Raw genomic sequence first — 56986 nt, forward strand, 5'->3', positions numbered from 1 at the left:
TGCTTCATGAACGAGGGAAGGGTCATCGGGAACTCGCGGGCGAGGTCGCCGACGCTCCTGGGCCCGTGGCCGAGGCGCCGGACGACGGCGCGCCTGGTCGGATCGGCGAGGGCGACGAATACGCCATCCAGTTGCGCCGAATACTGTGCCATGAGGCTAAGTATTTCGGGACGCAATGGTTAGCGCAAGGGCTAAGTGTCGAGTCGGTCGATTGGCGCCGGTGGCCGGACTGGCGAGTTGCTGGACCCAACCTGCCGCGCGAACCCGACCGACGCCGAAGCCGCGGTCGACAAGGCTCGCACCGATGGCGCCGCCGCCCTGGATCCCAGGCGTTCCTGCGGCACCTCGCACTGTCCCTGGCCGTCTGCGCGGCCGGTGCCGCCGACGCCCGGCGGCGCACCGACACCCAAGCACCACCGGCCCGTCGCGCCGATCAGCCGCCACCCCGCCGACCCGGGCGTGATCCCGCCGACCATCGCCGAGATCAAGCGCCTCTTCAACGCCGCCACACCGACGACACCCTCACTGCTGCACGCCGCCCATTGGTCAGCCTGGCGACGCCGCCACCAGGCCCGAGCCCGCTGGTTCCACAGACACGCCCGCCTGGCTACCGCGTAAACCCAGCTCAACTAACGAATGGCGACTTCCGTATTAGTCAACCGCAAGCGCCTCATTCCAATGTATTCGCCTACATGGAATTCTCGCGCAATGGTCGCCTTTTCACGGCCCCTTGGGACTCGCCAAGGCGCGTTGGCCTTGGCGGTAGGCACTTGGAGAAATGCCGTGGCGTTTTATGAATTGGGTGCGCAGGATGCCATTGGAATGGAAGCCGACTTTTCCGGCGATTTTCTGGATGGACAAGGTGGTGGTCGCCAGCAGTTCTTCTGCGAGGTCGAGTCTCTGGTCGGTCAGCCAGGCGTGGGGTGTGGTGCCGGTTACGGCCCGAAAGCGGCGGGCGAAGGTGCGCGAGCTCATCAATGCCTGTTTGGCCAGGTCATTGACTTTCATGGGCCGGTGCAGGTGGGTGCGTGCCCGGACGAGCAGGTCGGCCAGGCGGGTGTCCTCGTTGTCGGCGTGCGAGGAGGTGTCGGCCTGCGAGGGCCTGGGAACGTATTGTGTCTGTCCGCTCTCGCGGCGCGGTGCGACCATCCCTTCCCTGGCCACGGCGTGGGAGACGGCCGCGCCGTGTTCGCGGCGCAGCAGGTGCAGGCACATGTCGATGCCGGCGGCTGCGCCGGCCCCGGTGACGACCTGACCTTCGTCGACGTACAGGGCTTCGGTGTCCACGGTGATCGCCGGGTGGCGCTGGGCCAGGTGGGCAGACAGGTGCCGATTGGTGGTGGCACGCAGGCCGTCGAGCAGGCCGGTTTCGGCGAGCAGGAACGAGCCGGTGCAGTAGGCCGCGATGATGGCCCCTCGGTGATAGGCGTGGGTGATCGCCTTATTGGAGGGTGCGGGCAGGCTGAGCGGTCGATGGTCGGTGGGCAGCACGATGATCAGGTCGGCGTTCGCCATCGCCTCGGGCCCGTGCTCCACGTGCATGCACATGCCGAGGTCGGTGCTCAGGGTGCCCGTTTGGTCGGCGCAGACGGCGAAGTCGAGCCGGGGCAGTCCCATGCGGCTCCGATCGGCGAAGATGTTGCTGACCGCGCTCAGGCCGAACGCACTGACTCCGCGGGGGGCGTAGGCGAGCACAGATCGGAAAGGGGTCCGTGCTTTCTTGGCGGACCGTCCAAATGGCTGGTGGCTGTCGTCGTGCCATGGCTTAAAGCAGGCTCGGCTTACACGGGACCGCGATGGTGGGCCGCCTATGATCACCGTTGAGTCCTTCCATACGAGCCTGAGATCGCTGGCGAATGCTGCTGGTCATGGCCAATACGGCGGCAGCCCGGCTCGTCGATGCACAAAACGACGGCGCGGAGAAGGCCACGGCGAGAACGAGCCGGCTGTGTGCGACTGACGTCGTTCCGCCCTGCAGTGGTCGCGGCCGGCAGTTGTTGCGAGACGCTCGAGGTTACGTCACTCATGCATCTAACAATTCGAAGCCGTCGCTAGGTGACGAGCGCTCACGCACTGGCAGCGAAGCGCCTGTAAGGATACCAATGCACCCGATGAACTCGGCGGGAGAGCACGTTGGCGGTGCAGTTCCACTATCAGTCCTCAATGATCGACACCTACTCGCACAAGGAGAATTTCGGAAAGCTGATCGCTGTGAGTTCCCCTCGGCTGCTCATATTTCTCTCGCCCGTTGTCGTCCTGATGTCGTTTCGCTGTGGTCTGGTTGGTCCAGGCTGCCCTCGGCGGCGAGTCCTCCCGACTCGCCAGCGTGACCTTTGACTGTGTCAAGTACTACATTGAGAGATCTTGGGGTCCCACCTGTAACAGTGTGCAGTCGTCACCGTGGCGCTGGTGCAGTGGATCATGACACACGGTGCCGAGGTTGTCGCCAAACTAGTTGCGAAACCAGCCGGTTCTCAAACGTTGAGGCCGGCCGCCACGGTGCTCAGGGCGGATTGGGCATCGACGATGGGATCGCCGTGGCCGACGCAGGCTACAGCGCCCCGCAATCAAGCGCGCTGCTGTACGCGCGCCATGTACTGCGCGTACCAGGTCGGCCAGTCGGGGTCGGGGTGCCTGATCTCCTCCTCATGCCGGCCGTGCGCGGCCTCCGCCCGGCGCAGGGCCTCGGCCAGGTCGGCCACGGAGTCATAGGTCAGGTTCATCTCGGTACTCCTGCTGCGAGGACGGCCGTCCGGCCACCACGCTCCGGCTCCGGGCTCACCGGCCCGGAAGGCGGGTGGTGACCTCCTGGAGCATCCAGCCGTTGCCGTCGGGGTCACTGAACGAGGCGAAAGAGCCGTAGCTCTTGCGGTCCGGAGCCGGGCCGGACACCCGTCCCTCGGTCCCGGCGTGGTGCCACACCCCGCCCTCGTCATGGAACACCTCGCTCACGTCGGCCCCGCAGTCGATGAGCTCGGACCGTGCCGCCTCGATGTCGTCGACGATCAGGTACAGACCCTGCATCGAGCCCGGCGCGGCCGAGGTGATCCCGCTGCCGAAGACGACCGAGCACCCAGAGCCGGGTGGAGTCACCTGCACCACCCGGAAGCCGTCACCGGCGGCGAAATCGGCGTCCTCCCGCCACCCGAGCGCCTTGTAGAAGTCCTTGGCCCGGTCCACGTCGGCGACCGGCACCACCACGACCTCGAGCTTCATGTCCACGGCGGCGAACCCTCCCCCTCCGATGCCGCCGGTGGCCTGTGCCCGCCACCGGGCTGCCGTTGTGGCATGGGGGGTCGTCCCTTCCACCCTCGCGCCCCTCGCTGTCGAAGTCCAGGAGGAGAAGCTTCAACTCTCGGCAGGCGGCCGTCCAGCTCTTGGAGGGCAGGTCAGGGAATGGCCAGTGGACGAGCAAGACACCTCCTGGCCAAACCGCATGAAATATCACCCGATCCCTGCCGCTTCACCTGTTTCTGGCGTACTCCGGTGGCTCGGCCCCGGCCGGAGCGGCAGCTCAGCCCAGGTAGAAGTCCCTGCGAGCGGCCACGAACGCCTCGATCGTCTGGGCAGGTACGCCCGTCACGCGTTCGACGTCGTCGGACGCGCGGTCGTAGCGGTTCTCGCGGTGCAATCGGGCCATGGTGGCAATGTGCTGTTCGGTGTGCGGCGGCAGGCCCGTCTTCGCGAGCACCTCGGCCCGCCACCGGTCCAGCGGCACGTCCACATACGACACCGGGCGCCCCAACGCCCGCGAGAACTCCTCGGCCATCTCCGTCATGTCGACCGTGCGTGGCCCGGTCAGCTCGTAGACGTGCCCAACGTGCGGAGCCGGGTCGCGGAGCACGGTGGCGACCACCCGGGCGACGTCGTCCACGGCGACCGGCGACGTTCGCCCGGTGCCGAACGGCAGCGCGATGGTGCCGTTCTCCCGGATCGATTGCGCCGCCAGCGTGGTGAACAGCGGATTGTCCAGGAATGACGTCGGCCGGATGTGTACCACTGGCAGGCCCGACCAGTCGAGTACCTGCTCCGCCAGCCAGTGCAGCCGCTGCTGGTGCGACTCCGCGGTGCTGGTGGCGGTCATTTGCGACACCGTCATCTGGGACATGTCAACCAGGCCTGCCAGCTCCCCGTGCTCCCGCGCCACGGTGGCCACCACGGTCGCCGCCAGCAGATGGTCCGGCGACACAGGCATCGCGAAGTACATCCGCCCGACGCCCTCCAGCGCGGCCGCGACGCTCTCGGGCCGGGTCAGATCGCCGACGACCACCTCCGCGCCGAGCGCACGCAACTCAGCCGCACGATCATCGTCGCGACGGACCATCGCGCGCACCGGCACGTCCTGAGCGCGCAGCCGGCCGAGGACCGTGCGGCCCACGCCACCGGCGCCGCCGATGAGAACAAGGTTCCTGGCAACCATCGGTCGATCTCTTTCTGGTAGTTGACCCATCTGAGCGGAGCATGGCGACCTGGGCAAACACGTCCTGTTCGACTATCACAGCGGCGAGCGCCTGACCCACCCGAACGCCCGGCCGAACATCGACCCCGTGGTGGGCGATGGTCACAGGCTGTGGACTGCGGCAATGGTCCACTAATCACTTCACATGACTCGCACCTTTGCCACGCCGTCCGCCGCACGTAGCCGGCTACTCGCCTTCCGCGACCCGGATGATCGTCTTGCCGGGAGTGCGCTGGGCGAACGCGGAGGGTGCCTCGGCGAGTGTCCGCACGGCCCCGACGATCGGGCGGAGCCGTCCGTCCCGGACCCGCTGGGCCAGGTCCGCGAGCCGGGCGCGATTGTGTTCAACGACGAAGAAGATCGCCTGCCCGTCTCGGGGCCGGACCGTGGGTGGCGAGGCGATGGTGACGAGCGTGCCGCCGGGGCGCACCAGCGCGGCCGAGCGGTCCAGGATGTCGCCGCCGATCACGTCGAACACCACGTCGACCTGGCCGACATCTTCCAGGGAATCGGCCTGCAGGTCCAGGAAGGCGTCCACGCCGAGCCCGAGTGCCGTGTCCCTGGCGGCGGCCCGGCCGGTGCCGATCACCCGGGCTCCCGCCTCGCGCGCGAGCTGCACCGCGATGGAACCGACACCGCCCGCGGCGCCGTGGATCAGGACGGTCTGGCCGGCAGCGAGGCTACCGTGGTCGAACAGGCCCTCCCATGCGGTCAGTCCTGAGATCGGCAGCGCGGCGGCCACGATGTGGTCGACGCCGACCGGCAGCGGCGCGAGGTCGCGGGCCTCCACCGCCACGTACTCAGCCAGCGTGCCGTTGCGGGCCGGGTCGGTATACCCGAATACCCGCTGGCCGACGGTCAGGCAGGTGGTTCCGTACCCCAGCTCGGCAACGACACCCGACATCTCATGCCCGAGCACACTTGGCGTCCTGTCGCGGCCCGCGCGATCGGTCCACGTTGCCGGCCAGTCGAGCTCTCCGGGGGTGAACCCCGCAGCATGCACCCGCACGATGACGTCGTTCTCGACGGCGTGGGGATATGGCTCTTCCGTCAGGGAAAGCCCGGTCACACCGGCGGCGCGGTCTCGGATGGTGACGGCTTGCATGACAGGTCCTCGCCATTGGTGGAGATATCAAGCAGAACGAACGTACATGCCTGCGCCGGGGTTTGATCCGTTCCAACTCGCTGCGGCGAGTCGCCGGGGCCACCACCGACAGCCGGTCCAACCGACTCCGCTCGGCCCAGATAGGACGCGACGACATCATCCCCAGTGGCGGCACGCCGTAGCTATAGGAGTTCCGGGTCGCGGCAGCCTGTTCTCTTTCGTTCTCCGAGGGCGTTGCTTAGCGGCCGGCCTTCTCGTCGCGGCGCGGAAGTCGCCAGTTCGGCCGGATGTAATGGCATGTGTAGCCGTCGGGGTACCGTTCCAGATAGTCCTGATGCTCGGGTTCCGCTTCCCAGAATGGCCCGGCCGGCTCGACCTCTGTGACCACCTTGGCCGGCCAGAGGCCGGAGGCGTCCGCATCGGCAATCGTGTCTTCTGCGATCTGCCGCTGCTCATCGTTGGCGTAGAAGATGGCCGACCGGTAGCTGGCTCCGACGTCGTTGCCTTGGCGATTCTTTGTGGTCGGGTCATGGATCTGGAAGAAGAGCTCGAGAAGGTCCCGGTACGAGATCTCCTCAGGATCGAAGATGATCTCGATCGCCTCGGCATGAGATCCGTGGTTTCGGTAGGTCGCATTCGGTACGTCACCGCCCGTGTACCCGACCCTGGTGGCGTGTACGCCGGCGCGTTTGCGGATGAGGTCTTGCATGCCCCAGAAGCAGCCTCCGGCAAGGACCGCTCTCTCAGTTGTTCCGCTCATCGCTTTGCCCTTCGTCCGAGTACTCGAACAGTCTGCATCACTCCGTCACCCTCCAGCTAAGAAATATCCCTTGGCAATCTGGCTTCTTCTGTGGTTGATGAGATTTCAGGGATTGCGAAGGTCTATCGTCCTCATCGTTCCTCTTGCTCTGCTGAAGACGAGGAGGCCGGGAGTTGACGCCGGCGGTGATGCGGGATCTGTGGGTGGCGCATCCGTTGGCGACGCAGGGTGCGCGCCGAGCGGCGTTGGCGAGTATGTCTGATAGCTATGGGACAACAGACGTGTTATCCGCCGATTGAGCCGTACGAGACGGGGATGCTCGAGGTGGGCGACGGGAACGAGATCTATTGGGAGGTATGCGGCAACCCCGGCGGCAAACCTGTCGTCTTACTCCACGGCGGTCCCGGCGGCGGACTGCTGCCGGCGCAACGACGGTTCTTCGATCCCGAGGCGTATCGGATCGTCCTGTTCGACCAGCGCAACTGCGGGCGCAGTAGGCCGCATGCGGCGGACCCCGGGGTGTCGCTGGAGACCAATACGACCTGGCACCTCGTGGCGGACATCGAGCGGCTTAGGCAGCGGCTCGGCATCGAGCGCTGGCAGGTGTTCGGCGGCTCGTGGGGGACGACACTGGCGCTGGCTTACGCGCGGCGGTACCCGGAGCGGGTGAGCGAGCTGGTGCTGCGCGGCGTCTACTTGGCGAGCAAGGCTGATGACGCGTGGGCGTTCACCGGCACCGGGGCGGCCCGGTTGTTCCCGCGGGAGTGGGCGGCCTTTCGCGACTTCATCCCGGAGGCGGAGAGGGACGACTTGGTCTCCGCTTATCATCGCAGGTTGTTCGACCCGGACACGGAGGTGCATGTCCCGGCCGCGCGGGCGTGGGCGGCCTGGGAGTTGTCGGCGAACACGCTGCTCCCCGTCTCGCCGCCACCTCTGGACGACCGGGAGCTGGTGGGCTTCTCGCGCATCGAGGCGCACTACTTCAGCCAGGGGTGTTTCCTACAGGAGGGTGAGCTGCTCGACGTGGCTGGGATCCGGCACATCCCGTGCGTGATCGTGAACGGTCGGTATGACATGAAGACGCCGCCAGACGCGGCGTGGGACCTGCAGTTGGCCTGGCCGGAGGCGGAGCTGCGGATCGTCGAGGATGCTGGCCACGCCGGCGCCGAGCCCGGTACGCTGCACGAGCTCATCGCGGCCACTGACAGTTACCGGGACAGCAGCTCCGCCTCCTGACCCGCGAAGTGAGATCGGCCGCTGAGCTTCTGGTCGCCATCCGAATGGTGCCGCTCCGGGGCAGGCTGGCCGTAGGCGGCCCTTGGGTTCCGACGAACCCAAGGGTGCATAACCTCCCAGACCACCCCAATGGTTCAGCGCCAGCCCTTGGGTTCACGGGAACTCTGGGCTTTCTTGCGGTCCCGGCAGTAACGGCGCGGGAAACAACAGATATGCACGCCAGCGGTCCACCTTTCAGATTGCGTTTGAAAATCCTTGAGGGAGCCCCTGACCTGCATATCCGTTGAAAATTTCGCCGATACCACCGGGACGCCAACTCTTTACCTCGGTCCGCGCCGCCGGCACTTTACGCCGGTCCGGACCGCCGAGGACCGTTGCGGGCCACGTCGGTCAGTCCGGCAGGGACACGCGCAGGGAGACGGCGCCGCGCAGATCGAGCCAGGCCGCGCCGAGACTCCTCACCAGGCGCAGTACCACCTCCCCGCAGCTGGGGCACCGGGCCACCAGCCCGGGTTCGGGGCCGTACACGTGGAGCGACGCGATCGGCCCCGCCAGGCCGCAGTTTGCACAGCGGGCGGTAGCGGCGGTGACGTCCACGGCGAAGATCTCGGCCATCGGGCCCGCCAGCGCGTTGCCGTCGAGGTGTTCAGCGGTCATCTCAGCCTCCGGTCGGTCCGAAGCGTTCGGCCCTGATACGTTCGGGAGCGTGTTCGAGAGTGAGCAGCAGGTCAGCGGCGCTCTCCACGAACCCCGTCGGACCGCACACGTAGCAGTCGGGCTCGAGGTCGGCGGGCCAGCCGTTCTCGGCCAGGTCGTCCAGCATGACGCGGCCGGCCGGGCGAGACCCGCCTTCTGGCGGGGTGCGGGTGTAGAGGTAGATGACGTCCAGCCCGGGGTCCGGGCGGCGCAGCTCCTCGGCGTAGTAGCGGTTGCCGGGGTCGCGCAGCGAGTAGAGCAGGCGGAACGGCACGTGGCTGTCCGCCCGGCGACGGGCCCGGATCATGGCCATCAGCGGTACGATGCCCGACCCGCCGCCCACCAGCAGCACCGGCGCGGTGCTCTCCGGTCGCCAGACGAACCAGCCGCCCACCGGCCCGCGGATCTCCACCTCGTCGGCGACCTCGAGGATCTCGGTCAGGTACGGCGAGACCTCCCCGCCGGGCACGGCCTCGACGGTCAGCTCCACGGTGTCGCCGTCGGCCGGCGCGGCCAGGGAATAGCTACGCTGGGTGCTGTAGCCGTCCTCGGCGGTCAGCCGCACGTCCACGTGCTGACCGGCCAGGTGGCCCGGCCAGCCGGGCACCTGGAAGCGGAGCGTGCGGGCGGTGTCGGTCTCCTTGCGCACCTCGGCCAGCCGGGCGGCCCGCCAGCTCAGGCGGCGCATCGGGCGCACCACTAGTCGCCTTCGTAGCGCTGCTCGCGCCAGGGGTCGCCGTAGTTGTTGTAGCCGGCGCTCTCCCAGAAGCCGGGCGATTCGTCGTTCAGCAGCCGGATGCCGCGCACCCACTTGGCCGACTTCCAGAAGTACAGGTGGGGCACCAGCAGCCGGGCCGGACCGCCGTGGACAGGCGCCAGCTCCTCGCCGTCGAAGCGGTGCGCGATCCACGCCTGGCCGTCGAGCAGGTCTTCGAGCGGCAGGTTGGTGGTGTAGCCGCCGTAGGAGTAGATCAGCGCGTAATCGGCGGCGGTCTCCACGTCCTCGAACAGCACGTCGAGCGAAACGCCCGCCCAGCTGGTGTTCAGCTTGGACCATTTGGTGACGCAATGGATGTCGACCGTAGGGGTCTGGCTCGGCAGCGCCATCAGCTCCTGCCAGGACCAGCGGTGGGTCCGGCCGAACTCGGTGTCGATGACGAACTCCCACTGATCCAGCGGGATCCGCGGCGTCGGCCCCGCCGACAACACGGGAAAGTCCTCGACCAGATACTGGCCGGGTGGGAGCCGGTCGCCGCCCTCTCTGGGACGACCGCGAAAGCCGCGCGAGACGATGGCCACGGAAGCCTCCTTCAGCGACGGGTCATCTGGTCCTCCCACCATGCCCGGGCCCGTGATCCATATGCGGGACGCGGCCTAGGCTGAGGGGCTCTACCTGCGGATTTCCCACCTAGGGAGACGAGATGGTCGCGGCCTGACGGCCGCGACCATTGTCATTGCCGGGTCAGTCCTGCGGTGCGGTTTTGGCCTGCCTTCTCTCAGCGGGCTTGGTCCTCGGCTTCTTGTGCGGGCTGAACAGGAAACAGAACAGGGCGGCGGCCACCAGGACCGCGGCGCACGCCACGAAGGCGGTCTGCATGGCGATGACGAAGCCGGTGGCGAACGTATCGGCGGTGACGCGTTCGTACAGGCCGGTCGTGGCGGGGTTGAGGCCGTCGGGCGGCGTGGGCGGACTGTAGTTTTGCGCGGCGGCGGTGCTGTTGTCGATGAACTGGATGCGCAGATTCTCCGGTAGCTGACCGGCGCGCTTCTCGGCCTCACTCTGCAGGGTCGAGGTGAGGCGGGCCGACAGGAGGGCGCCCAGCACGGCGGTGCCGAGGACGCCGCCGATCTGCCGGGTGGTGCTGGAGACGCCGGAGGCCGCCCCGGCCGGTCGAGGATCGATGCCGTCCATGGTGGCCTGCTGCAGTGGTGCGAACGTGGCACCGCTGGCGATCCCGATGATGGTCAAACCGGGAAGCAGGCTCCACACGGTGCTGGCGGGGCCGACCCTGGCGACCAGCATCAGCAGGCCGACGGCCAGCAGCGTCATGCCGGTCATCAGGATGTACTTGCCGCCGAACTTGTCCGACAGCCGCCCGGCGTACGCCGAGCCGACCGCTGTGAGCACGGCGTTCGGCAGCACCACCAGGCCGGTCTCCAGCGCCGAGTATCCGCGCGCCATCTGCAGGTAGAGCACCAGCACGAACATGATGCCGATCATGCCGAGCTGGAAGACGAACCCGACCCCGTTACCGACCGCGAAGTTGCGCGTGCTGAACAGGGCCAGCGGCATCAGGGGCTCGTCCCGCTGCCGGTGCTGCCAGAGGACGAACACCGCCAGCAGCGCGACGCCCGCGACGATGACCGAGGCGATGCTGATCGGACCGGTGATGGTGCCCCAGTCGTAGCGTTCTCCCTCGATCAGGCCGAACACGATGCCGCTCAGCCCGGCGGTGGCCAGCGCGACGCCGACCAAATCGAGCCGGTGTTGCCGGCCCGAGCGGATGGGCGGCGCGAAGGTCAGCGCCAGCACGGCGGTGATGATCCCGATTGGGACGTTGATGAAGAAGATCCAGCGCCAGCTGAGGTGGGCGAGCAGGAAGCCGCCGAGGACCGGGCCGACGATCGGGGCGAAGCCGACGATCGCGCCGAACAGGCCGAACGCGCGGCCACGCAAATGCGGCGGGAAGATCGTCAGGATCGACGAGATGACCTGCGGGAACAGCAGCGCTCCGCCCAGTCCCTGCAGCAGCCGGGCGGTCAGCAGCTGGGGCGGTGAGTCGGCCAGCCCGCACATCGCCGAGGCGATGGTGAAGGCGATGATGCCGATCACGTACAGCCGGCGGTATCCGAAGATGTCCCCCAGCCGCCCGGTGGTGATCAGCAGCACCGAGAAGACGAGCAGGTAGCCGTCGATGACCCACAGCACCTGGTCGTAGGAGGCGTTGATGCTATGGATCAGCGTGGGGATGGCGACGTTGACGATGGATCCGTCGAGCAACGACATGAAGAAGCCGATGCACATGATCGCGAGAACCAGCCACGGACGCTGCGTGGCCGGTTGTTCGGCGGATTTGATTTCCGGCACTCCGGAGACCTCCCTGAGGGGAACCGTCTGCTGGGTGGTGACGCGGACCAGGCCGCTGATGCCAGGGCGGCGCTAACGCCAGGACACGGTCCCCGGCAGATCCCCGGGGGCTCGGGAAGGACCAGAAGGGTCGACGCGCGTCGCCACCATCACAGAACACCCTTTTCCAGGATGTGGTGAGCGACTTCCACCTTCCCCGCGTCATCGGGACCCGGGTGAAGCTGGTTGGCGAGGCGGAAAGCCCAACGGTGAGAAAGTCGGCACGCACTTTAACACAGCGGTTCGGCTGATTTTCTGGAAGATGACCGACACTGCGGGTCAGGTGCTGCTCCCGGACAAGCGCGCGGTGTTTCCTCGATGCCCCAAGTGGATGCGCTCTGACCTGCGGTTTCATTTGTCCAACGGGGCGAGCGCCACTTTGGACGATCTCTGGACAAAGATCCCTTGGTCGGCCGGAAAGCCGCGTGCCAGCATGGCGACGACGATCGACAGGCCGAGCCCCAGACCGTCGTCGGTGGCCCTGCGGCCCGCGGACGAGCCCCAGGACGAACCGACTGATCGAGGATGTATCCAAAACGCACACGCCGCATCTCGGCGAAACTCACTGCTCCGGAAGGAACCCGATGCGAGTCCTTGCTCTCCTGGCTGCGGGCACCACGTTCTTCGCCGCCCCACTGACCGCGCAGGCCGCCACCGGCTCGGCCGCCGGCCTGACCCCGGTCGCGAGCTCGAGTGCCCAGCGCGCGGCCGCCGCCTGGCCCTCCTGTGTGAAAGCCACCCGCACCAAGCTGAACAACGACGGTTGGTCCGATCCCAAATGGCAGGTCCGGGTGGCCAACAACTGCGCCAGCAGGATCAAGTACTCGATCGTGCGCGACCACCAGTCCGACTTCGGCTATGTGGAGGTCGCCGCCGGTAAGACCAGCTATCGCAACATCGGCAAGTACTCCTTCGGGCACAGTGCCTCCGAGCCCGACGGCGTGAAGATCTACTACCGGGGCACCCGCTACTCGAAGCGCTTCTGAGGCACGAGCGGGAAGCAGAGGACTTCCCTGCCGCCGCCCGCTATTTCTGCCGGCTCTGTCGCAGATTCGGTGGTGACGGTACGTCTCACCGCATCACACCGAGTCATGGATGGTTGCCGCGCCGGGTGAGCGCCTGCGGCCCGTACAACGTGTACGCCTGTCGTCCGTGCCCCCGCTCGGTCAGCGCCGTCACCACGAGCGCGGCCATGTCCCGCTCGCTGACGTGTAATTGACGACATGACCGGAAGCCCCACGCCCGCCGCCCCGACCACCAACGAACTGCTGGAGATCGCCGACGCCCTTCTCCCCGGCCGCTCCCTTGACACCGCCCAGGTCACAGAGGGCAATCTCCACCACGTCGTAGTCATCCCAGGAACAGCAGCCGTGCGGGTGAGCAAGCGCCCGTCGTCGGCGCAGGAGATGCCGCGCCGCATGGAGGCGCTGCGGGAGATCGCCAAGGCCGGGCTGCCCTTCGCGGTACCGGAGCCGCTCACACCCGTGACCTGGTTCGGTGAGCGCGCGGCGGTCGCCGTCTCTTGGATTGGCGGTGAGGCACAGCCCGAGGGGCAGGGCGACCCCGACCAGATCGGGAAACTGCTGCGCGCTGTGCGGGAGGTCACCGTCACTCCACGCCTTGGGCAGCTGCTCAACGCCCCAAGGGGGCAGGGCTGGGCCGAGGTCCTGGCTGAGGAGGTCGTTCCGCATCTGCCGGGCGGATGGCGGAGCGAGGTCCACAGGCGTCTGGAAGCGGCGGTGGCCTTGGAAGCCGTACCCGATGCGCTGGTCCACGGCGATCTGGGCGGCGCCAACGTGCACTGGAGCAGGGACGGCGAGCTGATCGGCGTCCTGGACTGGGATCAAGCGCACCTGTTCGACCCCGCTATCGACGCGGCTCTGATGGCCTGGCACGGCTGGGACACCGTCAGGCAGGCCGTGGACCCCGAGACCTACCGACGCGCCCGCGTCTACGACGCCGTGTTCGGCGTCGGGCATCTCGTCGGGGTCCTTGACGGCCGTCCGCTGGTGAACGTCGAGGGGTTCGTGCGCAGCATCGTCGCCTGGCTTGAGAAGGACGCCTAGGGGCTACCGAAGTTGCCGTTGCCACCGCGAATGAGAGCAAGCCAGGGAACTGCCAGTGCGTACCGCATCATGGCTCGGCTCTGCCGGTGGCCCACGCCCACGAGGCGATGCCGGCCCGATTTCTGGCTCCGGTCTTGCGCTGAATGGAGGCGATGTGGTTCTTGACCGTGCCCGGGGCGAGGAAGAGTTCCGCGGCAATCTCAGCGTTGGTCTTGCCGTGCGCGACCATCATCGCGATTTCGTCCTCACGTTCGGTGAGGACGACGTTCGGTGTTTCGTGGGGGAGGTTGCGCTGGCGCAGCAGCCGGACGGTGAGCTGCGGGCTGATGAGCATGTCGCCGTTCACGGCGGCCCGGATGGCCTCGATGAGCAGAGCAGGGCCGGAGCGTTTGAGGATGAACCCGGAGGCGCCGTGCCGTAGGGCGGCGTGCACGTACTCGTCGAGCCCGAACGTGGTGACGATCACGACATGAATGCCGGTGCCGGCCAAGGCGCGGGTCACCTCGATGCCGTCGGCCCTGGGCATCCGGATGTCGGCCAGCACGACATCGGGTTCGATCGTCCTGGCGGTATCGATCGCGGCGCGGCCGTCGGCGGCCTCGGCCACCACGGTCATGTCGGGCTGGGCGTCGAGGATCATGCGGAAGGCGCTGCGGATGCCTTCCTGGTCGTCGGCGATGAGGATACGGGTGGCCACACCGGCGATTGTGCCAGCGGCAGGCGGGCCGTCAGCGACCACTCCTCCGGTACGGCCTGCGTGACCAGCTCGCCGCCCTGCGCCTGGACGAGCGCGGCCAGCCCGGGCAGGCCGGAGCCGCCACTCCGGCTGCCACGCGTTCGGCTCACGCCGTCGTTGGTCATCGTGATCTCGAGGAATCCGGATCGGGCGCTGACGCTGAGAACGACCCGGCCGGCCTGGGGAGCGTGCCGCCGGATGTTGGTCAGTCCTTCGACGACGATCCGGTAGGCCAGGGCCGCGGTCTCCGCCGGAACCGTCACGGCGGGGTCCATGTGGAGGCGGACCTGCGCGGGACCGGCGGCGGAGAAGCGTTCGGCGGCCTCGCGGATGCCGCTCAGGTCGCCGGCGGCGGTGAGGGGCCGATCGTGGTGCAGCATGTCCAGGGTGCGATCCAGCATCGACATGGCCCGCTGGCCCGCTGGCCCGCGGCATCGACACGTTCGAGCGCCTGCCGAGGATCGCCCGCGACCATGCCCGCCTGGGCGTGCGCCAGCATCTCGCTGATGTCATGCGCGACGAAGTCGTGCAGGTCCCTGGCCAGTTGAAGCCGCAAGGCGGTGCGAGCGTCGGCCACCGCGCGGTCCTGCCGTACGTCGAGAAAACGCAGGTAACCGCCGACAACGGCGGCCAGCAACGCGCCCAGCCCCCAGAACGTGCACACGCCCAGCCCTTCCAGGGGCGAAGCGGGGGTGAAGACGCGCAGCAGCCAGGTGGCCGCGGCCAGGCCCGCCGCCAGTGCGGCCGGCGCGGCCTGCCGTGTCGGCGCGTACCGGAGGACCAGGCCGGCCAACACCATGAGCGCCACGCTCTCGGCCATCCCCAGCGCGTCGGCGCCCAGCGCGGGCTGCGTCGCGCCGATGAGATGGGCCAGCGTGACGGCCAGGGACACGGCCGCGGCCACCAGCGCCGCGACCTCTGCGGCTGCTGTCCCCGAGATACCAGTAGCGAGGTGCAACACCGGCTACCTGCCGGACCGGCTGCGCAAGTGTCTCAGCAATTGCGCATATATGGCCTTGCGGATGCGCTCCCTCAGTCGATCGATCCTGAGGCGCTGCGGACGCTTGGCATGGACGCGATTCTTGACGACTGCAGGCTTGTGCGCCGTGGCGTGCCGCACGCGCTTCTTCTCGCGCGCGGCAGGCCGCTTCAGCTGCTGAGCGGGCGTGGGCTTCGGCGTGGCGACCGGCGTTTGTGCAACCGAGCTTGGAGCAGGCGAGGAAGAAGCATCCTGCGACGGTGGATGAGTTCGCTTCGCCGCAGGAGACTGAGCGACAGAGCGGTCTGCTCGTACGGCCTGGCCAGCGGAAAAGCCGAGACCGGCGCTGGACCCCACGGCGACGGCGAAGGCAATCGCCATGCAGGCCGGACCACGGGCTCTCCTGGGGTCGGATGGTGCACTACGGATGAACGCGGACGGTGGACGGTCACACATCTTCGGCCCCCCGAGATCATGAACTCATCGCGAGTTGACGATCACCTAGTGCCGATCGTTCCCGCATCTCGACTTGCGTCCCAACATGGCCGCAACCACATCCATCCATTGGGCTCTGCGTGACGTTCTGTGTGAAAACCGGCGGAGACGATGACGAGCACCGGCGGACGTTCCCGCACCGTCAGCGCAGCTTGCAGAACCAGGCCCTTGATCGTGTCAGTACCGATCTTGCTGCCTTCGGACCCGGAGGCCAAGCACCTTCACCAGGCGGCGCGTGGCGACATGCCCTCGCGCGGGAGGGCATGACTTGATCCTAATCGGCCACGACGCCGCCGACCATCACCGCACGCCCGGTCCTCACAACGCCCACCGGTGCCGCCCGGCGTGCGGCTCACGTGGGGCTGGTCCCTGGGGTGTGGCAGGCTGCTGCCGGTTGTGGGCAGCAGTCCCGGTGTGGGGAAATCGACCCTGTGCGGTGCGTTGGCTCGCTGGATCGGCGGCACAGGGACCATGGTCGATCACTTCGAGGAGGCGGAAGCCGTGGAGCGCCGGTGTAGAAGGTGACTCACGACCGCTGGTCACGGATGGCGCGAATCATGACGGGCAACGCGACCAGCAGGGCGATCCCTCTCAGCACACCCGCGACGAGGTACGGAGCGCGCAACCCGAACGCGTGCGCCACCACCCCGCCGGCCAGCGCCCCGAGCGGGATCAGCCCCCATCCGAGCATCTTGTACACGCTGTTCACCCGGCCGAGCATCCCGGACGGCACGATCTCCTGCCGGAGGCTGACGGTCACGAGGTTCCAGAGCGTTGTGACGAAGCCGTTGACGGCCAGCAGGGCCCCGAGCACGATCGCGTTCGGACTCAGCCCGATCCCGGCGAAGACGACCACGTTCGTGGCGAGCGCGGTGAGGAGTGCGGGAAAGGCACCGATCCTCTTGACGACGCGCGCGTTGACCAGAGCGCCGAGCAGGCTGCCGGCCGCGGCGCCCGCGAGCAGCACACCGTAAACAAGCGCGCTGAGATCCAGGGTCTGGGTCGCCAGCAGGACGAGCGTCGCGTTGGCGAGTTGGAAGCAGAAGGTGTTGACACCGAGCAGAACCGCGAGGGTACGCAGCAGCCGGTGCCCGGCCAGCCAGCGCAGGCCGTCCGCGATCGCCGTGCGCATGGGTGGCGGCTCCGTCTTGTGGCGACCACGCCGGGGCAGTGTCGCCAGCAGCGCGGCGGCCAGGGCGAACGAGCCTGCGGCCATCCCGTACGGCAGCGCCACGGCGACCGCGAAGAGCAGGCTGCCGATCGGCGGACCCACGAACTGCCGGCCGATCGTGGTGATCGTCTGCTGATGGCCGTTCACTCGATGCAGCAGCGGCTTCCCGACGATGTCCGGCAAGATCGCCTGTGCCGCGTTGCCGGAAACGACCGCGCACGCCCCCAGCCCGAAGGCCACGATCGCGAGCGTCAGGATGCCGGCCTGGCCGAACGCGGCAAGAATCGCGATGACGCCGACCATCACGGCCTGGATGGCCTGCGAGCGCCACATGAGGGCGAAGCGGTCGTGCCGGTCGACGAGCGCCCCCACCGGCAAGGACAGCAGCAGCCAGGGAAGATACGTCGCCGCGGACACGACGGAAACGAGCCGGGGGTCGCGCGTGATCGTGACGGCCAGCAGCGGAACAACCGCCGCGAACGCCCCGTCACCCACGGTGGTGAAACCCGTCGCCCACCAGAACCGCCAGTAGACCGGCGACAAGCGTGGCTCAGCATTGGTTTGCGCCATGTCGGGATCTTCACGGGCCGGGCGCCGCCACGACATGTTTTAGGCCGGCGCTACATAATCGACCATGGCCTTGACGATCCAGCTCGGCGTGGCGGAGCTGGCGGCGACGCGGTTCGCGATCTCGCCGCGAGAAGTTGTTCGCCGGCCTGCACCCGGATCTGCGCTGGCGCGATGGCCGGCTGATGCTGGGGGGAGCGCGCTGGCGGACCGAGCGCGTCGTGGATCGCGGTCCGGGCGGGCTGGTCCTCATGTCGGTCGCTCTCGGGTCGCCGTACGTGCTGATCAAGAAGAGGACGTCCACGCAGACCACGGTGCGCTATCCGGCACGGGGCGTCGGCGCGTTGTGGAGCGCGGGGACGCGGGCACCCTCGAACAGCGCGGTCCGGCTGCTCGGCCGGACTCGGGCCGAACTGCTGGAGGCGCTGCGCTCCCCCGCGACGACGACGGATCTGGCTCGCGCGCTCGGTGTCACGCCCAGTGCGGTGTCGCAGCACCTCGGCGTGCTCCGCGAGAGCGGGCTCATCGCGCGGGAGCGATGCGGGCGCAACGTCCTGTACATGACGACTGATCTCGGGGCGTCCTTGTGCGGGACACCTCCGGCATGTGGGGTGACGGGATGATTTCCGCCGTCTCATCAGGGTGGACTTGGTGCCGTCCATCGTGTGTCGGCGGTGGGCGGGCTCCCGGTGACGTGCGGAGGGGTGTTCAGGGGGCGCCTTGACCGCGAATCATCCGCATCCGGCGGCCGTAGCGATGGCGGCCGATGAACCGCCAGCTCAAGCGGGTGGAAAGGGGGAGTTCGCCGATGAGGTGGGCGCGTTCGTCCGCGGTGGCCTCCTCGAGCAGGGCGCCGAGAAGGTCTGGCGCTCTGCCTTCGCTGGGCAAGGTGATGAACGTGTCGCGGATCTCCTCCCATTCCGCGACGGTGATGTGCTCCTCGAGCAAGGGCAGGACGTGGGTCTCCTCCTCGTGGAGGTGGTCGAGCAGAGCGGCGCGATGACCGACGAGAGCCAGCGCGATCTCGTCTCGGACCTGTGCCGCCGCCGTCTGCTCCCACTCGGGCAACAGGTCGCCGATCCTCTCCAAGCCGACCGCGAGCTGTTCGTGCTGTGCTTCCATGCGCAGGACCAGGTCGGCCTCCAGGTCCACCCGCCCCAGCAGCTTGGGCCAGAGGAGGTCGTCCTCTGCCGCATGATGGTGGCGCAGTACCAGCGCGTAGGCGCGAAAGTGCGCGGCGAGGACGCGTGCGCGGGGGATGTCTCGTGGGCCCGCCGCGGTGACGGCTTCGGCCAGCGTCCGGGACTCCCTGCGGAACACTCTGTGGACGATGCTCATGTCGTGGGCGTTCGGCGGTGCCTGGTCTGTCATGACCGTCGTGTCTCCTCCCGGGGCCGGCGTTCGGCAACCGTCCTCACTGCTAACTCTCTCCTGATCGCTTGGATTCGCCTTGAGGAACACTTGGGAGATGGATCCGGGAGACCTACGATGTTCTGCGTGCTCATCTTTGTCCCGGAACGGGCGTTTACCGGTGCGTTGTGCGACCGCTCTACGGCCGCTAGCCGGTCTTCTGTACGTCCGGCCGGACTCGTTCGGTGACGATCCGGATTCGAGTGCTTGGCACGTTCCACGCTGATGTGAAGGGAACGCCCGTCCAGCTCGGCGGGCCGCTCCAGCGTGCGGTCCTGGTGCGACTCGTGCTCGCCAGAGGCGATGTCGTGTCCGTGGACCGGCTGATCGAGGATTTGTGGCGGGACGAGCCTCCGCCCCAGGCCACGGCGGCGCTCCAGTCGTACGTGTCGCACCTGCGGCGTGCCATAGAGCCGGACCGGCCGCCGCGTGCTCTGGCTCGGGTGCTGGTCAGCGCCGCCCCGGGGTACGCCGTGCGGCTGGACGACGACGCGGTGGACGCATGGCGGTTCGAACGGCTCGTCCGCGCGGCGCGGGAGCGGGCTCACCACGAGCCGGCTCGCGCGCGCTCTCTTCTCTCGGACGCGCTGGGTCTGTGGCGCGGAGGAGCGTTCGCGGAGGTGGCGGACGAGGAGTGGGCCGTCCCCGAAGTGGCGCGGCTGGAGGAGCTCAGGCTCAGCGCTCGTGAGCTGTTCGTGACGATGATGCTCCGGTCCGCACCCGCCGCCGACGCCGTTCCGGCGGCTGAAGTCCTCACCCGTCAGCAACCGCTGCGCGAAGAGGGCTGGCGGCTGCTCGCGCTGGCCTTGTGGGGCAGCGACCGCCAGGCCGACGCGCTGAATGCGCTGCGCCGCGCCCGCCGCACGCTGGCCGACGAGGTCGGCATCGATCCCGGACCCGCGCTGGTGGAATTGGAGGAGGCCGTTCTCGGCCAGCGCATGGGGGTGCTTCATGCCTCCGTCGCGCGGCAGTCCGCGAGTGTGGCCTCACCGGTTTCGCCGGGCGCCCCCGCCGCGGACGCCGCGCGGCACACCGCAGGCGCCAGGCCGCTGTTCGTGGGGCGGGTGGGCGAGCTGGCCGCGCTCACGGAGGCGGCACGCGACGTGCTCACCGGGACGCGCAGGATCGCGCTCCTGGCAGGCGAGCCGGGGGCGGGAAAGTCCGCACTGCTGGACCGCCTGCAAGACGAACTGGATCCCGCGCACTGGCTGGTGAGCGTGGGACGCTGCCCGGAGACGGAAGGCGCGCCCCCGGCATGGGCCTGGCTCGAGGTCCTGCGTCCGCTGGCGGCTCACTTTCCCCCAGGTGAGCACGAGAGCACGCTGTCCCCTCTTCTGGGCGAGGCGCCGCTGATCGAGGATGACGCCTCGGCCGGGCGCTTCCGGCTCCATCGTGCGGTGTGCGCCTGGTTGCGCACGATCGTCCAGGGCGGATCGGGTCGTGCGCTGGCAATCGTGCTGGATGATCTCCACAGGGCCGACGAGGAGACCCTCGCCCTGCTCGGAGCGGTTGTCCAGCAGCTGGCCGACGCTCGCATCCTGCTGATCGCCGCCTACCGCCACTCGGACATCACGGAAGCGCAGGAGGACGTCCTCGCCGCGGTCGCCCGGCACTCTCCGATGCGGCTGCAACTCGACGGCCTGCCCGCAGGCGACGTCGAGAGGCTCGTGACGTCCATCTGCGACCGGCCCGTGGATACCCGGACGCTCGCGTCGCTGGCCGAGCGCACCGGCGGCAATCCGTTCTACGTCTGGGAGACCGCGCGCCTGCTGGCCAGCGAGGGAACGCTGTCAACGGTGCCCCAAGGCGTGCGCGACGTGCTGCGTCGCCGCCTGGCTCGGCTTCCGGCGGCAGCGGTGAGCGTGCTGCGCCTGGCCGCGGTGGTCGGCCGGGAAGCGGACGTCGAGGCCCTGGTCAACGCCGCGGACAGCGACGAGGACGGGGTCCTCGACGCGCTGGAGGCCGGAGTGTTCTCCGGCCTGCTGACGGAGCCGTCACCGGGGCGGGTCAGGTTCGTGCACGCCATCGTGCGCGACACGCTCTACCAGGATCTTTCCCAGGTACGGCGGACGCGCATGCACGCGCGGGCCGCGGACGCGCTACGGGCGCTGCACCCGGACGAGCCGACCGCCCTCGCCTACCACTACGCGCGGGCGGCGACATCGACCACGGCACCGCCGGCCGTGCACTATTCGGTCCTGGCCGCGAAGCTCGCCACCCGGCGATACGCCCACGACACGGCCGTCGAACAGCTGACCCAGGCACTGGACTGCTTCGAGCGGGTCACCGAGCCGGGCGACCGCGACGCTCGGCGCGTCGAGCTGCTCGGCATGCTCGTCAGGGCCCACGCCCGCGCCGGAGCCATCACCACGGCCCGCGCCACGCGGCAACGGGCCGTCCAGATCGCCGAGAAGTCCGGCAGGGACGAGCTGCTGGTGACCGCCTTCACGTCATGGATCGAGGCCACGCCCTGGCAGACCCGTCCCTATGGCGTGGTGGACACGCATGCCGTGGGCCTGCTCTCGCGGCTGCTCCGCCGTACCGACCTGGAGCCGGTGACGCGGTGCCGCCTCCTGGAAGTCTTCGTCTGCGAGCTCGACGGAGAAGGCGACCCTCGGAGCGCCACCGCGGCACGCGAGGCGGCCGAACTGGCACGTGATCTCAACGACCCGGCGATATCGGCGCTGAGCCTCACGCTCCTGATCAAGGAGGCCGACTACGACCGGGAGCCCGACCTCCGTTCGGCCCTCGCTAAGCAGCTGGCCGCGCTGGCCAGAGAGCACGAACTGATCGCCTTCGGGTGGTTCGCCGAGTTCACCGCCGCCACGGTGGCGGGCGTCCGTGGCGACAAGAAGGCGCTGCTGGCCCGGATGGAGCGCGGCATCAAGCTCGCGCGGACGTACCAGATGCGGGAGTGGCAGATCGTCATGATGTGCGCTCAGGCCATGCTCGCCCATGTCGCCGGACAACTCGACGAGGCCGAGAGACTGTACGGCGCCGTGAACGAGCAGATGCGGCGGGATGGATCGATCCAGGCGCAGACCGTCCACGGGCTTGCGATGATCAGCATCCGGATCAGCGAGGGCCGGATCGATGAGTTCCAGCCGGTCCTGCGGAGAATGTACGAGTCCGCGGGCCCGATCCTCGCCGACGCGCTGGCTGTTTCCCTGGCCGCCGCCGGACGGCTGGACGAGGCCAGGGCGGTGCGCGCCGATCTTCCGCCCCTGCGCCGGGACTTCTATCAGTCCGTGTTCGCCACGCTGCGCGCGATGGCCGTGGTCGCGCTGGGCGAGCGTGCCGAGGCCGAGGATCTCATGGAGATGCTTCTCCCGCTCCGCGACCTGTTGGCGGGAGGCGCGGCCCTGTCGGTGGTGATGCGCCCGGTGGCGCACTCGCTGGGCGAACTCGCCCTCCTTCTCGGCCGCGACGAGGAGGCGGCCGGGCACTTCGCCCATGCGGTCGAGGTCGCGCGTCGCTGGGAAGCGCCGCTGTGGGAACGCGAGGCACTCAGGCGCTGCCAAGATCTGCGCCACTGACGCACACACCTGGCCGGCGGCCGGCGTCGCCGGATTGCAGGCGGTCTCCACGGCCCGCCGGCTCGGCGCGATCGTCAAGGCGTACGACGTGCGGGCGGCGGCGGCCGAGGAGGTGGCCAGCGTCGGCGCGGAGTTCATCACGCTGGATCTGCCGACTCTGGATGGTGCGGGTGGCTACGCGCATGCGCCCCTGCCTGTGTCAGACCTTCTCGGCCACTACCCGCGGATGACCGGCGGTGAGCAAGCCAATGTCCTCGACATCGGAGGTAAGGATCGTCACCCGGCCTCGATGCTGGAGAGCGGTCGCGCACAGCATGGCGTCGATGGCGTACTTGTGACCGTGCAACTCCGCGCTCCTCAGCAGAGCTGCGGCGGACTGAGCGAGAGCCTGGGTGACGGGCTCCACACGCAGGCGCGACAGCGTCCACTTCAGCGTGGCATCGTTGATCTTCGGGTGGATCGCCTCGACCAGTACCGCAGCGGAGGTGACAACAGGAGCGTCCGCGTCACGAGCCGCCGTCAGCCACTCGTGCATCTCCCGGTCCCGTTGCACGGCCTTCGCCAGGCCCTCGCTGTCCAGAACCAAGACACCACTCACGCAGCGGCCCCCGCCCCGGGCGCATCGCCGGTGAGCCGGGCCCGCTTGGCCGCCACGGCCGCCGGGTCGGCAGGGCCATGGACCTCATCAAAGTGGGCGATCAGCTCGTCCAGATTGTCCCGCTCGATCTGACGCTGAGCCGCCCTTTCCAGGTACGCGGACACACCCCGCTTGCCGACCCGCTCGCGGATCGCCTGCAGAGTGCCGGCGGCAAGGGTGACGGAGATCCCACTGCTAGGGCCATCACCGGGAGGAAAGTCAACGTCATCAACCATGCACCCATTATGGCATTAGAAATGCTATAGGTGGAAGGAGCTCGCGCCGGCTGCGATCAGCCGCCGAGGCGCGCGCCACGGCGTGATCACGTTATAGGCTGGCCCGTCGAGCGCAGCGGTCGCGATCTGCTGAGGTAGGCGGCCGGGCACGGCGGCGTGCCCGGCTCAAGCTCCTCTCAGGTACGGCCGCTGATGGCGAACACCTTGATGTTCGGCGTCGCGGAGCTGGTGAACGACACCGCCTCGCGAGCCGGCTCCAGCGGCAGGCTTACGTGCCAGATCGTCACCTTCCTCCCGTCCGCCGTCCCATTGACGTGGTAGCGGGTGTCGGCCGTGATCACGGGCTCCTCCCCGAAGTGCGGGGAGGTGCTCGCCCAGTCGGTCACCTTCAGCGGGACGACCGACGTGCTGCCGTCCGCGTACGTGATCGTGACGTCGGTCTGCTGGTCCCCGTTCACGGCCGTGACCAGCAGGTCGAGCGCGCTGTAGCGGCCCGCGGTGAGGTACGTGCGCTGGCCCCGGAGGCTGTGGAAGTTGCCCGCGGCGCCCTTCGTGCCGGGGATCAGGTAGTCGGCGCCGGACACGGTCCGGGTGCCGGGCTCGGGCAGTTGCTCCGCCGGGAAGCTCCAGCCCTTGCCGTCCAGGTTGCCCTGCGCCCTGGCGTCGGTCGTGGCCACGCCGTCCACGTCGTACTGCGGCCGCTGCAGGCAGTGGGACCCGGACGGCAGGCACGGCTCCGGCAGGTTCGGGATCGGGGCCGCCGCGGCGGGCGGCTGGTCGACGGGGAGGTCGGCGGGCGCCGTGGCCCAGGACTCGTTGGGCGTCGGGCCCACGTTCACCCGGATGTCGCCGCCCTTGTTGAGCACGGACTCGGGGAGCCACGAGCGGGTGTGCGGGCGGCCGTTCACGCGGACGTCCTGGACGTAGATCGCGTCCGGGCCGGCCTGCGGGGCGGTCACCGTGATCGTGGTCCGGCCGTCGCGCTTGATCCACGCCTTGGGGAACATCGGGCTCGACAGCAGCATCTCGGCGCGGCTCGGCGTCTGGGGATACAGGCCGAGGGCGGCGAAGACGTACCAGGCGGACATCGTCCCGAGGTCGTCGTTGCCGGGCAGGCCGCCGGGACCGGTCTTGTAGACCAGGGACGCCATTGCGCGTACGGTCTCCTGGGTCTTCCAGGGCTGACCGAGCGCGTTGTACAGCCACGGCGTGTGGATGCCGGGCTCGTTGGTGGGGTCGTAGCGGAAGCCGTCCCCGCCGGTCGCCCACGACCCGTCGGGGCGGTGGAAGAACGCGTCGAGCCGCTGCGCGGCCCGCTCCTTGCCGCCCATGGCGGCGGCGAGCCCGGACACGTCGTGCTGGACCATCCAGGTGTAGGTCGCGCTCGTGCCCTGGGCGAAGCCCGCGTCGGAGGTCGCGGAGAACGGCCACAGCCAGCCGCCGTCGGCCTTACGCGCCTGCTGGTAGCCGCCTTCCGCCCCGGCCGACGGGTTGAACGTGTTCCGCCACCAGCTCGCCCGCGGCATCAGCCGCTCGTGATCGGCGTTGCGGCCGAGCCGCTTGGCCCAGTCGGCGAGCGCGAAGTCGGCGGCCGAGTCCTCCAGCGTCTCGGCGGCGCCGCCCCAGCAGTGGCAGGTGTCCTGAGGCGCATATCCGAGCCGCAGGTATTCGGCCAGGTTCGGGCGCTGGCCCTCGCACTGTCCCGGGCAGCCCTTGTCGGACAGTCCGGACGGGTGCGGCACGGTGGCCTGCTTGACCAGGGAGTCGAAGGCGCCGCGTACGTCGAAATTGCGCACGCCGAGCGCGTGGAAGCCGGCGAGGGCCGGGGCCGACGGGTCGCCGGTCATCACGTGGGTGGGGCCGTTGATGTGGACCCAGCGGTCCCACACGCCGCCGTTCTGCTGGGCGAGGTTGTACAGCGATTGCGCGTAGTCGCCCGCGACCTGCGGCTCGAGCAGGGCGAGCAACTGGGTGTGGGCGCGGTACTGGTCCCAGCCGGAGAAGTTGCCGTACTGGACGCGCTGGCCGCGGGCCAGACGGTGCACCTTGCCGTCGCTGCCGAGGTAGGTGCCCGCGACGTCGCTGGTGATGTTGGGCTGGAGGAACGAGTGGTAGAGGGCGGTGTAGAACGTCGTGAGCTGGTCGGCGGAGCCGCCGGCCACCTCGATCGAGCGGAGCCGCTCGTTCCAGGCGCGGCGCGCCTTTGCGGCCACGGATGCGACGTCGTCCCTGGGCGTCAGCTCGTGGGCGAGGTTCTGCTTGGCGGCGTCCAAGCTCGTGTACGAGATGCCGATCTTCACGCGTACGTCGGCGTCGGAGGCGGTGTCGAAGGTGACGTATCCCCCGGAGCCGCGCCCGGCACGGTCGGCGCCCGTCGCATACCCTTCGCCCCCGCTCGCCGTGGTGCCGCCGGGCCGCAGGTCGCCGTTGACCCACGTTCCGGTGCCGGAGAAGGCGCGGTCGAACGTCGCGGCGAAGTGCAGCCTGTAGTAGCTCTTCCGGTTGTTCACCCCACCGTTGGCGCGGCGGCCGCAGAACGCGCCGGTCAGCACCGAGCCGGTCACCGTACGAGTGGCGGAATCGATCTCGATCTCCGCGTCCTCGCTGCCGTTGAGCGAGTTGGACACCCGGAACAGCAGGTTGCCCGGCGAGCCTTTCGGGAAGGTGAACTCGCCGACGCCCGCGCGGGCGGTGACCGAGAGGTCCGCCTGGACGCCGGAGTCGAGGGTGACGGTGTACCGGCCGGGCTGCGCGGTCTCCTTGTCGTGGCTGAAGCCGCTCGCGTAGATCGCGTCGGTGGTGTCCGCCGTCGGGGAGGACGCGACCTGGCCGGCGTACGGCATGATCGGGATGTCTCCGGCCGCCCCCGGATGGCAGCCGGCCCCGTTGACGTGCGTCAACGCGAAGCCGCGCACCCGCGGCGTGGCGTAGGAGTAGCCGTTGGCGCCGGCCGCGTTCGTCTGGTCGCCGGCCGTGTTGGTCGGGCTCCAGGAGATCATCCCGAACGGGAGGACGGCGCCGGGGTAGGTGTTGCCGCCGTTGGCCGAGCCGATCAGCGGATCGACGTGGCGGACCGGTTCGGAGGCGGGGGTGGGGGCTGCGGCGGTGGCCTCCGCCGGTGCGGCGACGGCGCCGGTGGCGACCATCGTGCCGGCTAACGCGATGGCGAGCCACGAACGGGGAGAGAGCACCTCGTGATCACACCGTCCCACATCAACCGTGCCGTGAACGCCTGCGTAAGCACAGGAGTCCGGGCCGATAAGAAGGCCGCACCGGCGTCCTGCCCTCCGCCTTCACCCTCCACAGCCGCATCGCACGCATCGCGGCGAGCACGACGAGCACCGTGGCCGCCGAGGTCAGCGGCCATCCCGCGCCCGGGCGCCTATCCGAACTCCTCCATCCGGTCGCCGGTCAGGAAGTCATCGGCGGAGAGCCGCCCGTACATGATCATGAAGGCGGCCACGAGGGCGGTCCACCCGGTCTGGTGAGCGGCTCCGAGGCCGGCGCCGTCGTCCCCGTGGAAGTACTCGTGGAACTGGATCAGGTCGCGCCAGTGCGGGTCCTCCTGGAACGTGCGCTGCCCTCCGTACACCGGCCGCCGCCCGTCCGGGCCGCGCAGGAAGATGCGGACGAGGCGGTCGGAGATCTCCTTGCTGACCTCGTACAGGGTCAGCCGGTTGCCGGACCAAGCCGGGCACTCGACGGTGAAGTCGTCGCCGTAGAAGGCGTACAGGTGCAGCAGCGCGCGGACGATGAGCGCGTTGACCGGGAACCAGACCGGGCCCCGCCAGTTGGAGTTGCCGCCGAACATGCCGCTGTCGGACTCGGCCGGCAGGTACGCCACGCGGTACGCCTCCCCGTCCACCCGCAGCTCGTACGGATGCTCGGCGTGGAAGCGCGACAACGACCGGATGCCGTAGGGGCTCAGGAACTCCCGCTCGTCGAGCATCCTGGTCAGCACCCGCTCAAGCTTCCCGTCGTCCAGCAAGGACAGCAGCCGGCGGCCCGCCACGCCCGGCCGGTCGGCGGCGGACATGCCCTCGGCCAGCGCGGGATGCCGCCGCGCGAACTCCCCGATCCGGTCGAACAACCGGGCGTGCTCGGCACGGGGCGAGAAGACGGTGGACGCGCACAGCGGCAGCAGCCCGACCATGGAGCGCACCCTGACCCGGGCGGCGTCGCCGTACGGGAGCCGCAGCACGTCGTAGAAGAACCCGTCCCCCTCGTCCCACACCTCGTCCTTGACGTCGCCGACCCGGTCGATCGAGGCGGAGATGCGCAGGAAGTGCTGCGCGAAGCGGACGGCGAGATCCTCGTACGCGGGCGCCCGGTCGGACAGCTCGGCGGCCATCTGCAGCATGGTCTGCGCGTAGAACGCCATCCACGCCGTGCCGTCGGCCTGGTCGAGCGTCCCCCCGGTCGGCAGCGGGGCGCTCCGGTCGAACACGCCGATGTTGTCCAGGCCGAGGAACCCGCCCTGGAACACGTTGTTGTCGTCGGTGTCCTTGCGGTTGACCCACCAGGTGTAGTTCACCAGCAGCTTCTGGAACACCCGCTCCAGGAAGTCCAGGTCGCTGCGCCCGGTGAGCCGCCGCTCCATGCTGGTGATGAAGCGCGCGGCCCACGCGTGGACCGGCGGGTTGACGTCGCCGAACCCCCACTCGTACGCCGGCACCTGCCCGTTCGCGTGCAGGTATCGGTCGCCCAGCAGCACCTCGACCTGGTGCTTGGCCAGCTCCAGGTCGACCGGGGCGAGCGCGACCGCGTGGAAGGCCAGGTCCCAGGCCGCGAACCAGGGATACTCCCATTTGTCCGGCATGAGCAGCACGTCGTCGGCGTCCAGGTCGAACCAGCCGTGGTTGCGGGGCGCCGTACGCGTCCACGGGTCGGCGCCGTGCTCCGCCAGCCAGGTCTCGACGTCGAAGAAGTAGTACTGCTTGCTCCACAGCAGGCCAGCCAGGGCCTGGCGGAGCACCAAGGCCTCGTCGGCGCTCGCGCTCTCGGGGGTGAGCCCGGCGTAGAAGTCGTCCGCTTCTCGCCGTCGCTCCCTCATCACCTCGTCGAACCCGTCCCCGAGCGGATCAGGCGCGTCCGTGGCGGAGAGCCGGACCCGCACGGTCGCCTCGCCGCCCGCGGGCACGGTCAGCGTGTGGTGGGCGGCGGCCTTGGTACCGGTCCGGTCCGGATTCACCGCGCCGGCGTCCCCGTCCACGACGTGGCGGCCAATGCCGTCCTTGACGAACGGTGTGGCGTTCGGGGTGCCGAACAGGCGCTCGTTGTTGGTCTCGTTCTCGGTGAACAGCAGGGGCGCGTCGGCCCCGCAGTACAGCCGGTACGTGCCGAGGTCCTGATGCTCGGTCTCGATCATGCCCTGTGCCTCCCGCATGACCGGCTTGGGCGCCGTCCCCGGCGACCAGGTGTTCCGGAACCACAACGTCGGCAGGACGTGGATCGTGGCCTCGTCCGGCCCCCGGTTGGCCACGGTGACGAGCACGAGCAGGTCGTCGGGAGCGGCCTTGGCGTACTCGACGAAGACGTCGAAATACCGGTCGCCGTCGAAAACGCCGGTGTCGAGCAGTTCGTACTCGAAGGCGCGCCGGTCCCGGGCCGCGTTGGTGGCCACCAGATCGTCGTAGGGGAACGGCCCCTGCGGGTACTTGTACAGGAACCGCATGTAGGAGTGCGTCGGCGTGCTGTCGAGATAGAAGTAGTACTCCTTCACGTCCTCGCCGTGGTTCCCCTCCCCGTTGGTCAGCCCGAACGGCCGCTCCTTCAAGATCGGGTCCTTGCCGTTCCACAGCGCCACCGACAGGCACAACCGCTGCTTGTCGTCGCTGACGCCGCCGAGCCCGTCCTCACCCCACCGATAGGCGCGCGAGCGGGCATGATCGTGCGGGAAGTGGTTCCACGCGTCGCCGTCGTGGCTGTAGTCCTCGCGGACCGTGCCCCACTGCCGCTCGCTCAGGTACGGCCCCCACCGGCGCCACGGCGCGTCCGGAGCGGCCGACTGCCGCAGTCGTTCCCGTTCAGCATCCATGGGCGCAGCATCCTCCGGCTCACGCCTTCTTACCACCGTGCAGTCCTAAACCTGCCGGTGTCCACCGCTTCATCACTGCTTGGCTGGCTACCGCATTCCACGCGATCCTGCCTGAACGGGAACCATGTCAACGACCACACTCACTCCACCACGCTCGCCACTGATCAGCTGGCTCTCGGTCACCGCGGTCACGCTGGGGATCTTCACCATCGTCACCAGCGAAATCCTGCCCATCGGCCTGTTGACCACCATCGGCGGCGATTTCGGCATTTCCGATGGCACCGCAGGGCTGACCATGACACTGCCCGGCATCGTCGCCGCGATCGCCGCGCCCGTCGTCACGCTGACCACCGCCCGTTCGGACCGCCGGGTGATGCTGTGCGCTCTCATGGCGGTGCTCGCCGTGGCGGACGTGCTGGCGGCCGTGGCCGGCTCCTACTGGGTCATGCTGATCTCCAGGGTGCTCGTCGGCCTCACCATCGGCGGCTTCTGGTCGATCGGGGCCGGACTGGCCGGTCGCCTCGCGCCACCGCCATCGGTCGGCGCCGCCACGGCTCTGATCTTCTCCGCCGTGCCGCTGGGCTCCGTGCTCGGCGTACCGGCCGGAACCTTCATCGGCCACCTCGCCGGCTGGCGAACCGCCTTCCTCGCCCTGGCCGCGCTGGCCGTGCTCGTCCTGGTCGCCCTTCTGACGCTGGTGCCGCGGCTGCCCGCCCGCCAGGTCACCAGCCCGCGCGTGCTGCTCGACCTCCTGCGCAACCGCGGCACCAAAATCGCCCTGCTGGCCACTTTCCTCATCGTCCTCGCCCACTTCGGCACCTACACCTACGTCACGCCCTTCCTCCAGCACGTCACCCGCCTGCACCCCGCGGCCGTCAGCGCCGTCCTCCTGGCGTACGGCATCGCCGGGGTCGCCGGCAACTTCCTGGTGGGCAGGGTCATCGCCACAAGACTGCGAGGCGTCTTCGCCGCCATCGGTTGCCTGATCGCGGCCACCACCCTGCTGCTGCCCGTGGTCGGCACCACGACCGTCGGCGCCGTCGTGTTGCTCGTGCTCTGGGGTCTGGCCTACGGCGGCGTGCCGGTCTGCTCCCAGGCCTGGTTTCTGAAGTCCGCTCCCCGAACGCCCGAAGGCGCCACGGTCATCTTCACCTCCTCGTTCCAAGGGACCTTCGCACTCGGCGCGTTCCTCGGCGGCAGCGTCGTCGACGGCTTCTCGGTCTCCACCGTGATGATCTGTGGCGGCCTGACCGCTCTCCTCATGGCGGCATCCCTGTGGTGGCTCAGCAAGCCCCCCTGACCCCGTGCCCTGCCGGCTTGTGGGTCCGCGCCTTCAACGCCAAGAAGGCCGTGGTCGGCGGCGGGGACCTGGACTCGGTCCACCGCCTGAAGCCCGAGGCGTCCGAGCGGCTGCGCCGCGCCGCGAAAACCCGGTGCGATGCCGCCGGAGCTCAAGTAGCGTTCGGCCCCATGACCATTCCCCGCGTACGCCCTCCCCTGGTCGCAGACGAGCGCACCCAGCTCCTCGGCTGGCTCGACATGCAACGCGCGATCATCCAGTGGAAATGCGAGGGCCTGTCCGACGAGGACGCCCACCGGCCCGTCCTGCCCGCCTCGCCACTCATGACCATGGCAGGCCTGGTGTCCCACATGCGCTGGACCGAGCACTGCTGGTTCGAGGTCCTGTTCCTGGGCCACAGCTCCGCCGGCAACCCGCAGTTCGACGAGACGGTCGAGGACGCCGACATGCTGGTCGAGGGCGTCCCGCTGGCCCGGCTCCTCGACGAGTACGAGCGCCAGTGCGCCGTCTCCAACGAGATCGTCGCCGCCAATTCGCTGGACGGCGTGGGCAAGCACCCCGACTTCCGCTCCGCCGGCGCCACCCTGCGCTGGATGCTGATCCACATGGTCGAGGAGACCGCCAGGCACGCCGGCCACGCCGACGTCATCAGGGAACTGCTGGACGGCCAGAAGGGCTACTACTGAGCCAGCGCCTTCTGGTAGCAGCGGGTCAGGGGCGCGTCCACGTACTTGCCGTACGGCTCCGTCAGCGTGTACGCGAACCGCTCGTACAGCGCGATCGCCTCGGGCTGCCGCTCGCCGGTCGCCAGCCGCAGCCGGTGGTACCCCAGCCCACGGGCCAGCTCCTCCAGCGCCGTCAGCAGCGACGTGGCGACCCCGCGGCCGCGGTAGCCGGGCATCACGTACATCCGTTTGAGCTCCCCGGTGTCGGCGTCCACGGGCTGGACGGCGCCGCACCCGACGGCCCGGCCGTCCAGCGACGCCACCAGATACCTGGCCCCCGCTTGCACCTGCGAACGCCCCTCGAGCCCGTAGCGGGCCACCAGCTCCGCGAACGCCGCGTCGAGCAGCACGGCCAGCTCGGCGTCGTCCGCGACGCGTTCCTCGATCAACATGGTGACATGCTATGAATTTTCCGTTCCGAGTACTTCACCGCACCTGACCACTATGGCTAGAGGCCGAGCGCCTGGGCCGGGTCGGCGAGGATCTGCTGGATGATCAGCCCTGCCGCCCCCAGCACCGCCGCGTCCGCGCCGATCCCCGAGACCACGAGGGCGGGCGGCGTGCCGCGCATCTGCCCGAGCCGGGCCCCGAGCCCCTCTGCCACCGGCCCTTCCAGCCAGGGGAACAGCGGCGCGAAGATCCCGCCGAGCACGATCCTGCCGGGGTCCAGCAGGTGGACGGCCGAGGTGAGCGCCACGCCGAGCGCATGGCCGGCCCGCTCGCACGCCTCCTGCGCCCGCGGGTCACCCGACTCCAGCCGCGTCACCAGCGCGGCGACCGAGTCCAGCGGGCCGAGCAGGGCGTCCTGGCCGGCGTACACCTCCAGGCAGCCGCGCCCACCGCACCGGCACGCGGGCCCGTCGGGCACGACGACGACGTGGCCCAGCTCACCGGCCAGCCCGAACGTGCCGCGGAACACCGTCCCGTCCACGACGAGCCCGGCGCCGATGCCGATCTCGCCGGACACGTACAGGAAGTCCGCGGCCCGCGAGCCGAACCACAGCTCGCCGAGGGCCGCCAGGTTGGCCTCGTTGTCGATCGCGAACGGCAGGTCGATCAGGCCCTCCACCCGCACGTCGCGCCAGCCGAGATGCGGCGCGCTGCGCAGCACCTCGCCCTCCACGGTCCCGGGCACGGCGAGGGCGGCGCCGATGATCCGCAGCCCGGCCTCCTCTGCCTCGGCCGTGGTCTCCTTCCCGAGGTCGCGCAGCCGCTGCAGGATGGCGGCCGGATTGGAGTTGCGGTTGTCGGCCGGCCTGGTGCGGCGCAGCCGTACGGTGCGAGTGAGGTCGACGACGCAGGCGGCCAGGTAGTCGATGTTGATCTCCAGTCCGAGCGTGGCCACCCGCCGGCCGCTCAGGCTCACCGCCACCCCCGGGCGGCCCCGCTCGCCGGCGCGCACGGCGCCGTTCTCGGTCACCACGCCCGCCTCCAGCAGGTCCGCGACCAGGCTGGACACGGTGGTCTTGGTCAGCCCTGTCATCTCAGCGAGCGCGGCCCGGGTGTGAGGTCCTGTTCGGTGGATGGCACCCAGTACTACGGCCAAGTTACGGGCGCGCATGGAATCATGCCGGACCCCTCTTGACGGCACCCTCCCCACCTCCTCAGGATTATGTACAGATTATGGACTAATCTTCAGGAGCGCACGCAAATGACCGCATTCAGCCCGACCCCCGACGACCGCTTCACCTTCGGCCTCTGGACCGTGGGCTGGCAGGCCCGTGACCCGTTCGGCGACGCCTCCAGGCCCGCGCTCGACCCGGTCGAGACCGTCCACCGGCTCTCCGAGCTGGGCGCGCACGGCGTCAGCTTCCACGACGACGACCTGCTCGCCGTCGAGCCCGACAGGGACAAGGCCATCGCCGCCTTCAGGAAGGCCCTGGACGAGACCGGCATGAAGGTCCCCGCGGCCACCACGAACCTGTTCACCCACCCGGTGTTCAAGGACGGCGCCTTCACCAGCAACGACCGCGACGTGCGCCGCTACGCCCTGCGCAAGGTCATGCGCAACCTCGACCTGGCCGCCTCGCTGGGCGCGAAGACGTACGTCTGCTGGGGCGGGCGCGAGGGCGCCGAGTCCGACGCCGCCAAGGACGTCAAGGCCGCGATGGACCGCTACAAGGAGGCCCTGGACCTCCTGTGCCAGTACGTCATCGACAAGGGCTACGACATCCGCTTCGCCATCGAGCCCAAGCCGAACGAGCCCCGCGGCGACATCCTCCTGCCCACGATCGGCCACGCCCTGGCCCTGATCAACGAGCTGGAGCACCCCGAGATGGTCGGCGTCAACCCCGAGGTCGGCCACGAGCAGATGGCCGGGCTCAACTTCGTACACGGCATCGCCCAGGCCCTGTGGCGCGGCAAGCTCTTCCACATCGACCTCAACGGCCAGCACGGCCCGAAGTACGACCAGGACCTGATCTTCGGACACGGCGACCTCAAGAGCGCGTTCTTCCTGGTGGACCTGCTGGAGACCCACGGTTACGACGGCCCGCTCGTCTTCGACTACAAGCCGCTGCGTACCGATGACCCCGAGGACGTGTGGGACTCGGCCGCCGCCAACATGCGCACCTACCTGATCCTCAAGGACAAGGCCGCCAAGTTCCGCCAGGACCCCGAGGTCCAGGAGGCCCTGCGCAACTCCCGCGTGGACGAGCTGGCCCAGCCCACCCTGGCCGCCGGCGAGACCTGGCAGGACCTCGGCAAGGACGACTTCGACGTCGAGGCGGCGGCCCTGCGCGGCTTCCACTTCACCCGGCTCAACCAGCTCGCGCTGGAGCACCTCATGGGGGTACGCGGGTGAGCGAACCCATCAGCGTCCAGCTCTACACCGTCAGGGAGCCGCTGGCCGCCGACCGCGACGCCGTGCTGCGGCGCATCGCGGAGATCGGCTACCGGGCCGTGGAGCCCTTCGACCCGACGACCGACCCCAAGGGGTTCCGCCAGGTGATCGACGACCTGGGGCTGAGCGTGTCGAGCACGCACGCGTACGCGCTGCTCAGCCGGGAGCCCGCGGAGGTCTTCGACGCGATCGCCACGGTCGGCACCGACCTGGTGATCATCCCTGGCGGCATCGCGCACGAGGAGTTCACCACGCGCGACGGCCTCCAGCGCACGGCCGACCTGCTGAACGGCCTGGCCGAGCAGGCGGCCGGGCACGGGATGCGGATCGGCTACCACAACCATTGGTGGGAGATCGAGCCGCGGATCGACGGCCGGCACGCCATCGAGGCGCTGGCCGACCTGCTCGCCCCCGAGGTGTTCCTGGAGATCGACACCTACTGGGCGGCGGTGGGCGGCGCCGACGTGCCCGCCCTGCTCGGCCGCCTCGCCGCGCGCACGCTGGCGCTGCACGTCAAGGACGGTCCGGTGGTCAAGGGCAAGCCGCACACCGCGGTGGGCCAGGGCGTCATGCCCGTGCCCGAGATCCTCGCCGCCGCCCCGGACGCCCGGCGCATCGTCGAGCTCGACGAGTGCGCGAGCGACATCTTCGCCGCACTCGCGGACAGCCATGCCTACCTCACCTCCTTGGAGGGCTCTTGAGCAACGGCCCCGTCGGCGTCGCCCTGGCCGGCGCCGGAGTGATCAGTGGCCAGTACCTCCGCAACCTCACCGCCTTCCCCGACGTTCGCGTGCTCGGCGTCGCCGACCTCGACACCGAGCGCGCCGCCGCCGTCGCCCGGGAGCACGGCGTGCCCGTGTCGGGCACCCTCGGCACGGTGCTCGCCGTGCCCGAGGTCGAGATCGTCGTCAACCTCACCGTCCCGTCCGCGCACGCGGCCGTCGCGCTGGAGTCACTGCGCGCCGGCAAGCACGTGTACGGCGAGAAGCCCTTCGCCATGGACACCGACGAGGGCGCCAAGATCATGGCCGAGGCCGCCAACCTCGGCCTGCGCGCCGGCGGCGCCCCCGACACCTTCCTCGGCGCCGGGCTCCAGTCCGCCCTGCACGCCCTGCGCTCGGGCCTCATCGGCGAGCCGGTCGCCGTCACGGCGGCCACGCAGAGCCTCGGCCCGGAGTCCTGGCATCCCAATCCCGAGTTCTTCTACCAGCCCGGCGGCGGCCCCCTCTTCGACCTCGGCCCCTACTACCTGACCGCCCTGGTGTCCCTGCTCGGCCCCGTCTCCCAGGTGGCGGCCGGCACCCGCAAGGCCCGCGAGCAGCGCGTCGTCGGCTCGGGCCCCAAGGAGGGGACCGTCTTCCCGGTGGCCGTGCCGACCCACGTCAACGCCCTGCTCGACTTTCCCGGCTCCGCCACGGCGTCGGCCACGTTCAGCTTCGACTCGGCCGTCAACCGCAGGATGATCGAGATCATCGGCACCGAGGGCGCGCTGTCCCTCCCCGACCCCAACACCTTCGAGGGGCCGCTGCTGGCCCGCGGCCTGCGTGACGTGGACTGGCGGGAGCTGCCGCTGTCCGGCACCACAGCCAGTCGCGGCATCGGCGTCCTGGACCTGGCCAGGTCGATCCGCGCGGGCACGCCGCATCGCGCCTCGGGCGAGCTGGCGTACCACGTGCTGGAGCTCATGGCCGCGATCGCGGATTCGGGCGAGCGCTCGGAGTTCCGCCCGATCATCTCGACCCTGACCGCGCCGGAGCCGCTCCCGGCGGGCTGGGACCCGTACGCCGCCACCCTGTCCTGACCATCACCGCAGGCTGTGGCGGCGGCACCGCCGCCCAGCCCTCGCGGCACAGACAGGCATTGATGACATAGAGTGACAATTCCCTTACACAAAGGAATGGTCACGGCACGACAGGGCAGCATTACGGTATGTAATCGATCGGTTACGTAACCGTCATCACGAAGGTGATCTCATGCGTGTCCTGATCCAGCTCCGTCCCGCCCCGGACGTCGTCGCCGCGGTGCTCGACCCGGGCGTCGTCACCACGGTCGCCGACATCGTCGCCGACCTGCCCGGGATCCTCCTCGACGAGGCGTTCGGGCCCGTGCCCGTGCCGCGGGCGCGTCCGCGCTCGCCCCACGGCGACCCGCTCTCGCTGCACCAGCGGGTGGAGTTCTCGCTGGCGCCCGAGGACGCGTCCGTGCTGGTGCGCGGGGAGATCGCCGACGCAGAGCTCTCGACCAGGGTGACCCGCCTGCAGTCCGCGGTCCGCGAGGTGACCGGCGTGTTCGTCGACCCGGTCATCGAGCCCGTCCCGACCTGCGGCCACGACGCGCCCGTCGGGGACTGGAACGAGGTCAGGCGGCTCCTGCACGCCTCGGACCTGTGGGCGCAGGGCCACGACGGCGACGGCGTGGCCGTGGCCGTCGTCGACAGCGGCATCAACGCCGACCACGTCGGCTCGCGCATCGGCGACGCCGTGCAGATCGACGAAGAGCGCAGCTGGAGCCCGTCCGGCGTGGCCCGCACGCCCGGGCGCCACCCCGTCGAGCACGGCACCATGTGCGCCTTCGACGTGCTGCTGGCCGCCCCGAAGGCGACCCTGCTCGACATCCCCGTCCTGCTGTCCCGCAAGGGGGCGGGGCTCGACGGGCTGCTGTCGGACGCGATCATGGCCTACTCCCATCTGCGTAACGTCCTGAACGCCATGCCCGAGGAGTCGAAGTCCTTGGTGATCACCAACAGCTGGGGCCTGTTCTCGCCCGACATGGACTTCCCGCCCGGGCATCCCGGCAACTACTCGGACAATCCCTCGCACCCGTTCAACACGATCGTCGGCAGCCTGGCGGACGCGGGCGCGGACGTCCTGTTCGCGGCGGGCAACTGCGGCCGCGACTGCGCCGACCGCAGGTGCGGCTTCCCCGACCGGCCGATCGCCGGCGCCAACTCCCACCCCGACGTCACGTCCGTCGGCGGCGTCGACACCCGTGGCGAGCGGGTCGGCTATTCCTCCCAGGGTCCCGGCCGGCTGGCCGAGCGCAAGCCCGACCTGTGCGCGTACACGCACTTCGCCGGCTCCGAGGCGGTCGGCGCCGCCGACTCCGGCACCTCCGCCGCCTGCCCCGTCGCCGCCGGCGTGGTCGCCGCCGTCCGCACCCGCCGGCCCGCCGCCCAGCTCTCCCCCGAGCAGCTCCGCACCCTGCTGAACCGCACCGCCGACGACCGCAGCACGGTGGGCTTCGACTACGACTACGGGTACGGCGTCATCGACCCGCCCGCCGTCCTGGCCGCCCTCGGCCGGCAGAGCAGCACGCGCGCGGCCTGAGCGCGATGGTCCTGCTCCAGGTACGCCTGCCGCCCGGCGCCACCCTCGCCGCCGCAATGGAGGCGCTGGGCCTGTCCGAGTACGAGGTCGACATCGCGTACGGGCTGGTGGCCGTCGGCCCCGAGCCCGGGCTGTACGTCCTGCGCGTCATCGAGGAGGCGGGCAGGCGGATCGGCGGTGACCTCTTCGCCGACCCGCGCATCGAACCTTGCTAACGCGTTGGCGTGTACCTGACGGAACCGCGACAATGGCCCGATGGCTGCACGTGGCGAGACCGACTGGGTGTCCAGGTTCGCGGACGAGGTGATCTCCGAGGCGGAGAGGCGTGCTCCCGGCAAACCCGTCGTCTGCGCCTCCGGCCTGAGCCCTTCGGGACCGATCCACCTGGGCAACCTGCGCGAGGTCATGACCCCCCACCTGGTCGCCGACGAGATCCGGCGGCGCGGCGTCGAGTGCGTGCACCTGCTGTCCTGGGACGACTACGACCGCTTCCGCCGGGTGCCGGCGGGCGTCGACCCGGCGTGGGCCGAGCACATCGGCAAGCCGCTGACCGCTGTGCCCGCCCCTCCTGGCAGCACGCACGCCAACTGGGCCGAGCACTTCAAGGCGCCCATGATCGAGGCCATGGCCGAGCTGGGCGTGCGCTACCGGGGCATCAGCCAGACCGAGCAATACACCTCGGGCGCCTACCGGGAGCAGATCCTGCTGGCCGTGCGCGAGCGGGCCAGGATCGACGCCGTGCTGTCGCGCCACCGGTCGAAGCAGGTGGAGGACTACTTCCCGTACAAACCCTACTGCGACCTGTGCGGGCGCGATCTCACGACGGTCACGGCGTACGACGACGAGACCACCGAGCTGGCCTACACCTGCGAGTGCGGCTTCGGCGAGACCGTCCGGCTGGCCGAGCACGACCGCGGCAAGCTGGTGTGGAAGGTCGACTGGCCGATGCGCTGGGCGTACGAAGGCGTGATCTTCGAGCCGTCCGGCGTCGACCACCACTCCCCGGGCTCGGCGTGGACCGTCGGCGGCCAGATCGTGGGCGACGTGTTCGGCGGGCGGCAGCCGATCGGCCCCATGTACGCATTCGTCGGCATCACCGGCATGGCCAAGATGAGCAGCTCCAAGGGCGACGTGCCGACCCCGGCGGATGCCCTGGAGATCATGGAGGCGCCGGTGCTGCGCTGGCTGTACGCCCGCCGCAAGCCGGCGCAGTCTTTCAAGATCGCCTTCGACCAGGAGATCCACCGGCTCTACGACGAGTGGGACGCCCTGGGCCGCAAGGTCGCCACCGACCAGGCGCAACCCGCCGAGCTGGCCGCGTACGACCGCGCCGTGCGCACGGCCGAGGGCCCGCTGCCCGCCACGCCGCACCCCGTCCCCTACCGGACGCTGGCCTCCATCGTGGACATCACGACCGGTGACACGGAGCAGACCCTGCGCATCCTGCGCGACCTCGACGGGATCGGCGGCCTCGACCAGGCCCGCCCCCGCCTGGACCGGGCGCAGCACTGGGTCGACGACCACCTGCCCGCCGACCAGCGCACCCGCGTGCGTGAGTCGCCGGACGAGGAGCTGCTCGACTCGATCGGCCCGGGCGAGCGGGAGTCGCTGCGGCTGCTGGCCGACGGCCTCGACGACTGGTCGCTCGACGGGCTCACCACGCTCGTGTACGGCGTGCCGAAGCTCCAGGCGGGCCTGGCCGCCGACGCCGCGCCGACCCCGGAGCTGAAGGCCGCCCAGCGGGCCTTCTTCGCCCTGCTCTACCGGCTGCTCGTCGGCCGCGACACAGGGCCCAGGCTGCCCACGCTGCTGCTCGCCGTGGGCGCCGACCGGGTCAGGAAACTCGTCGGCGGGTGAACGGCACCGGGCGGGTGCGAAGGGCGGCCGTCGCGTGAACGGCGCCGTGCTGATCACCGGCATCTCGGCCGCGGGCAAGTCCACCGTGGCACAGGCCCTGGCCGAGCGGCTGCCGCGGGCGGCCCACGTGCGCGGCGACACGTTCCGGCGCATGGTGGTCACCGGCCGCGCCGACATGACGCCGGACGTCACCGACGAGGCGGAACGCCAGCTCCACCTGCGCTACCGGATCGCGGCGACCGTGGCCGACCTGTACTTCGACGCCGGGTTCACGCCGATCGTCCAGGACGTCATCCTCGGAGCGGACCTGAAGCCGTTCACGAAACTGATCCGAGCCCGCCCCCTGCACGTGGTCGTGCTGGCCCCCGACCCGGCGGTGGTGGAGCGCCGCGAGCGGGCCCGCGCCAAGAGCGGCTACGGAGGCGGGTGGACGCCGACCGTGCTCGACCAGGCGCTGCGCCGCGAGACACCGCGCATCGGCCTGTGGCTGGACACCTCGCGACAGAGCCCGGACGAGACCGTGGACGAGATCGTCTCCAGGGCCGACGAGGCCAGGATCGCCGGAAATCTTCTATAAAAGCGATCTATGCAAGGCGCTGTCAAGCGGGATGCATGTGTGCAGGAGGACCTTGACTTCATGAACAAGCAGCACCCCGCCAGCGTCAGTGTCATCGTTCCCGCGATGAACGAGGCGGAGAACCTTCCTCACGTCTTCGCCACGCTGCCCGGCTGGATCGACGAGGTGATCCTGGTCGACGGCAACTCCACCGACGACACCGTCGCCGTGGCGCGCAGGCTGCGCCCCGGCCTCCGGGTCGTCGTGCAGACGCGGCGCGGCAAGGGCAACGCGCTCATCGAGGGCTTCCAGGCCGCGAGGGGCGACATCATCGTCATGATCGACGCCGACGGGTCCACCGACGGCCGCGAGATCCGCTCCTTCGTCGACACGCTGCTCCACGGCGCCGACTTCGCCAAGGGCTCCAGGTACGCGCCCGGCGGCGGCTCCGACGACCTCAGCCCGGTGCGCTCGCTCGGCAACAAGGTCCTCACCGGCCTGACCAACCTCCTCTACGGCACCCGCTACACCGACCTCTGCTACGGCTACAACGCCTTCTGGGCGCGCCACCTGGAGGCCATGGACCTCGATTGCGACGGTTTCGAAATCGAGACGCTGATGAACGTCCGCGCCGCCCAGGCCGGGCTCGTCATCCGCGAGGTCCCCAGCCACGAGCGCTCCCGCATCCACGGCGCCAGCAACCTGCACGCCGTGCGCGACGGCTGGCGCGTACTCAAGACGATCATCAGGGAGCGGGCGCGCGGGACCGCCGTGACGACTCAGCCCCAAGTGGCGCTGGCGAAATGAGGAGTGACATCCTCTGACAATGCGCTACATAGTGATCGGAGCAGGAGCAGTCGGAGGGACCATCGGCGCCCGGCTGCACCAAGGCGGGCACGACGTTCTCCTCATCGCGAGAGGCGCGCACTACGAGGCGCTGAAGAGAGACGGCCTGCGCCTGATCACCCCGGAGACCACGGAAACCCTCGACATCCCCGCCGCCGACGGCCCCGTGCCGGCCCGCGACGACGACGTGCTGATCCTGGCCACCAAGTCCCAGGACACGATCGCCGCGCTCGCCGGCTGGCCGTCCGACCTGCCCGTGGTGTGCGCCCAGAACGGCGTCGACAACGAGCGCATGGTCCTGCGGCGGTTCTCGCGCGTCTACGGAATGTGCGTGTGGCTGCCCGCCCAGCACCTGGAGCCCGGCGTCGTGGCCGCGTACGCCCACCCATACTCCGGCATACTGCAGGTCGGACTCTATCCACAGGGTGTGGACGACTTCGCCGAGCAGATCGCCACCGACCTCGGCAAGCCGAGCTCCGGCGGACTCGTGGCCCGCGCGGTCCCCGACGTGATGCGCTGGAAGCACGGCAAGCTGCTCGGCAACCTGGCCAACGCCGTGGAGGCCCTCGTCGGCCACGTAGATGGCAGGGCGGCGGTCGTGGAGCGGGCCAGGGCCGAGGCCGCGACCGTGCTCGACCGGGCCGGAATCGCCTACGCCACCCCCGAGGACGAGCGCCAGGTACGCGGCCACCAGGCGGACGCGCGCCCCATCGAGGGCATCACCCGCGGCGGCGGATCGTCGTGGCAGAGTCTGGCCAGGGCCAGCGGCTCCATCGAGGCCGACTACCTCAACGGCGAGATCGTCCTGCTCGGCCGCCTGCACGGCGTGCCCGCCCCGGTCAACGAGGTGCTGCGGAGCGAGGCCAACAGGTTCGCCCGCGAGAAGCTGCCGCCCGCCTCCATGCCGCTGGAGACGCTGGTCGCGCTCATCGACGAGCGTTGCGCAGCCGGATCCCGCTGAACTCGAGCGTGCTCGCCGTCACCTCGTTCCAGAACCCCCACAGGTTGGGCAGCAGCCGCAGCTGGATCCCCGCCTCCTCGTGCAGCTCGAACAGGTCGTCGACCGGCTCGGGCGGGCCCATCGGCTCGACGGGCACCTTCGCGACCATGGCGTGCGGCGGGTCACCGATCGGCGCGAAGTCGTCGGCCGGCAGGCGGTAGGCGTACAGCCGCACGTCCATGAGCGCCTTGACCCAGCAGTACTCGATGGCGTGCACCCGCTCGCCGCAGCCCGGGCCGATGATCCGGGCCGCGTCCTCCTTGGTGGTGCGGGGCCCGGTCCACGCCATCGCCCGCGGGCAGGCACGCGGAAACCAGTAGTCGGGGCAGCGCTCGTAGCCGACCGCCCACACGTACGGCTCGGTCAGCGAGGTCGTCACCGCGACGTGCGGGACGAACCGCTCGATCGCCGGGTCCTCGGAGAAGTGCAGCACCTGGCCGGGCTCTGGTCTCATGAACGTCATCATCGCGCATACCGCGACGCTGCTTGGGCAGTGGAAACCCGCTCTGACGACAAGGGGTGAGTTGGATGATTCTGCTGGGTCTTCTCCTGGTCCTGCTCGCCGGCGGCGCCATCGCCCTGGTCCTCACCGAGGAGAGTGCCAGGTACATCCTGTTCGGATACACCTTTGAGCTCAACCATCTGGAGATGTTCCTCGCAGGGGCGGTCACGATGGCCGTCCTGGCGCTGGGGCTCTGGCTGCTGGGCTCGGGGTCGCGCAGGACGGCCAGGCAGCGTCGCAGGCTGCGCAGCGCCAGAGCCGAGGCCTCCGACCGGGTGGCCCGGCTGGAGGACGAGAAGCGTGATCTGGAACGGAAGCTGGAGCGCGAAGACACGTCCGGCGACCGCCTCGTGGCCAGAAGCCCCGAGAATCCGTGATCACGCCGTCTGGCGCGAGGGCATCAGTTTGCCCTCGCGCCAGAGCGCGAACCCCGTGATCACCGCGCCCAGCCCCTCCCAGAGCCCGACGCCGAAGAACTCGGCCGGCGCCGCGCCCGTCAGCACCAGCGTGCTGAAGACCGCGAACGTGACCAGCCGGAACGGCACGGTCCAGCGGAAGAACGGCGTGTAGTCCGCCGACGCCGCGAACATGTAGTAGACCCCCATGTTCACCGCCGCCATCGAGGAGGCGGCCATATAGACCAGCGTGTAGTCTCCCGCGGGCCGTACGTCGAGCACCTCGAAACCCAGCATGACCAGCAGCGTGCCGGGCGAGATCAGGCCCAACAGGCCGAGCGCGAAGGCGAGCAATCCGAAAACCGCGATGGTCCAGCCGGAGAAAGAACGCGGAAGACGCACAGAAATCCTTCCAATGGGGGGTGTACTCTGCGAGGCGATCTCATCATGCACCCGGAGGTCGCATGCCCCCCACGCGTGGCCGTCCCATCGCGCTGAAACTCCTCGTCCTGCTGCTCGTCCCGCTGCTGTCCCTCGTCGGGCTGTGGGCGTTCGCGGCGGGCCTGACCGGCGGCGACGGTGTCCGCCTGCTCGCGATCAATGATCTGGCCACCAACCTGGCCACGCCGTCCGAGCAGGTCAACATCGCGCTGCAGAACGAGCGGCTGGCCTCGGTGGAGTTCCTGGCCGGCGGCAAGGGCGCCGGCAAGCTCGGCAAGCAGCGCGGCGCGACCGACCAGGCGGTGGCGACCTTCCGCAGCCTCGTCAAGAACGTTCACGACATGTCGCCCGAAATGACCGCGCAGCTCAACGCGCTCAACGGCAAGCTCGACCAGCTCGTGGAGGTCCGCCGCGACGTGGACTCCAGATCCGCCGCGCCGCTCGACGTGATCGACGGCTACAGCCAGGTCGTGGACGCGTCCTTCCGCCTGTACGACGCCATGGTCCTGGTGCCCGACATGGCGCTCTACCAGCAGGCCAAGGCCGTGACCATGCTGGGCGAGGCCAAGGACGTGCTCTCCAGGGAGCGGGCGCTGATCGCCGTCGTGCTGGCCAGGGGCAAGGTGGAGCCCAGCGAGCGGGAGGCGTTCACGGGGATGGTCGCCACCAGGCGGCTGCTCTACTCGCGGGCGCTCTCGCACCTGGACGGCGGGCTGCGGGGGCCGTACGAGAAGCTGACCGCCGCGCCCGTCTACAAGGAGTTCCTGAAGGTCGAGGACGCCATCAGAGGGCAGGCGGCCACGAACGGCCTGCCCGCGGCGGCGGCCACCTGGCCGGTCGACGGCGAGAACCTGTGGCGGGCGGTCGAGCGCAACCAGGCCGCGGCCGTGACGGGCATCGTTCAGCGGGTCACCCCTACGGCCGTCGGCATGCTCGTCAAGATCGGCGTGGCCGGCGGCGTGGGCCTGATCGCCGTCGTCGCCTCCATCATGCTCTCGCTCCGCTTCCGCAGGCGCCTGGTGCGCGAGCTGGCCGGGCTCCGTGACGCCGCCGCCGAGCTGGCCGAGGTACGGCTGCCCGGGCTGGTCAAGCGGCTGCGTACGGACACGTCCGACCCCACACCGGCTGAGGTGACGGCCATGGACGTCAGGACGTACAGCTCCGAGGTGGAAGACATCGTCCAGGCCTTCAACCGCGTGCGGTCCACGGCTGTCGCGGCGGCGCTGGACCAGGCCAGGCTGCGGCACGGCGTCAGCCAGGTCTTCGTCAACCTGGCCAGGCGCAACCAGTCGCTGCTGCACCGGCAGCTGCTCCAGCTCGACAGCATGGAGCGGGCCACCGAGGAGCCCGAGATGCTGGCGGACCTGTTCAAGCTCGACCACCTGACGACCCGCATGCGCCGGCACGCCGAGAGCCTGATCATCCTGTCCGACCACACCCCGGGACGCGGCTGGCGCAACCCGGTGCCGATCGTCAACGTCCTGCGCGCGGCCGTGGCCGAGGTGGAGGAGTACGAGCGCGTGGAGGTGCTCCAGCCGCCGCCGGTCGCGCTGCTGGGCTCGGCGGTCACGGACGTGGCCCACCTGATGGCCGAGCTGATCGAGAACGCCACCCTCTTCTCGCCGCCCAAGACCAGGGTGGACGTGCGGAGCACGATGACGCTGCACGGCCTGATGGTCGAGGTCGAGGACCGGGGGCTCGGCCTGCCCCGCGTCGAGCTCGACGAGCTGAACGACCGGCTGACCAAGGTCCCGGAGTTCGACCTGGCGCAGAGCGACCGGCTCGGCCTGTTCGTCGTCGGCCGGCTCGCGGCCCGGCACGGCATCAAGGTCGCCCTGGCGCCCTCACCGTACGGCGGCCTGACCGCGATGGCCGCCCTGCCCTCCTCGCTACTTGCCGACCAGCCGGTCCTGAGCGGGCGGTAGGTAGGACATCACACCGGATTCCCGGGCGGCCGCCGCGGCCAGCAGTCGCTGGTAGGCATGGCTCGCCAGCAGCCCCTTGGCCTCCTCGACGGTGAAGAACCCGTAGTCGTCCAGCTCCTCGGCCTGCAGCGTGATCGGCGTGTCGGAGGCGATCTCGCCGCAGTCGAACACGAAGTTGACCAGCGGGTACGGCACATTCGGCAGCCCGTCGACCCACGCCACGGTCAGCAGCGGGCCGACCTCGACCTCGAGCCCGACCTCCTCCGCGACCTCCCTGGCGCACGCCTGCGCGGGATGCTCGCCCGCGTCGACGATGCCGCCGGGGAACGACCAGTGCTCGCGATAATTGGGATCCACCAGCAGGACCCGGCCCCGCTCGTCCGTGATGTACGCCGCCGCTCCCGTGATGACCCGGTTGACCGTGGTCCAGAAATCGCTCACACAGGCACTATGGCAGAACCTGGAGCAGCGCCTGGCTCTCCGCCCTGGCCGGCTCTCCGAGTCGCTGCGGCTCCTGGCCTGCGCCGTCGAGCACGTACTCCACGACACGTTCCGAGCCGGTTGCCTGACTGCTCAAAGACGCAGAAAAGGCTCGCTGAAGTGGGCGGTGGCGAGGATCGCGCCCTCGGCTCTGAGTGCGCCGAGCACCTCGGCGCGGGTGCGCGCGGCCGCCTCCTGGTCGTCGTCGTAGAGGTAGCGCACGCCCGGGTCCTCGAGCTGGACAGGGTGGAGCACGAGATCGCCGGTCATGGCCACGTCGCCGGCCCGGACGATCTGGTGGCCCGGGGTGTGCCCGGGCGCGAGGTGCACGTGGACTCCGGGCGCGATCTCGGCCTGGCCCTCGACGACGTGCAGCTGCCCCTTGATCGGGGTGACGAGCCGGTCGAGCGCCGGGCCCTGGGCGGCGTCCAGCTCGGCCTGCTGCAGCACGTGGCGCGCGTTCTCGAACGCCGGTCTGCCGTCGGTCACCACGCCGCTCGCGTGGTCGCTGTGCAGGTGGGTGAGGACGACGGTGTCGATCTCGGCGGGCGCGACCCCCACCGCGGCCAGCTCGCCGGCCAGCGTGCCGGGAACCGGCGCCCAACTGGACGCCGGTGAGTCGGCGCCGCCGATGCCGGTGTCGACCAGGGTCAGGCGGCCTGCCGCGGTACGCAGCAGATAGCAGTGGAAATGCAGGACCCACGGCTCGTCCCGGAGCCCCGAACCGGGGAACATCTCGGCGAGCGGGCGGCGGATCGCCGCCCCCATGGGGCCCACGGCGTCGCAGAGGGGTGTCACCTCGACGCCGGACACGGTTATCGGTTGGTGCGGCACCCCGTCAGGTTACGGGGCCGAGGCCATGCGGCGGCTTACGGGGCCGAGGCTATGCGGCGACGGGCTCGCGCGGAACGTACTCGTTCTCGAGGTCGGCGGCGTAGACGGCGCGGCAGCAGTGCGCGCACCTGTACATGATCGGGCCTTCGTCGAGCTCGTGGTGGCACCGCGGGCAACGGTTGACGGTCTTCATGGTGCTCCCCCAAGGAGTTTCTGTCTGTCCTATGGAACCCTCACCGAGTTGCAGGGGTCCTGCATGCCACTTGACACGATGACGCTGCCGCGATGGGGGCTCTGTGCCCTCCGATACACCGGACTGCGGTAATTTTCCTCACAGGACGGTGCCGAGAAGAACATTGTCACGCCGGCGTCCCGTGCTTGTGAGCGAAGACACGAGAACCGCCCGGGAATAGTCCAAGAGGGCTAGGTGTTTGATGGACCAGATGGCGTGGTATCTTGCCACCAGCGTTGAGCTTCAGCTCCGCTGATCTTCATCTAAGCCCAGCCCCTTGTTGAGGGCCCGGCTTCCTTTCATCACCCGCCGGTCTGTCCTGGCCCGGCGCATCTCCCCCAAGGGGTTCACCATGTCTGTGCACACCATTCCTGAACAGCGCACGCATGCGCCTGTCCGGCAGGTGAGCGGTCTCCTGGACGTACGCGACAAATCCGCGTTCATCCGGGCCGGTCATCTACCTGGGCCGGGCGACATGCGCGTGCCTCCCGACAAGATCAGGCAGTTCGACCTGCGGCCCGGCGACCACGTCGTCGCGTCCTTCGCCGGGAACAAGCTCGCCGCCGTGGAGTCGGTCAACGGCTCCGCGCGGTGGCGTGACCGTCCCCAGTTCGCGGAGCTGACACCCGTACATCCGACCGAGCGGCTCACCATCGAGACCGAGTCGCTCAGCACGCGCGTCATCGACCTGTTCGCGCCCATCGGCAAGGGACAGCGCGGCCTCATCGTCGCGCCGCCCAAGGCCGGCAAGACCATGGTCCTCCAGGCGCTGGCCGCCGGAATCACCCGCAACCACCCCGAGGTCCATCTCATGGTGGTGCTGGTGGGCGAGCGGCCCGAGGAGGTCACCGAGATGCGCGCCACCATCGAGGGCGAGGTCTTCTCCTCGACCTTCGACCACCCCGACCGCGACCACGCCGCCGTCGCCGAGCTGGCCATCGAACGGGCCAAGCGGCTCGTCGAGGCCGGACGGGACGTGGTGCTGCTGCTCGACTCGCTGACCCGGCTGGGGCGGGCGTACAACAACCTGGCGCCGGCCGGCGGGCGCGTGCTCACCGGCGGCATCGACGCCGCCGCCCTCTACCCGCCCAAGCGCTTCTTCGGCGCCGCCCGCAACGTCGAGGGCGGCGGCTCCCTCACCATCCTCGCCACCGCGCTGGTGGACACCGGGTCGCGGATGGACAACAACCTGTACGAGGAGTTCAAGGGCACGGGCAACATGGAGCTGCACCTCACCCGCGAGCTGGCCGAGCGGCGCCTGTTCCCCGCCGTGGACCTGGAGGCCTCCGGGACGCGGCGCGAGGAGATCCTGCTGCACGCGCAGGAGCGGCAGGTGGTCTGGCGGCTGCGGCGCATGCTCACCGGGCTCGAGAAGCGGCAAGGGCTCGAGATGCTCGTCGGCAAGCTCCGCTCCACCTCCTCCAACGCCGCCTTCCTCCTCGAAGCGAGCGCCTGACTCCCCGCCCGCCCTCCGTGGCCGGACGTCACGGCGGCGCTGCCGTGGCCGTGCACGAGAATGGGCCGCATGCTGGCTGACATCGTCGAATACCTCATCTGCCCGGTCTGCCGCGCCGACGTGCGGCTGGACGAGCGCACCCTGCGGTGCGCCGGCGGGCACGCGTTCGACGTGGCCAGGCAGGGGTACGTCAGCCTGCTCGTCGGCTCCAGGCCGCCGGGGACGGCCGACAGCGCGGCGATGGTGGCCGCGCGGGCCGAGTTCCTCGACGCCGGACACTACGCGCCGCTCGCCGAAGCGGTGGCGGAGGCCGTGCGGGAGCACACGGGTGCACAGAACGTTCCACTAAAACGTGAGTCCTCTACCGAAACGAATGACGGCGAGGAGTTGAGGGCGTACCGTGGGGCGAGAATGGAGGCCGGTTACGGCGTGGGGCCAGCTGAAGGTCCTGTGTCTGACCGGGACAACGTCGAGGGTGACCGCGCGGTGGGCAGGATCGTGCCGGTGATCGTCGACGCCGGCGCGGGAACCGGGCACTACCTGGCGACCGCGCTCAATGCCGTGAACGATGGCATCGGGATGGCTTTCGATGTGTCGAAGCACGCTGTACGCCGGGCGGCGCGGGTGCATCCGAGGGTGGGGGCCTTCGTGGCCGACGTGTGGCGGCCGCTTCCCATCCGGGATGGGGTGGCCGACGTGGTGATCGACGTGTTCGCGCCCAGAAACGGACCCGAGTTCAGGAGGATTCTGCGGTCTGACGGCGCCGTCGTGGTCGTCACGCCCGCGAAGACGCATCTGAGCCCGCTGGTCGAGGAGCTGGGACTGCTCTCCGTCGACGAGGAGAAAGAGCGCAGGGTCGCGCGCAGCATGGAGGGCTTCGCGGAGACCGGGCGGCGCTCGATCGAGTTCGACATGGAGCTGGGCCACGGCGACATCGTGCAGGTGGTCGGGATGGGCCCGAGCGCGTGGCACACCGACGCGGCCGACCTTGATGAGCGAATCGCGGAATACATCTCCCGGAATGCCATGAGAAAACGGCATAAAGTAGCGACACACGCGGCGTTTCAACTGTCTATCTTCGAGCCCGCACCCCGATCAAGACCTGTTCCTTGACGGACCTGTGCGACTGGTGTTACTGATGGGGCATTTAGTCCGAAATTCCCCCACATTCCCCGGGTATTTCTCCGATACAGGCGCAATACTGGACGGCATCCCGAGCCCGGAGGCGCGGGACATCAACGGGAGGGGGCGCGCCGGATGAAGGCGGAGGAACGCTGGCAGGCCAGGTTCCGGGCCTCGCGCATGACGCTGCCCTCCTGGGCGCGCCAGGCTCCGAACCGCTCCATCTACCGCTCCAACGCCACAGGTAAGTGGGACGTCTACGCCTGGGACCGCGTGACGGGCACCACCCGGCAGGTCACCGACCGGCCCAAGGGCACGGCGCATGCCGCCGTCGACCCGACCGGCCAGTGGATCTACTGGTTCGCCGACACCGGAGGCGACGAGTTCGGCGTGTGGTGGCGCCAGCCGTTCACCGGCGGCCCCGACGAGCCGGTCGCGCCCGGCCTGCCGCCGGGACAGCCCGGCGGCATCGCACTGTCCACGACCGGCGTCGCGGCGATCAGCCTGGCCAGCGAGGGGACGTTCCGCATCCACCTCGTACGGGAGGGCGAGCCGTTCCGGCTGCTCTACGAGCACACCGAGGCAGCGTGGGTGGCCGACATGTCCCTCGACGGCTCCCTTATCGCGATAAATCACGGTGAGTACGGCGATTTCCGTCACCCCGCCCTCCGCGTCGTCCGGCACAACGGCGACACGGTCAGCGAGCTCTACGACGGCCCCGGCAAGGGCGTGGTCGGGCTCAAGTTCGCGCCCGTCATGGGCGACCGCCGGCTGCTCGCCCTGCACGAGCGCCGCCAGCGCCACGAGCCCCTGGTCTGGGACCCGGTGACCGGCGAGCAGCGCGAGATCTGGCTGAAGGACTCCGGCGACCTGGCCGCCGAGTGGTACGACGACGGCCGCGGCCTGCTGATCCTGCGCGACGACCGGGCCCGCAGCTACCTGCATCGTTACGACCTCGCCGGCGGCGGGCTGACCCTCATCGACACGCCGCACGGCGTGATCGACGAGGCGGCTCCCCGGCCCAGCGGCCACGTCGAGTACTCCTGGTCCAGCGCCTCCCACCCGCCGGTCATCCGCTCCACCAACGGCCAGGTGGTGGTCAACCCCAGCGGTCCGCCCGCCCCGCCGAGCGTGCCCGTCGAGGACATCGACGTCGAAGGCGAGGGCGGCCGCATCCACGCGCTGGTCTCCAAGCCGGAGATCGGCACCGCGCCCTTCCCCGCTGTCTTCCTGCTGCACGGCGGGCCGGCGGACCACGACCGCGACGCCTTCTCCCCCGAGGTCGCGGCCTGGGTGGACGCGGGCTTCGCAGTGGTGCGGGTCAACTACCGCGGCTCCACCGGCTACGGCTCGGACTGGCGCGACGCGCTGCACGGCGACGTGGGGCACATCGAGCTGGCCGACGTGGCGGCCGTGCGCCGGTGGGCGGTCGAGCGCGGCATCGCCGACCCCGACCGGTTAGTGCTGGCGGGCTCGGCCTGGGGCGGCTACCTCACGCTGCTCGGCCTCGGCACCCAGCCGGACCTGTGGGCGTGCGGCATCGCGGCGGTGCCGATCGCCTGCCACCACACGTCGTACGAGGACGAGGCCGAGAGCCTGCGCGCCTACCACCGCGCGCTGCTCGGCGGCTCCCCCCGCGAGCAGCCCGAGCGATATGCCGCCAGCTCCCCGATCACCTACGTCGACCAGGTGAAGAGCCCGCTGCTGATCCTGGCGGGCGAGAACGACACGCGCTGCCCGCTGCGCCAGATCGAGAAGTACGTGGCCAAGCTCGCCGAGCACGGGCGCGAGCACGAGGTCTACATGTACGACGCCATTCGCGGATCCCTGGTGGTGTCCGAACGGATCGCGCAGATAGCTGTCCAGCTCGACTTCTCCAGAAAGCACGTGAATTCGACCTGACGCTTGACAGGTCGTAAGAATTGCCCGACCCGGCGGGCTTGACCGTCGGGTCCTCCCCCTGTCACGATCCGCGCACGGTCGGTATACGGGGAGGCACTCATCAAGCACCACAGGCCCGCGACCGGCTCGCGGAGGCTAGCGGGCGCGCAGGACCACGATGGCGAGGTCGTCCGCGCTCGGCTCGGAGGCGAACTCCGCCGCGCCCCTGCGGATGCGCTCGGCCACCGCCCTGGCAGACAGCCCGGCGCACTCGGCCAGCAGCTTGGCCAGGCCGCCGTCGTCGTCGAGCAGGCGCCCGCCGGAGCGCCGCTCGGTAACCCCGTCGGTCACCGCCAGCAACACGTCGCCGTGCTCCAGGTGGATGGTGTCGGCCTCGAACACGACCTCGTGGAAGACGCCGAGCAGCGACTGCGGGGTGGTCACCGCCTCGACCTTGCCGCTCGGCTTGAGCCGCAGCGCCTCGGGGTGCCCGGCCGACACCATGCGGATCTCCAGGCCGGTCTTCACGGGCGAGATGTCGCCGTGCAGCAGCGTGAGGAACCTGGCCCGCTCCCCCTCCTCCAGGATCGCCTGGTTGAGCCGGCCGAGGACGGCGGCGACGCCGTACCCCTCACGTGCCAGCAGCCGCAGCGTGTGGCGGGCGAGGCCGGTCACGGCGGCGGCCTCCGGGCCGGTGCCGCAGACGTCGCCGATCGCGAACCGCCACGAGTCGTCGCCCGCCTTGAACAGGTCGTAGAAGTCGCCGCCGACCTCGTTGGCCTCGCCCGCGGGCTCGTAGATGACGCCGTAGTCGAGGCCGGGGACCTCGGGCTCGTTGGGCGGCAGCAGGCTGCGCTGCAGCGCGCGGTTGGCGGCGGCCTGCTGGGCGTAGAGCCTGGCGTTGTCCATGGCCAGCGCGGCGCGCCTGCCGATGTCCTCGGCGAACTGGATGACCTCGTCGGGAAAGCGGTCGGGCCGACCCAGGCACATCATGCCCAGGCTGCGGCCGCGCGCGGTGAGCGGCACCGCGAGCACCTGCGAGTCGGCCAGGTGGAGCGCGGAGGTGACCCGCGTGCCGGCGGCGGCCACGTCCATGTCCGCCAGTTGCTCGCGCAGCCCGTCGATCCTGGCCTCGTCGGCGTGCCACAGATAGACCAGCCGCAGCGGCCCGGCCGCGCCGTCGGAGGTGTAGACCGCGCACCAGGTCGCCAGCCTCGGCACCACCACCTGGGCGATGATCGCGGGCACCATGTCGGGGTCGAGAGTGCCCGCGAGCAGGTCACTCGCATCGGCCAGGAACCCCAGCCAATGTGGTCCTCGGGAGCTCTCCTCCAGCCATTCGGCTGCCACCCTGTCCACGGAGCCAGGTAGCGTGAGCCTTGCCCAGTGGACACGGGAATCACCCGCAAAGGTGACTCCCCACTCTTCGACGTTCGCGGAAGGAGCTTTTGGATCGCTCTGGGAAACGCTTCGCTGCCGGAATTCCACCTGTACGGCATCCCCGAAATGCTTCCAAATCACCTCAAACGGCTCGTCAGCGACTTGCTCGGCCAAATCTCCCGCGACTTGCTCGGCGGTATGGAGCACGCCACCGGTGGCCCACGCGGTCATCACTTCGTGCGTGAACCTCATCGCAGCCGTCACAGCGGTCTCACCGGGAGCGAACGTCGCAGCGAGCACCGCATGGGGAGAAGCAGTCATCCCAACGTGCCTACCACACTTCTCACTGACTTGGGGTAAATCCAAGGACAGGACTACGAGCTACTCATCGTGACAGACTTGAATCACTCGCCGGAGCCCGCAGCGAGTGAAGGAGGCCCCATGACCACGGCCAAGGCCGCGCCAACCCCAGAGGAGAGGACGTATACCGAATCGGATCTCGTACCCATCCTCGAGACCCTCTTCTCTTGGCGTGACGGCGACTTCCGGCGTCGGGTGCCTTATGCGCCCCCGGGCATCCTCAGCGAGGTGCGGCTGCTGCTGAACGAGGTGGCCGACCGCCGCGAACATCTCGCCAACGAGCTCGTACGCGTCCGCAAGGAGGTCGTCAAGGAGGGCCGGTTCGGCGAGCGGCTGACGCCAGGCCCCGGGGTGGGCGCGTGGGCGGAGAGCGTCGAGTCGGTCAACCAGCTGATCGACGCCCTGGTGAGCCCGGTGAGCGGCGCGGCCGACGTGATCGACGCGGTCGCCAAGGGCGACCTGTCGCGGCGCATCGACCTCGACCGGTCGGCCCGCGGCGAGGTGCGCCGCCTGGGCAAGGCCATCAACGGCATGGTCGACCAGCTCGCGCTGTTCAACTCCGAGGTGACCAGGGTGGCCCGGGAAGCCGGGACCGAGGGCCGGCTGGGCGGCAGCGCCAACCTGCGCGGCATGTCCGGGAGCTGGCGCGATCTCACCGAGGCCGTCAACACGATGTCGTCCCGCGTGGCCGCGCAGGTGCGCGACATCGCGGTGGTGACCACCGCGGTGGCCAAGGGCGACCTGAGCCGCAAGGTGACGGTCGACGCCGTGGGCGAGATGTTCGAGCTGAAGAACACCGTCAACACGATGGTGGACCAGCTGTCCGGCTTCGCCGAGGAGGTCACCCGCGTGGCCCGCGAGGTGGGCACCGAGGGGCAGCTCGGCGGGCAGGCGCAGGTCACCGGCGTGTCCGGGGTCTGGAAGGACCTCACCGACAACGTCAACTTCATGGCCAACAACCTCACCTCTCAGGTGCGAAGCATCGCGACCGTGGCGACGGCGGTGGCCCAGGGCAATCTGTCCAAGAAGATCACCGTCGACGCGCAGGGCGAGATCCTCCAGCTCAAGGACACCCTCAACACGATGGTGGACCAGCTGTCCTCCTTCGCCGACGAGGTCACCCGCGTCGCCCGCGAGGTGGGCACCGAGGGCAAGCTGGGCGGCCGGGCCGAGGTGAAGGGCGTGTCGGGCGTCTGGAAGGACCTCACCGACAACGTCAACTCCATGGCCAACAACCTGACGTACCAGGTGCGCAACATCGCCCAGGTGACCACGGCCGTGGCCAACGGCGACCTCACCCGCAAGATCGACGTCGACGCCCAGGGCGAGATCCTGGAGCTCAAGTCGACCATGAACACGATGGTCGAGCAGCTGTCGTCGTTCGCCTCCGAGGTCACCCGAGTCGCCCGCGAGGTGGGCACCGAGGGCCAGCTCGGCGGGCAGGCGCAGGTGCGCGGCGTGTCCGGGGTCTGGAAGGACCTGACGGACAACGTCAACTCGATGGCCAACAACCTGACCTCGCAGGTGCGCCAGATCGCGGCGGTCTCGTCCGCGGTGGCCCAGGGCAACCTGTCCAAGAAGATCACCGTCGACGCGCAGGGCGAGATCCTCCAGCTCAAGGACACCCTCAACACGATGGTGGACCAGCTGTCCTCCTTCGCCGACGAGGTCACCCGCGTCGCCCGCGAGGTGGGCACGCAGGGGCAGCTCGGCGGGCAGGCCAGGGTGCAGGGCGTGTCGGGTGTGTGGAAGGACCTCACCGACAACGTCAACTTCATGGCCAACAACCTGACGTACCAGGTGCGCAACATCGCCGAGGTGACCACCGCCGTGGCCAACGGCGACCTCACCCGCAAGATCGACGTCGACGCCCAGGGCGAGATCCTGGCGCTGAAGACCACCATCAACCGGATGGTCGACCAGCTGTCGTCGTTCGCCTCCGAGGTCACCCGAGTGGCCCGCGAGGTGGGCTCGGAGGGCCAGCTCGGCGGCCAGGCGCGGGTCGAGGGCGTCGAGGGCACGTGGAAGCGGCTCACCGAGAGCGTCAACGAGCTGGCGGGCAACCTCACCACGCAGGTACGCGCCATCGCGACCGTGACCAGCGCCGTGGCGCGCGGCGACCTGACCCGCTCGATCGCCGTCGAGGCGCAGGGCGAGCTGGCGGAGCTGAAGGACAACATCAACTCGATGGTGGCCAACCTCCGCGAGACCACCCAGGCCAACCAGGAGCAAGACTGGCTCAAGTCCAACCTGGCCCGCATCTCCCGGCTCATGCAGGGCCACCGCGACCTGTTCGAGGTGGCCAAGCTGACGATGAGCGAGCTGACGCCGCTGGTCTCGGCCCGCTACGGCGCCTTCTACGGCATCGACCCCGAGGGCGACCACGAGCTGGTGCTGATCGGCGGCTACGGCGTACGTCCCGGCCGAGGGCCGCGCCAGCGCTTCGCCATCGGCCAGGGCATCGTCGGCCAGGCGGCGGCCGAGGGCAGGCACATCGTGCTCGACGACGTGCCACCGCAGTTCGTCACCATCGACAGCGGGCTCAGCCAGTCCACGCCCGCGCAGATCGTGGTGCTGCCGATCCTGTTCGAGAGCCGCGTGCTCGGCGTTCTGGAGCTGGCCTCGTTCACCCCGTTCGGCGAGGTGCACCTGGACTTCCTGCGGCAGCTCGTCGAGACCATCGGCGTCACGATGAACACGATCATCGCCAACTCCCGCACCGAAGACCTGCTGACCGAGTCGCAGCGGCTCACCCGGGAGCTGCAGGAGCGCTCGGACGAGCTGCAGCGCCAGCAGGAGGAGCTGCGCAGGTCCAACGCCGAGCTGGAGGACAAGGCAGCGCTGCTGGCCAAGCAGAACCGCGCGATCGAGATCCAGAACTTCCAGATCGAGCAGGCCCGCCGGACGCTGGAGGAGCGGGCCGAGCAGCTGGCCGTGTCCTCGCGCTACAAGTCCGAGTTCCTCGCCAACATGTCGCACGAGCTGCGCACACCGCTCAACAGCCTGCTGGTGCTGGCCAAGCTGCTGACCGAGAACGCCGAGGGCAACCTGACCTCGCAGCAGGTCGAGTTCGCCCGTACGATCCACAGCGCGGGCTCGGCGCTGCTCCAGCTGATCAACGACATGCTCGACCTGTCGAAGGTCGAGGCGGGCCGGATGGACATCCACCCGATCCAGGTGTCGCTGCCCAAGATGGTCGACCTGCTGGAGGCGGCGTTCGCGCCGCTGGCCCAGGACAAGGGCCTGTCGTTCAGCGTGGACGTCGAGTCCGACGTGCCGAACGAGCTGCGCGCCGACGAGCAGCGCCTGCAGCAGGTCCTGCGTAACCTGCTCTCCAACGCGGTGAAGTTCACGCCACGGGGCGAGGTCAAGCTGCGCGTCTCGATGGCTCCGCCCGGAGTCGACTTCGACGACGACACGCTGCACGACGCCCACGATCTGCTGGCCTTCCATGTGGTCGACACCGGCATCGGCATCGCACCCGACAAACGGGACGTCATCTTCGAGGCCTTCAGACAGGCCGACGGCACCACGAGCAGGAAGTACGGCGGCACCGGCCTGGGGCTGGCGATCTGCCGGGACATCGCCAGGCTGCTCGGCGGCGAGATCCACGTGGACAGCGAGCTGGGCAAGGGCAGCACGTTCACGCTCTACCTGCCGGCCTCTTACACCGGCCCGCTGGCCGCCACCGACGGCGGCGCGGCTCGCCGGCAGCTCATGACGTCGCCGGTGGACGAGCAGCCCACCGCCGCCACGGTGCCCGAGCCGCCGCTGCCGCTGGACCTGCCGATGCCCGAGCTGGTCGAGCCGCCGGTCGAGACGCCCACCCAGTGGCAGGGCGACGATCCGCTCAACGGCTCGAAGATCCTCATCGTGGACGACGACATCCGCAACGTGTTCGCATTGACCAGCGTGCTGGAGCGACACGGCTCCACAGTCGTCTACGCTGAAAACGGCCGGGAGGGGATCGAGCAGCTCGAACGGAACGAGGACGTCGCGCTCGTGCTGATGGACATCATGATGCCGGAGATGGACGGCTGGGCCACGACCTCGGCCATCCGGCGCATGCCGCAGTTCGCCGATCTGCCGATCATCGCGCTGACCGCCAAGGTCATGCGGGGCGATCGGGAGAAGAGCATCGCGTCGGGCGCGTCCGACTACGTGCCCAAGCCGGTCGACGTGGACCGGCTGCTCGAACGCCTGCGCGGCTGGCTCAGCCGCGGTCGCGGAGCCACGACCGACTCATCAGCCGAAGGGGCGTGATCGATGGCGG

Annotated in this window: 53 protein-coding genes and 1 pseudogene (2 of these 54 running past the window's edge); 25 read left to right on the forward strand and 29 right to left on the reverse strand. The window is 69.6% G+C overall.

Annotated elements, in window-relative coordinates; genetic code table 11:
• Window positions 1-152 carry the 5' end (the start) of an ArsR/SmtB family transcription factor gene (locus EJK15_RS04310; protein ID WP_138709043.1) on the reverse strand. The gene continues 187 nt to the left of window position 1, outside the view, so the window shows 152 of its 339 coding nt (coding positions 1-152); its start codon is at window positions 150-152; its stop codon lies off the left edge, out of view.
• An 85-nt stretch (window positions 153-237) separates the two neighbouring features.
• Here EJK15_RS04310 and EJK15_RS04315 point away from each other — a divergent pair, with 85 nt between their 5' ends.
• Entirely contained in the window at window positions 238-618 is a 381-nt protein-coding gene (locus tag EJK15_RS04315; protein WP_138709044.1) for a hypothetical protein, read from the forward strand.
• 102 nt (window positions 619-720) lie between these two features.
• On the opposite strand, the gene EJK15_RS04320 is transcribed toward EJK15_RS04315, so the two are convergent.
• The 6 genes from EJK15_RS04320 to msrA all read right to left on the reverse strand — a co-directional run bounded on the left by EJK15_RS04320 (window position 721) and on the right by msrA (window position 6324).
• Window positions 721-1695: a GlxA family transcriptional regulator gene (locus tag EJK15_RS04320; protein ID WP_206060643.1), complete on the reverse strand. Its 975-nt coding sequence runs from the start codon at window positions 1693-1695 to the stop codon at window positions 721-723.
• A gap of 872 nt (window positions 1696-2567) precedes the next feature.
• The gene (locus EJK15_RS70200) at window positions 2568-2723 is read right to left on the reverse strand and encodes a hypothetical protein (RefSeq protein ID WP_171074107.1); all 156 of its coding nucleotides are present in this window, start codon (window positions 2721-2723) and stop codon (window positions 2568-2570) included.
• A gap of 55 nt (window positions 2724-2778) precedes the next feature.
• Window positions 2779-3309, reverse strand: a complete 531-nt coding sequence (locus EJK15_RS04325) for a VOC family protein (RefSeq protein ID WP_240776758.1) — start codon at window positions 3307-3309, stop codon at window positions 2779-2781.
• 205 nt (window positions 3310-3514) lie between these two features.
• Complete coding sequence (locus EJK15_RS04330) at window positions 3515-4420, reverse strand: NmrA family NAD(P)-binding protein (protein WP_138709045.1); 906 nt, start codon at window positions 4418-4420, stop codon at window positions 3515-3517.
• 226 nt (window positions 4421-4646) lie between these two features.
• Window positions 4647-5564 (reverse strand): NADP-dependent oxidoreductase, encoded by a 918-nt coding sequence (locus EJK15_RS04335; protein WP_138709046.1) that lies wholly within the window; start codon window positions 5562-5564, stop codon window positions 4647-4649.
• A gap of 238 nt (window positions 5565-5802) precedes the next feature.
• Entirely contained in the window at window positions 5803-6324 is a 522-nt protein-coding gene (gene msrA / locus EJK15_RS04340) for a peptide-methionine (S)-S-oxide reductase MsrA (RefSeq protein ID WP_138709047.1), read from the reverse strand.
• Between the two features lie 267 nt (window positions 6325-6591).
• Here msrA and pip point away from each other — a divergent pair, with 267 nt between their 5' ends.
• Complete coding sequence (pip, locus tag EJK15_RS04345; RefSeq protein WP_138709048.1) at window positions 6592-7560, forward strand: prolyl aminopeptidase; 969 nt, start codon at window positions 6592-6594, stop codon at window positions 7558-7560.
• Window positions 7561-7950: 390 nt separating this feature from the next.
• Here the strand turns inward: pip and EJK15_RS04350 are convergent, their stop codons facing one another.
• The 4 genes from EJK15_RS04350 to EJK15_RS04365 all read right to left on the reverse strand — a co-directional run bounded on the left by EJK15_RS04350 (window position 7951) and on the right by EJK15_RS04365 (window position 11344).
• Window positions 7951-8217 (reverse strand): DUF6510 family protein, encoded by a 267-nt coding sequence (locus EJK15_RS04350; RefSeq protein ID WP_138709049.1) that lies wholly within the window; start codon window positions 8215-8217, stop codon window positions 7951-7953.
• A 1-nt stretch (window position 8218) separates the two neighbouring features.
• On the reverse strand, window positions 8219-8944 hold the full coding sequence (locus tag EJK15_RS04355) for a ferredoxin reductase (RefSeq protein ID WP_171074108.1): 726 nt from the start codon (window positions 8942-8944) through the stop codon (window positions 8219-8221).
• Between the two features lie 11 nt (window positions 8945-8955).
• Window positions 8956-9555 (reverse strand): sulfite oxidase-like oxidoreductase, encoded by a 600-nt coding sequence (locus tag EJK15_RS04360; RefSeq protein WP_138709050.1) that lies wholly within the window; start codon window positions 9553-9555, stop codon window positions 8956-8958.
• Between the two features lie 163 nt (window positions 9556-9718).
• The gene (locus EJK15_RS04365; protein WP_138709051.1) at window positions 9719-11344 is read right to left on the reverse strand and encodes a DHA2 family efflux MFS transporter permease subunit; all 1626 of its coding nucleotides are present in this window, start codon (window positions 11342-11344) and stop codon (window positions 9719-9721) included.
• 623 nt (window positions 11345-11967) lie between these two features.
• On the opposite strand from EJK15_RS04365, the gene EJK15_RS04370 reads away from it, so the two are divergent.
• Both EJK15_RS04370 and EJK15_RS04380 read left to right on the forward strand, forming a co-directional pair.
• The gene (locus EJK15_RS04370; RefSeq protein ID WP_138709052.1) at window positions 11968-12369 is read left to right on the forward strand and encodes a hypothetical protein; all 402 of its coding nucleotides are present in this window, start codon (window positions 11968-11970) and stop codon (window positions 12367-12369) included.
• Window positions 12370-12606: 237 nt separating this feature from the next.
• Window positions 12607-13449, forward strand: a complete 843-nt coding sequence (locus EJK15_RS04380) for a phosphotransferase (protein ID WP_138709053.1) — start codon at window positions 12607-12609, stop codon at window positions 13447-13449.
• Window positions 13450-13516: 67 nt separating this feature from the next.
• Here EJK15_RS04380 and EJK15_RS04385 read toward each other — a convergent pair whose 3' ends face one another.
• The 4 genes from EJK15_RS04385 to EJK15_RS04400 form a co-directional block, all read right to left on the reverse strand.
• A complete protein-coding gene (locus EJK15_RS04385) occupies window positions 13517-14146 on the reverse strand; it encodes a response regulator (RefSeq protein ID WP_138709054.1) in 630 nt (209 codons plus the stop codon).
• Complete coding sequence (locus EJK15_RS04390) at window positions 14086-14565, reverse strand: sensor histidine kinase (protein WP_171074109.1); 480 nt, start codon at window positions 14563-14565, stop codon at window positions 14086-14088. The genes EJK15_RS04385 and EJK15_RS04390 overlap by 61 nt, the downstream gene beginning before the upstream one ends.
• Window positions 14523-15146 (reverse strand): histidine kinase, encoded by a 624-nt coding sequence (locus tag EJK15_RS04395; protein ID WP_138709056.1) that lies wholly within the window; start codon window positions 15144-15146, stop codon window positions 14523-14525. Before EJK15_RS04395 ends, EJK15_RS04390 begins: the two co-directional genes overlap by 43 nt.
• 1039 nt (window positions 15147-16185) lie before the next feature.
• A complete protein-coding gene (locus EJK15_RS04400) occupies window positions 16186-17400 on the reverse strand; it encodes an MFS transporter (protein WP_138709057.1) in 1215 nt (404 codons plus the stop codon).
• Window positions 17401-17534: 134 nt separating this feature from the next.
• Between EJK15_RS04400 and EJK15_RS04405 the strand changes: the two genes are divergently transcribed.
• On the forward strand, window positions 17535-18020 hold the full coding sequence (locus EJK15_RS04405) for an ArsR/SmtB family transcription factor (protein WP_240776760.1): 486 nt from the start codon (window positions 17535-17537) through the stop codon (window positions 18018-18020).
• 85 nt (window positions 18021-18105) lie between these two features.
• Here EJK15_RS04405 and EJK15_RS04410 read toward each other — a convergent pair whose 3' ends face one another.
• A complete protein-coding gene (locus EJK15_RS04410) occupies window positions 18106-18768 on the reverse strand; it encodes a hemerythrin domain-containing protein (protein WP_138709058.1) in 663 nt (220 codons plus the stop codon).
• Between the two features lie 224 nt (window positions 18769-18992).
• Here EJK15_RS04410 and EJK15_RS04415 point away from each other — a divergent pair, with 224 nt between their 5' ends.
• Complete coding sequence (locus tag EJK15_RS04415) at window positions 18993-22343, forward strand: ATP-binding protein (RefSeq protein ID WP_206060644.1); 3351 nt, start codon at window positions 18993-18995, stop codon at window positions 22341-22343.
• A pseudogene (locus EJK15_RS74185) lies at window positions 22261-22428 on the forward strand (hypothetical protein); the annotation flags it as partial. The gene EJK15_RS04415 and the pseudogene EJK15_RS74185, both read left to right, overlap by 83 nt.
• 114 nt (window positions 22429-22542) lie before the next feature.
• Here EJK15_RS74185 and EJK15_RS04425 read toward each other — a convergent pair.
• The 4 genes from EJK15_RS04425 to EJK15_RS04440 all read right to left on the reverse strand — a co-directional run bounded on the left by EJK15_RS04425 (window position 22543) and on the right by EJK15_RS04440 (window position 29253).
• Window positions 22543-22941 carry a PIN domain-containing protein gene (locus EJK15_RS04425; RefSeq protein WP_138709059.1) on the reverse strand — a complete coding sequence of 133 codons (399 nt, stop codon included), beginning with the start codon at window positions 22939-22941 and terminating at the stop codon, window positions 22543-22545.
• Window positions 22938-23216: a hypothetical protein gene (locus EJK15_RS04430; RefSeq protein WP_138709060.1), complete on the reverse strand. Its 279-nt coding sequence runs from the start codon at window positions 23214-23216 to the stop codon at window positions 22938-22940. The genes EJK15_RS04425 and EJK15_RS04430 overlap by 4 nt, the downstream gene beginning before the upstream one ends.
• A gap of 176 nt (window positions 23217-23392) precedes the next feature.
• Window positions 23393-26407: a GH92 family glycosyl hydrolase gene (locus EJK15_RS04435; protein ID WP_240776762.1), complete on the reverse strand. Its 3015-nt coding sequence runs from the start codon at window positions 26405-26407 to the stop codon at window positions 23393-23395.
• Window positions 26408-26598: 191 nt separating this feature from the next.
• Window positions 26599-29253, reverse strand: a complete 2655-nt coding sequence (locus EJK15_RS04440; protein WP_138709061.1) for an MGH1-like glycoside hydrolase domain-containing protein — start codon at window positions 29251-29253, stop codon at window positions 26599-26601.
• 124 nt (window positions 29254-29377) lie between these two features.
• On the opposite strand from EJK15_RS04440, the gene EJK15_RS04445 reads away from it, so the two are divergent.
• Together EJK15_RS04445 and EJK15_RS04450 are read left to right on the forward strand one after the other, a co-directional pair.
• Window positions 29378-30553 carry an MFS transporter gene (locus EJK15_RS04445; RefSeq protein ID WP_138709062.1) on the forward strand — a complete coding sequence of 392 codons (1176 nt, stop codon included), beginning with the start codon at window positions 29378-29380 and terminating at the stop codon, window positions 30551-30553.
• A gap of 17 nt (window positions 30554-30570) precedes the next feature.
• Window positions 30571-31239, forward strand: a complete 669-nt coding sequence (locus tag EJK15_RS04450) for a DinB family protein (RefSeq protein WP_240776763.1) — start codon at window positions 30571-30573, stop codon at window positions 31237-31239.
• On the opposite strand, the gene EJK15_RS04455 is transcribed toward EJK15_RS04450, so the two are convergent.
• Window positions 31233-31670: a GNAT family N-acetyltransferase gene (locus EJK15_RS04455; RefSeq protein WP_138709063.1), complete on the reverse strand. Its 438-nt coding sequence runs from the start codon at window positions 31668-31670 to the stop codon at window positions 31233-31235. The genes EJK15_RS04450 and EJK15_RS04455 overlap by 7 nt on opposite strands.
• 56 nt (window positions 31671-31726) lie before the next feature.
• Window positions 31727-32839: an ROK family transcriptional regulator gene (locus tag EJK15_RS04460; RefSeq protein WP_138709064.1), complete on the reverse strand. Its 1113-nt coding sequence runs from the start codon at window positions 32837-32839 to the stop codon at window positions 31727-31729.
• A 90-nt stretch (window positions 32840-32929) separates the two neighbouring features.
• Here EJK15_RS04460 and xylA point away from each other — a divergent pair, with 90 nt between their 5' ends.
• The 9 genes from xylA to EJK15_RS04505 all read left to right on the forward strand — a co-directional run bounded on the left by xylA (window position 32930) and on the right by EJK15_RS04505 (window position 41666).
• Entirely contained in the window at window positions 32930-34081 is a 1152-nt protein-coding gene (gene xylA / locus EJK15_RS04465) for a xylose isomerase (RefSeq protein ID WP_138709065.1), read from the forward strand.
• Window positions 34078-34821: a sugar phosphate isomerase/epimerase family protein gene (locus tag EJK15_RS04470; RefSeq protein WP_138709066.1), complete on the forward strand. Its 744-nt coding sequence runs from the start codon at window positions 34078-34080 to the stop codon at window positions 34819-34821. Before xylA ends, EJK15_RS04470 begins: the two co-directional genes overlap by 4 nt.
• Complete coding sequence (locus EJK15_RS04475; RefSeq protein ID WP_138709067.1) at window positions 34818-35921, forward strand: Gfo/Idh/MocA family protein; 1104 nt, start codon at window positions 34818-34820, stop codon at window positions 35919-35921. Before EJK15_RS04470 ends, EJK15_RS04475 begins: the two co-directional genes overlap by 4 nt.
• Window positions 35922-36093: 172 nt before the next feature.
• Window positions 36094-37446, forward strand: coding sequence for a S8 family serine peptidase (locus tag EJK15_RS04480; protein ID WP_138709068.1), 1353 nt, complete (start codon window positions 36094-36096; stop codon window positions 37444-37446).
• Window positions 37447-37451: 5 nt separating this feature from the next.
• Window positions 37452-37661: a hypothetical protein gene (locus EJK15_RS04485; protein WP_138709069.1), complete on the forward strand. Its 210-nt coding sequence runs from the start codon at window positions 37452-37454 to the stop codon at window positions 37659-37661.
• A gap of 40 nt (window positions 37662-37701) precedes the next feature.
• A complete protein-coding gene (gene lysS, locus EJK15_RS04490; RefSeq protein WP_138709070.1) occupies window positions 37702-39303 on the forward strand; it encodes a lysine--tRNA ligase in 1602 nt (533 codons plus the stop codon).
• A gap of 34 nt (window positions 39304-39337) precedes the next feature.
• Entirely contained in the window at window positions 39338-39880 is a 543-nt protein-coding gene (locus tag EJK15_RS04495; RefSeq protein WP_138709071.1) for an AAA family ATPase, read from the forward strand.
• A gap of 60 nt (window positions 39881-39940) precedes the next feature.
• Window positions 39941-40666, forward strand: a complete 726-nt coding sequence (locus EJK15_RS04500; RefSeq protein WP_138709072.1) for a glycosyltransferase family 2 protein — start codon at window positions 39941-39943, stop codon at window positions 40664-40666.
• A 19-nt stretch (window positions 40667-40685) separates the two neighbouring features.
• On the forward strand, window positions 40686-41666 hold the full coding sequence (locus EJK15_RS04505) for a ketopantoate reductase family protein (RefSeq protein WP_138709073.1): 981 nt from the start codon (window positions 40686-40688) through the stop codon (window positions 41664-41666).
• Here EJK15_RS04505 and EJK15_RS04510 read toward each other — a convergent pair.
• Window positions 41632-42159: a DUF6886 family protein gene (locus EJK15_RS04510; protein ID WP_138709074.1), complete on the reverse strand. Its 528-nt coding sequence runs from the start codon at window positions 42157-42159 to the stop codon at window positions 41632-41634. The genes EJK15_RS04505 and EJK15_RS04510 overlap by 35 nt on opposite strands.
• A 74-nt stretch (window positions 42160-42233) precedes the next feature.
• Here EJK15_RS04510 and EJK15_RS04515 point away from each other — a divergent pair, with 74 nt between their 5' ends.
• Window positions 42234-42584, forward strand: a complete 351-nt coding sequence (locus EJK15_RS04515; protein WP_138709075.1) for a hypothetical protein — start codon at window positions 42234-42236, stop codon at window positions 42582-42584.
• Here the strand turns inward: EJK15_RS04515 and EJK15_RS04520 are convergent, their stop codons facing one another.
• On the reverse strand, window positions 42585-43004 hold the full coding sequence (locus EJK15_RS04520; protein ID WP_240776765.1) for a hypothetical protein: 420 nt from the start codon (window positions 43002-43004) through the stop codon (window positions 42585-42587). It abuts the gene before it with no gap.
• 62 nt (window positions 43005-43066) lie between these two features.
• On the opposite strand from EJK15_RS04520, the gene EJK15_RS04525 reads away from it, so the two are divergent.
• A complete protein-coding gene (locus EJK15_RS04525; RefSeq protein WP_138709076.1) occupies window positions 43067-44968 on the forward strand; it encodes a sensor histidine kinase in 1902 nt (633 codons plus the stop codon).
• Here the strand turns inward: EJK15_RS04525 and EJK15_RS04530 are convergent.
• The 4 genes from EJK15_RS04530 to EJK15_RS70205 are packed head-to-tail and all read right to left on the reverse strand — an operon-like array spanning window position 44933 to window position 46475.
• Complete coding sequence (locus EJK15_RS04530) at window positions 44933-45409, reverse strand: NUDIX domain-containing protein (protein WP_138709077.1); 477 nt, start codon at window positions 45407-45409, stop codon at window positions 44933-44935. The genes EJK15_RS04525 and EJK15_RS04530 overlap by 36 nt on opposite strands.
• A 7-nt stretch (window positions 45410-45416) precedes the next feature.
• On the reverse strand, window positions 45417-45545 hold the full coding sequence (locus EJK15_RS76160; RefSeq protein WP_276615360.1) for a hypothetical protein: 129 nt from the start codon (window positions 45543-45545) through the stop codon (window positions 45417-45419).
• On the reverse strand, window positions 45542-46282 hold the full coding sequence (locus EJK15_RS04535) for an MBL fold metallo-hydrolase (RefSeq protein ID WP_240776766.1): 741 nt from the start codon (window positions 46280-46282) through the stop codon (window positions 45542-45544). Before EJK15_RS04535 ends, EJK15_RS76160 begins: the two co-directional genes overlap by 4 nt.
• A gap of 49 nt (window positions 46283-46331) precedes the next feature.
• Window positions 46332-46475, reverse strand: a complete 144-nt coding sequence (locus EJK15_RS70205) for a hypothetical protein (RefSeq protein WP_171074111.1) — start codon at window positions 46473-46475, stop codon at window positions 46332-46334.
• Window positions 46476-46866: 391 nt separating this feature from the next.
• Here EJK15_RS70205 and rho point away from each other — a divergent pair, with 391 nt between their 5' ends.
• The 3 genes from rho to EJK15_RS04550 all read left to right on the forward strand — a co-directional run bounded on the left by rho (window position 46867) and on the right by EJK15_RS04550 (window position 50994).
• A complete protein-coding gene (gene rho, locus EJK15_RS04540; protein WP_171074112.1) occupies window positions 46867-47970 on the forward strand; it encodes a transcription termination factor Rho in 1104 nt (367 codons plus the stop codon).
• 69 nt (window positions 47971-48039) lie between these two features.
• On the forward strand, window positions 48040-49083 hold the full coding sequence (locus EJK15_RS72600) for a putative RNA methyltransferase (protein WP_206060645.1): 1044 nt from the start codon (window positions 48040-48042) through the stop codon (window positions 49081-49083).
• A gap of 144 nt (window positions 49084-49227) precedes the next feature.
• A complete protein-coding gene (locus tag EJK15_RS04550) occupies window positions 49228-50994 on the forward strand; it encodes a S9 family peptidase (RefSeq protein ID WP_138709078.1) in 1767 nt (588 codons plus the stop codon).
• 135 nt (window positions 50995-51129) lie between these two features.
• Here EJK15_RS04550 and EJK15_RS04555 read toward each other — a convergent pair whose 3' ends face one another.
• Window positions 51130-52332, reverse strand: coding sequence for a PP2C family protein-serine/threonine phosphatase (locus tag EJK15_RS04555; RefSeq protein WP_240776767.1), 1203 nt, complete (start codon window positions 52330-52332; stop codon window positions 51130-51132).
• A gap of 462 nt (window positions 52333-52794) precedes the next feature.
• On the opposite strand from EJK15_RS04555, the gene EJK15_RS04560 reads away from it, so the two are divergent.
• A complete protein-coding gene (locus tag EJK15_RS04560; RefSeq protein WP_138709079.1) occupies window positions 52795-56976 on the forward strand; it encodes a HAMP domain-containing protein in 4182 nt (1393 codons plus the stop codon).
• Between the two features lie 3 nt (window positions 56977-56979).
• Window positions 56980-56986: the 5' end (the start) of a response regulator gene (locus tag EJK15_RS04565; protein WP_138709080.1), read on the forward strand. The gene runs 623 nt beyond the window's last position; the window shows 7 of its 630 coding nt (coding positions 1-7); the start codon lies at window positions 56980-56982; its stop codon lies off the right edge, out of view.

This window comes from Nonomuraea basaltis, from assembly GCF_005893125.1.
GTDB classification, from domain to species: Bacteria; Actinomycetota; Actinomycetes; order Streptosporangiales; family Streptosporangiaceae; genus Nonomuraea; species Nonomuraea basaltis.

What these genes read in the sequence shown, in the direction of transcription:
- EJK15_RS04500 (WP_138709072.1), top strand. Translation starts at nt 39,941, where the DNA reads ATGAACAAGCAGCACCCCGCCAGCGTCAGTGTCATCGTTCCCGCGATG.
- EJK15_RS04380 (WP_138709053.1), top strand. Translation starts at nt 12,607, where the DNA reads ATGACCGGAAGCCCCACGCCCGCCGCCCCGACCACCAACGAACTGCTG.
- EJK15_RS04445 (WP_138709062.1), top strand. Translation starts at nt 29,378, where the DNA reads ATGTCAACGACCACACTCACTCCACCACGCTCGCCACTGATCAGCTGG.
- EJK15_RS04390 (WP_171074109.1), bottom strand. Translation starts at nt 14,565, where the DNA reads ATGCTGCACCACGATCGGCCCCTCACCGCCGCCGGCGACCTGAGCGGC.
- EJK15_RS04460 (WP_138709064.1), bottom strand. Translation starts at nt 32,839, where the DNA reads ATGCGCGCCCGTAACTTGGCCGTAGTACTGGGTGCCATCCACCGAACA.
- EJK15_RS04350 (WP_138709049.1), bottom strand. Translation starts at nt 8,217, where the DNA reads ATGACCGCTGAACACCTCGACGGCAACGCGCTGGCGGGCCCGATGGCC.
- EJK15_RS04430 (WP_138709060.1), bottom strand. Translation starts at nt 23,216, where the DNA reads ATGGTTGATGACGTTGACTTTCCTCCCGGTGATGGCCCTAGCAGTGGG.
- EJK15_RS04455 (WP_138709063.1), bottom strand. Translation starts at nt 31,670, where the DNA reads ATGTTGATCGAGGAACGCGTCGCGGACGACGCCGAGCTGGCCGTGCTG.
- EJK15_RS04560 (WP_138709079.1), top strand. Translation starts at nt 52,795, where the DNA reads ATGACCACGGCCAAGGCCGCGCCAACCCCAGAGGAGAGGACGTATACC.
- EJK15_RS04485 (WP_138709069.1), top strand. Translation starts at nt 37,452, where the DNA reads ATGGTCCTGCTCCAGGTACGCCTGCCGCCCGGCGCCACCCTCGCCGCC.
- EJK15_RS04525 (WP_138709076.1), top strand. Translation starts at nt 43,067, where the DNA reads ATGCCCCCCACGCGTGGCCGTCCCATCGCGCTGAAACTCCTCGTCCTG.
- msrA (WP_138709047.1), bottom strand. Translation starts at nt 6,324, where the DNA reads ATGAGCGGAACAACTGAGAGAGCGGTCCTTGCCGGAGGCTGCTTCTGG.
- EJK15_RS70205 (WP_171074111.1), bottom strand. Translation starts at nt 46,475, where the DNA reads ATGAAGACCGTCAACCGTTGCCCGCGGTGCCACCACGAGCTCGACGAA.
- EJK15_RS72600 (WP_206060645.1), top strand. Translation starts at nt 48,040, where the DNA reads ATGCTGGCTGACATCGTCGAATACCTCATCTGCCCGGTCTGCCGCGCC.
- lysS (WP_138709070.1), top strand. Translation starts at nt 37,702, where the DNA reads ATGGCTGCACGTGGCGAGACCGACTGGGTGTCCAGGTTCGCGGACGAG.
- EJK15_RS70200 (WP_171074107.1), bottom strand. Translation starts at nt 2,723, where the DNA reads ATGAACCTGACCTATGACTCCGTGGCCGACCTGGCCGAGGCCCTGCGC.
- pip (WP_138709048.1), top strand. Translation starts at nt 6,592, where the DNA reads ATGGGACAACAGACGTGTTATCCGCCGATTGAGCCGTACGAGACGGGG.
- EJK15_RS04440 (WP_138709061.1), bottom strand. Translation starts at nt 29,253, where the DNA reads ATGGATGCTGAACGGGAACGACTGCGGCAGTCGGCCGCTCCGGACGCG.
- EJK15_RS04505 (WP_138709073.1), top strand. Translation starts at nt 40,686, where the DNA reads ATGCGCTACATAGTGATCGGAGCAGGAGCAGTCGGAGGGACCATCGGC.
- EJK15_RS04370 (WP_138709052.1), top strand. Translation starts at nt 11,968, where the DNA reads ATGCGAGTCCTTGCTCTCCTGGCTGCGGGCACCACGTTCTTCGCCGCC.
- rho (WP_171074112.1), top strand. Translation starts at nt 46,867, where the DNA reads ATGTCTGTGCACACCATTCCTGAACAGCGCACGCATGCGCCTGTCCGG.
- EJK15_RS04330 (WP_138709045.1), bottom strand. Translation starts at nt 4,420, where the DNA reads ATGGTTGCCAGGAACCTTGTTCTCATCGGCGGCGCCGGTGGCGTGGGC.
- EJK15_RS04510 (WP_138709074.1), bottom strand. Translation starts at nt 42,159, where the DNA reads ATGAGACCAGAGCCCGGCCAGGTGCTGCACTTCTCCGAGGACCCGGCG.
- EJK15_RS04400 (WP_138709057.1), bottom strand. Translation starts at nt 17,400, where the DNA reads ATGGCGCAAACCAATGCTGAGCCACGCTTGTCGCCGGTCTACTGGCGG.
- EJK15_RS04410 (WP_138709058.1), bottom strand. Translation starts at nt 18,768, where the DNA reads ATGACAGACCAGGCACCGCCGAACGCCCACGACATGAGCATCGTCCAC.
- EJK15_RS04515 (WP_138709075.1), top strand. Translation starts at nt 42,234, where the DNA reads ATGATTCTGCTGGGTCTTCTCCTGGTCCTGCTCGCCGGCGGCGCCATC.
- xylA (WP_138709065.1), top strand. Translation starts at nt 32,930, where the DNA reads ATGACCGCATTCAGCCCGACCCCCGACGACCGCTTCACCTTCGGCCTC.
- EJK15_RS04480 (WP_138709068.1), top strand. Translation starts at nt 36,094, where the DNA reads ATGCGTGTCCTGATCCAGCTCCGTCCCGCCCCGGACGTCGTCGCCGCG.
- EJK15_RS04355 (WP_171074108.1), bottom strand. Translation starts at nt 8,944, where the DNA reads ATGCGCCGCCTGAGCTGGCGGGCCGCCCGGCTGGCCGAGGTGCGCAAG.
- EJK15_RS04335 (WP_138709046.1), bottom strand. Translation starts at nt 5,564, where the DNA reads ATGCAAGCCGTCACCATCCGAGACCGCGCCGCCGGTGTGACCGGGCTT.
- EJK15_RS04550 (WP_138709078.1), top strand. Translation starts at nt 49,228, where the DNA reads ATGAAGGCGGAGGAACGCTGGCAGGCCAGGTTCCGGGCCTCGCGCATG.